The sequence below is a fragment of the Micromonospora sp. NPDC005171 genome (genome assembly GCF_040608575.1).
In the GTDB taxonomy this organism is placed as follows: Bacteria; Actinomycetota; Actinomycetes; order Mycobacteriales; family Micromonosporaceae; genus Micromonospora.
Genome location: NZ_JBEXIM010000033.1, coordinates 1 through 54611 on the forward strand (window position 1 = coordinate 1; position 54611 = coordinate 54611).

At 71.3% G+C, this 54611-nt stretch carries 61 protein-coding genes and 1 pseudogene (1 of these 62 running past the window's edge); 29 read left to right on the plus strand and 33 right to left on the minus strand.

The genetic code is table 11. The features are described from left to right. On the plus strand, positions 1-530 hold a 530-nt coding region (locus ABZU74_RS26835; protein ID WP_355429245.1), incomplete at its 5' end, for a hypothetical protein. A gap of 55 nt (positions 531-585) precedes the next feature. Here ABZU74_RS26835 and ABZU74_RS26840 read toward each other — a convergent pair. Continuing rightward, positions 586-1584 carry a hypothetical protein gene (locus ABZU74_RS26840; RefSeq protein WP_355429248.1) on the minus strand — a complete coding sequence of 333 codons (999 nt, stop codon included), beginning with the start codon at positions 1582-1584 and terminating at the stop codon, positions 586-588. Between the two features lie 296 nt (positions 1585-1880). On the opposite strand from ABZU74_RS26840, the gene ABZU74_RS26845 reads away from it, so the two are divergent. The 5 genes from ABZU74_RS26845 to ABZU74_RS26865 all read left to right on the plus strand — a co-directional run bounded on the left by ABZU74_RS26845 (position 1881) and on the right by ABZU74_RS26865 (position 6250). After that, positions 1881-2276: a VOC family protein gene (locus tag ABZU74_RS26845; protein ID WP_355429249.1), complete on the plus strand. Its 396-nt coding sequence runs from the start codon at positions 1881-1883 to the stop codon at positions 2274-2276. 119 nt (positions 2277-2395) lie between these two features. Continuing rightward, positions 2396-3571 carry an ATP-binding protein gene (locus ABZU74_RS26850; protein ID WP_355429252.1) on the plus strand — a complete coding sequence of 392 codons (1176 nt, stop codon included), beginning with the start codon at positions 2396-2398 and terminating at the stop codon, positions 3569-3571. Continuing rightward, the gene (locus tag ABZU74_RS26855) at positions 3561-4769 is read left to right on the plus strand and encodes a hypothetical protein (RefSeq protein ID WP_355429255.1); all 1209 of its coding nucleotides are present in this window, start codon (positions 3561-3563) and stop codon (positions 4767-4769) included. Before ABZU74_RS26850 ends, ABZU74_RS26855 begins: the two co-directional genes overlap by 11 nt. Next, positions 4742-5455, plus strand: a complete 714-nt coding sequence (locus ABZU74_RS26860) for a response regulator transcription factor (protein WP_355429258.1) — start codon at positions 4742-4744, stop codon at positions 5453-5455. The genes ABZU74_RS26855 and ABZU74_RS26860 overlap by 28 nt, the downstream gene beginning before the upstream one ends. A gap of 72 nt (positions 5456-5527) precedes the next feature. Next, the gene (locus ABZU74_RS26865; RefSeq protein WP_355429261.1) at positions 5528-6250 is read left to right on the plus strand and encodes a hypothetical protein; all 723 of its coding nucleotides are present in this window, start codon (positions 5528-5530) and stop codon (positions 6248-6250) included. On the opposite strand, the gene ABZU74_RS26870 is transcribed toward ABZU74_RS26865, so the two are convergent. The 7 genes from ABZU74_RS26870 to ABZU74_RS26900 form a co-directional block, all read right to left on the minus strand. Further along, on the minus strand, positions 6132-7112 hold the full coding sequence (locus tag ABZU74_RS26870) for a DJ-1/PfpI family protein (RefSeq protein ID WP_355429263.1): 981 nt from the start codon (positions 7110-7112) through the stop codon (positions 6132-6134). The genes ABZU74_RS26865 and ABZU74_RS26870 overlap by 119 nt on opposite strands. Before the next feature lie 4 nt (positions 7113-7116). Further along, positions 7117-7725 carry an isochorismatase family protein gene (locus ABZU74_RS26875; protein ID WP_355429266.1) on the minus strand — a complete coding sequence of 203 codons (609 nt, stop codon included), beginning with the start codon at positions 7723-7725 and terminating at the stop codon, positions 7117-7119. Positions 7726-7805: 80 nt separating this feature from the next. After that, positions 7806-8558 carry a lysophospholipid acyltransferase family protein gene (locus ABZU74_RS26880; protein ID WP_355429269.1) on the minus strand — a complete coding sequence of 251 codons (753 nt, stop codon included), beginning with the start codon at positions 8556-8558 and terminating at the stop codon, positions 7806-7808. Positions 8559-8654: 96 nt separating this feature from the next. Continuing rightward, complete coding sequence (locus tag ABZU74_RS26885) at positions 8655-10715, minus strand: glycogen debranching N-terminal domain-containing protein (protein ID WP_355429271.1); 2061 nt, start codon at positions 10713-10715, stop codon at positions 8655-8657. Then, complete coding sequence (locus ABZU74_RS26890) at positions 10715-11086, minus strand: SCP2 sterol-binding domain-containing protein (RefSeq protein ID WP_091405597.1); 372 nt, start codon at positions 11084-11086, stop codon at positions 10715-10717. Before ABZU74_RS26890 ends, ABZU74_RS26885 begins: the two co-directional genes overlap by 1 nt. A 270-nt stretch (positions 11087-11356) precedes the next feature. Next, entirely contained in the window at positions 11357-11773 is a 417-nt protein-coding gene (locus ABZU74_RS26895; protein ID WP_334502076.1) for a CBS domain-containing protein, read from the minus strand. Positions 11774-11846: 73 nt separating this feature from the next. Beyond that, positions 11847-12530, minus strand: coding sequence for a TMEM175 family protein (locus tag ABZU74_RS26900; protein ID WP_355429275.1), 684 nt, complete (start codon positions 12528-12530; stop codon positions 11847-11849). Between the two features lie 179 nt (positions 12531-12709). Here ABZU74_RS26900 and ABZU74_RS26905 point away from each other — a divergent pair, with 179 nt between their 5' ends. Next, complete coding sequence (locus tag ABZU74_RS26905) at positions 12710-13291, plus strand: nucleotidyltransferase family protein (RefSeq protein WP_355429278.1); 582 nt, start codon at positions 12710-12712, stop codon at positions 13289-13291. A 13-nt stretch (positions 13292-13304) separates the two neighbouring features. On the opposite strand, the gene ABZU74_RS26910 is transcribed toward ABZU74_RS26905, so the two are convergent. The 4 genes from ABZU74_RS26910 to ABZU74_RS26925 all read right to left on the minus strand — a co-directional run bounded on the left by ABZU74_RS26910 (position 13305) and on the right by ABZU74_RS26925 (position 17800). Beyond that, positions 13305-13745, minus strand: coding sequence for a PPOX class F420-dependent oxidoreductase (locus ABZU74_RS26910; RefSeq protein WP_355429406.1), 441 nt, complete (start codon positions 13743-13745; stop codon positions 13305-13307). Positions 13746-13958: 213 nt separating this feature from the next. Next, positions 13959-14984, minus strand: coding sequence for an aspartate-semialdehyde dehydrogenase (locus ABZU74_RS26915; protein WP_355429281.1), 1026 nt, complete (start codon positions 14982-14984; stop codon positions 13959-13961). Positions 14985-15176: 192 nt separating this feature from the next. Then, positions 15177-16514 (minus strand): pitrilysin family protein, encoded by a 1338-nt coding sequence (locus tag ABZU74_RS26920; RefSeq protein ID WP_355429284.1) that lies wholly within the window; start codon positions 16512-16514, stop codon positions 15177-15179. Next, positions 16511-17800: a pitrilysin family protein gene (locus ABZU74_RS26925; RefSeq protein ID WP_355429287.1), complete on the minus strand. Its 1290-nt coding sequence runs from the start codon at positions 17798-17800 to the stop codon at positions 16511-16513. The genes ABZU74_RS26920 and ABZU74_RS26925 overlap by 4 nt, the downstream gene beginning before the upstream one ends. 102 nt (positions 17801-17902) lie before the next feature. On the opposite strand from ABZU74_RS26925, the gene ABZU74_RS26930 reads away from it, so the two are divergent. Further along, positions 17903-18652 carry a phosphodiesterase gene (locus tag ABZU74_RS26930; protein WP_355429289.1) on the plus strand — a complete coding sequence of 250 codons (750 nt, stop codon included), beginning with the start codon at positions 17903-17905 and terminating at the stop codon, positions 18650-18652. On the opposite strand, the gene ABZU74_RS26935 is transcribed toward ABZU74_RS26930, so the two are convergent. Further along, the gene (locus ABZU74_RS26935) at positions 18619-18837 is read right to left on the minus strand and encodes a hypothetical protein (protein WP_355429292.1); all 219 of its coding nucleotides are present in this window, start codon (positions 18835-18837) and stop codon (positions 18619-18621) included. The genes ABZU74_RS26930 and ABZU74_RS26935 overlap by 34 nt on opposite strands. A gap of 281 nt (positions 18838-19118) precedes the next feature. Here ABZU74_RS26935 and ABZU74_RS26940 point away from each other — a divergent pair, with 281 nt between their 5' ends. From ABZU74_RS26940 to ABZU74_RS26950, 3 genes are all read left to right on the plus strand, one after another. Next, complete coding sequence (locus tag ABZU74_RS26940) at positions 19119-20204, plus strand: 3-deoxy-7-phosphoheptulonate synthase (protein ID WP_355429294.1); 1086 nt, start codon at positions 19119-19121, stop codon at positions 20202-20204. Positions 20205-20675: 471 nt separating this feature from the next. After that, positions 20676-20900: a hypothetical protein gene (locus ABZU74_RS26945; RefSeq protein WP_355429297.1), complete on the plus strand. Its 225-nt coding sequence runs from the start codon at positions 20676-20678 to the stop codon at positions 20898-20900. A gap of 23 nt (positions 20901-20923) precedes the next feature. Then, the gene (locus tag ABZU74_RS26950; RefSeq protein ID WP_091405645.1) at positions 20924-21118 is read left to right on the plus strand and encodes a hypothetical protein; all 195 of its coding nucleotides are present in this window, start codon (positions 20924-20926) and stop codon (positions 21116-21118) included. Positions 21119-21176: 58 nt separating this feature from the next. On the opposite strand, the gene ABZU74_RS26955 is transcribed toward ABZU74_RS26950, so the two are convergent. The 3 genes from ABZU74_RS26955 to ABZU74_RS26965 are packed head-to-tail and all read right to left on the minus strand — an operon-like array spanning position 21177 to position 22446. Next, positions 21177-21719: a DUF1360 domain-containing protein gene (locus ABZU74_RS26955; RefSeq protein WP_355429300.1), complete on the minus strand. Its 543-nt coding sequence runs from the start codon at positions 21717-21719 to the stop codon at positions 21177-21179. A 53-nt stretch (positions 21720-21772) separates the two neighbouring features. Beyond that, entirely contained in the window at positions 21773-22105 is a 333-nt protein-coding gene (locus ABZU74_RS26960; RefSeq protein ID WP_355429303.1) for a hypothetical protein, read from the minus strand. Further along, positions 22105-22446, minus strand: a complete 342-nt coding sequence (locus ABZU74_RS26965; protein ID WP_355429409.1) for a DUF6158 family protein — start codon at positions 22444-22446, stop codon at positions 22105-22107. Before ABZU74_RS26965 ends, ABZU74_RS26960 begins: the two co-directional genes overlap by 1 nt. Positions 22447-22576: 130 nt before the next feature. On the opposite strand from ABZU74_RS26965, the gene ABZU74_RS26970 reads away from it, so the two are divergent. Both ABZU74_RS26970 and ABZU74_RS26975 read left to right on the plus strand, forming a co-directional pair. After that, positions 22577-22999, plus strand: a complete 423-nt coding sequence (locus tag ABZU74_RS26970; RefSeq protein WP_355429306.1) for a hypothetical protein — start codon at positions 22577-22579, stop codon at positions 22997-22999. Between the two features lie 25 nt (positions 23000-23024). Beyond that, complete coding sequence (locus ABZU74_RS26975) at positions 23025-23354, plus strand: DUF3817 domain-containing protein (RefSeq protein ID WP_355429308.1); 330 nt, start codon at positions 23025-23027, stop codon at positions 23352-23354. Positions 23355-23397: 43 nt separating this feature from the next. Here the strand turns inward: ABZU74_RS26975 and ABZU74_RS26980 are convergent, their stop codons facing one another. Next, complete coding sequence (locus ABZU74_RS26980) at positions 23398-23919, minus strand: DUF6232 family protein (protein ID WP_355429311.1); 522 nt, start codon at positions 23917-23919, stop codon at positions 23398-23400. A 500-nt stretch (positions 23920-24419) separates the two neighbouring features. Here ABZU74_RS26980 and ABZU74_RS26985 point away from each other — a divergent pair, with 500 nt between their 5' ends. Next, positions 24420-25397 (plus strand): NlpC/P60 family protein, encoded by a 978-nt coding sequence (locus ABZU74_RS26985; RefSeq protein WP_355429314.1) that lies wholly within the window; start codon positions 24420-24422, stop codon positions 25395-25397. Positions 25398-25469: 72 nt separating this feature from the next. Here ABZU74_RS26985 and ABZU74_RS26990 read toward each other — a convergent pair whose 3' ends face one another. The 5 genes and pseudogenes from ABZU74_RS26990 to ABZU74_RS27010 form a co-directional block, all read right to left on the minus strand. Further along, the gene (locus ABZU74_RS26990) at positions 25470-26459 is read right to left on the minus strand and encodes a sigma-70 family RNA polymerase sigma factor (protein ID WP_196919428.1); all 990 of its coding nucleotides are present in this window, start codon (positions 26457-26459) and stop codon (positions 25470-25472) included. Between the two features lie 378 nt (positions 26460-26837). Continuing rightward, positions 26838-27779, minus strand: a complete 942-nt coding sequence (murQ, locus tag ABZU74_RS26995; RefSeq protein WP_355429316.1) for an N-acetylmuramic acid 6-phosphate etherase — start codon at positions 27777-27779, stop codon at positions 26838-26840. Further along, positions 27776-28690 (minus strand): MurR/RpiR family transcriptional regulator, encoded by a 915-nt coding sequence (locus ABZU74_RS27000; protein ID WP_196919430.1) that lies wholly within the window; start codon positions 28688-28690, stop codon positions 27776-27778. Before ABZU74_RS27000 ends, murQ begins: the two co-directional genes overlap by 4 nt. A gap of 75 nt (positions 28691-28765) precedes the next feature. After that, the gene (locus ABZU74_RS27005) at positions 28766-29092 is read right to left on the minus strand and encodes a hypothetical protein (RefSeq protein WP_355429421.1); all 327 of its coding nucleotides are present in this window, start codon (positions 29090-29092) and stop codon (positions 28766-28768) included. A gap of 244 nt (positions 29093-29336) precedes the next feature. Next, positions 29337-29693, minus strand: a pseudogene (locus ABZU74_RS27010) (NAD-dependent epimerase/dehydratase family protein); the annotation flags it as partial. On the opposite strand from ABZU74_RS27010, the gene ABZU74_RS27015 reads away from it, so the two are divergent. Continuing rightward, on the plus strand, positions 29692-30384 hold the full coding sequence (locus tag ABZU74_RS27015) for an SDR family NAD(P)-dependent oxidoreductase (RefSeq protein WP_355429319.1): 693 nt from the start codon (positions 29692-29694) through the stop codon (positions 30382-30384). The pseudogene ABZU74_RS27010 and the gene ABZU74_RS27015 sit on opposite strands and share 2 nt — an antisense overlap. Here the strand turns inward: ABZU74_RS27015 and ABZU74_RS27020 are convergent. After that, positions 30369-31028: a thymidylate kinase gene (locus ABZU74_RS27020; RefSeq protein ID WP_355429412.1), complete on the minus strand. Its 660-nt coding sequence runs from the start codon at positions 31026-31028 to the stop codon at positions 30369-30371. The two genes, ABZU74_RS27015 and ABZU74_RS27020, sit on opposite strands and share 16 nt — an antisense overlap. 119 nt (positions 31029-31147) lie before the next feature. Between ABZU74_RS27020 and ABZU74_RS27025 the strand changes: the two genes are divergently transcribed. From ABZU74_RS27025 to ABZU74_RS27045, 5 genes are all read left to right on the plus strand, one after another. Then, entirely contained in the window at positions 31148-31795 is a 648-nt protein-coding gene (locus ABZU74_RS27025) for a nucleotidyltransferase (protein ID WP_355429322.1), read from the plus strand. Then, complete coding sequence (locus tag ABZU74_RS27030) at positions 31792-32067, plus strand: hypothetical protein (protein ID WP_355429325.1); 276 nt, start codon at positions 31792-31794, stop codon at positions 32065-32067. Before ABZU74_RS27025 ends, ABZU74_RS27030 begins: the two co-directional genes overlap by 4 nt. Positions 32068-32077: 10 nt before the next feature. Next, the gene (locus tag ABZU74_RS27035) at positions 32078-32854 is read left to right on the plus strand and encodes a metallophosphoesterase (protein WP_355429328.1); all 777 of its coding nucleotides are present in this window, start codon (positions 32078-32080) and stop codon (positions 32852-32854) included. Then, a complete protein-coding gene (locus ABZU74_RS27040; RefSeq protein WP_007464364.1) occupies positions 32845-32988 on the plus strand; it encodes a GPGG-motif small membrane protein in 144 nt (47 codons plus the stop codon). Before ABZU74_RS27035 ends, ABZU74_RS27040 begins: the two co-directional genes overlap by 10 nt. Positions 32989-33159: 171 nt before the next feature. Next, positions 33160-33651, plus strand: coding sequence for a TspO/MBR family protein (locus tag ABZU74_RS27045; protein ID WP_355429331.1), 492 nt, complete (start codon positions 33160-33162; stop codon positions 33649-33651). Between the two features lie 45 nt (positions 33652-33696). On the opposite strand, the gene ABZU74_RS27050 is transcribed toward ABZU74_RS27045, so the two are convergent. After that, positions 33697-34470 carry a peptidoglycan DD-metalloendopeptidase family protein gene (locus ABZU74_RS27050; protein ID WP_355429333.1) on the minus strand — a complete coding sequence of 258 codons (774 nt, stop codon included), beginning with the start codon at positions 34468-34470 and terminating at the stop codon, positions 33697-33699. A 250-nt stretch (positions 34471-34720) separates the two neighbouring features. Between ABZU74_RS27050 and ABZU74_RS27055 the strand changes: the two genes are divergently transcribed. From ABZU74_RS27055 to ABZU74_RS27075, 5 genes are all read left to right on the plus strand, one after another. Beyond that, entirely contained in the window at positions 34721-36067 is a 1347-nt protein-coding gene (locus ABZU74_RS27055; protein ID WP_355429336.1) for an ABC transporter substrate-binding protein, read from the plus strand. 71 nt (positions 36068-36138) lie between these two features. Next, positions 36139-37185: a sugar ABC transporter permease gene (locus ABZU74_RS27060; RefSeq protein ID WP_355429338.1), complete on the plus strand. Its 1047-nt coding sequence runs from the start codon at positions 36139-36141 to the stop codon at positions 37183-37185. 1 nt (position 37186) lies between these two features. After that, positions 37187-38155 (plus strand): carbohydrate ABC transporter permease, encoded by a 969-nt coding sequence (locus tag ABZU74_RS27065; RefSeq protein ID WP_355429341.1) that lies wholly within the window; start codon positions 37187-37189, stop codon positions 38153-38155. A 69-nt stretch (positions 38156-38224) separates the two neighbouring features. Further along, positions 38225-39271, plus strand: coding sequence for a LacI family DNA-binding transcriptional regulator (locus ABZU74_RS27070; protein WP_355429343.1), 1047 nt, complete (start codon positions 38225-38227; stop codon positions 39269-39271). 30 nt (positions 39272-39301) lie between these two features. Next, positions 39302-40975, plus strand: a complete 1674-nt coding sequence (locus ABZU74_RS27075; protein WP_355429415.1) for a glycoside hydrolase family 13 protein — start codon at positions 39302-39304, stop codon at positions 40973-40975. A gap of 142 nt (positions 40976-41117) precedes the next feature. On the opposite strand, the gene ABZU74_RS27080 is transcribed toward ABZU74_RS27075, so the two are convergent. From ABZU74_RS27080 to xylA, 3 genes are all read right to left on the minus strand, one after another. Next, the gene (locus ABZU74_RS27080; protein ID WP_355429346.1) at positions 41118-42551 is read right to left on the minus strand and encodes an MFS transporter; all 1434 of its coding nucleotides are present in this window, start codon (positions 42549-42551) and stop codon (positions 41118-41120) included. 93 nt (positions 42552-42644) lie between these two features. After that, the gene (gene xylB / locus ABZU74_RS27085; RefSeq protein ID WP_355429349.1) at positions 42645-44072 is read right to left on the minus strand and encodes a xylulokinase; all 1428 of its coding nucleotides are present in this window, start codon (positions 44070-44072) and stop codon (positions 42645-42647) included. A 9-nt stretch (positions 44073-44081) separates the two neighbouring features. Next, a complete protein-coding gene (gene xylA, locus ABZU74_RS27090; protein WP_355429351.1) occupies positions 44082-45269 on the minus strand; it encodes a xylose isomerase in 1188 nt (395 codons plus the stop codon). A 78-nt stretch (positions 45270-45347) separates the two neighbouring features. Here xylA and ABZU74_RS27095 point away from each other — a divergent pair, with 78 nt between their 5' ends. From ABZU74_RS27095 to ABZU74_RS27105, 3 genes are all read left to right on the plus strand, one after another. Further along, positions 45348-46586 carry an ROK family transcriptional regulator gene (locus tag ABZU74_RS27095; protein ID WP_355429354.1) on the plus strand — a complete coding sequence of 413 codons (1239 nt, stop codon included), beginning with the start codon at positions 45348-45350 and terminating at the stop codon, positions 46584-46586. Positions 46587-46712: 126 nt separating this feature from the next. Beyond that, the gene (locus ABZU74_RS27100) at positions 46713-46898 is read left to right on the plus strand and encodes a PAS domain-containing protein (protein WP_355429356.1); all 186 of its coding nucleotides are present in this window, start codon (positions 46713-46715) and stop codon (positions 46896-46898) included. Between the two features lie 26 nt (positions 46899-46924). Then, a complete protein-coding gene (locus tag ABZU74_RS27105; protein ID WP_355429359.1) occupies positions 46925-47203 on the plus strand; it encodes a SpoIIE family protein phosphatase in 279 nt (92 codons plus the stop codon). Positions 47204-47231: 28 nt separating this feature from the next. Here the strand turns inward: ABZU74_RS27105 and ABZU74_RS27110 are convergent, their stop codons facing one another. Continuing rightward, positions 47232-47858: a MarR family transcriptional regulator gene (locus tag ABZU74_RS27110; RefSeq protein WP_355429362.1), complete on the minus strand. Its 627-nt coding sequence runs from the start codon at positions 47856-47858 to the stop codon at positions 47232-47234. A 97-nt stretch (positions 47859-47955) separates the two neighbouring features. On the opposite strand from ABZU74_RS27110, the gene ABZU74_RS27115 reads away from it, so the two are divergent. Continuing rightward, on the plus strand, positions 47956-49086 hold the full coding sequence (locus ABZU74_RS27115; RefSeq protein ID WP_355429365.1) for a PP2C family protein-serine/threonine phosphatase: 1131 nt from the start codon (positions 47956-47958) through the stop codon (positions 49084-49086). Between the two features lie 7 nt (positions 49087-49093). Here ABZU74_RS27115 and ABZU74_RS27120 read toward each other — a convergent pair whose 3' ends face one another. The 5 genes from ABZU74_RS27120 to ABZU74_RS27140 form a co-directional block, all read right to left on the minus strand. After that, positions 49094-50509, minus strand: a complete 1416-nt coding sequence (locus ABZU74_RS27120; protein WP_355429418.1) for a sugar transferase — start codon at positions 50507-50509, stop codon at positions 49094-49096. Between the two features lie 283 nt (positions 50510-50792). Next, positions 50793-52550, minus strand: a complete 1758-nt coding sequence (locus ABZU74_RS27125; protein ID WP_355429368.1) for a substrate-binding domain-containing protein — start codon at positions 52548-52550, stop codon at positions 50793-50795. A 157-nt stretch (positions 52551-52707) separates the two neighbouring features. Then, on the minus strand, positions 52708-53745 hold the full coding sequence (locus tag ABZU74_RS27130; protein ID WP_355429371.1) for a lactonase family protein: 1038 nt from the start codon (positions 53743-53745) through the stop codon (positions 52708-52710). An 87-nt stretch (positions 53746-53832) separates the two neighbouring features. Continuing rightward, positions 53833-54435: an ATP/GTP-binding protein gene (locus ABZU74_RS27135; RefSeq protein WP_355429374.1), complete on the minus strand. Its 603-nt coding sequence runs from the start codon at positions 54433-54435 to the stop codon at positions 53833-53835. Next, on the minus strand, positions 54416-54611 hold the 3' portion of the coding sequence (locus ABZU74_RS27140) for a DUF742 domain-containing protein (RefSeq protein ID WP_355429377.1). The gene runs 194 nt beyond the window's last position; 196 of the gene's 390 nt are visible here — the last part of the coding sequence; its start codon lies beyond the right edge, outside the window; the stop codon is at positions 54416-54418. The genes ABZU74_RS27135 and ABZU74_RS27140 overlap by 20 nt, the downstream gene beginning before the upstream one ends.

Below are 54611 nucleotides of genomic sequence, written 5' to 3' on the forward strand. Positions count from 1 at the left end.
TTCCGATCTCCCCGACCGAGTCGATGGCCCGGGAGTTCGTGTTCTACGGCGAGAACGGCATCGAGAACGTCCCCCCCCCCCCCGGACGGCGGGGCATCGTGCTCAGACAGCGTGAACACCACGCCCCGGCTCGGAATGCGCCGATGACAGCTCAGCTACGCGCGAGCCGGGTCTCGACCGCACCGACAGCGGAGGTGGGGGCACCGATGCCAGCAGGATCGAGCCCGAAGAGAGAACGACAGTACGAGCACATCAAGGAGAGCGCGCAGCAGCGCGGCGCCTCCTCCGGCCGGGCGAAGGAGATCGCGGCCCGCACGGTCAACAAGGAACGGGCCCGCTCGGGTGAGTCCCGAACGGCGAGCCGATCCTCCCGGAACGACGTGTCGTCCGGGCACCGGGGCGGTAAGCGCTCTCACAGCGGCGCCCAGGGCCGCACCAAGGAGCAGCTGCACAACGAGGCGAAGCAGCGCGGCATCAAGGGCCGCTCGTCGATGTCGAAGAGCGAGCTGGAGCGGGCCCTGTCGAAGTAGCGTCCGGGGGTTCCTCGCCCCGACAGGGCGGGTGTCGCGAATCGACCGAGCCGGCTCAGACCGGCCCCAGCAGGGCGGCCAGCGCGTCGTCGCCCTGGCCGAGTTGCGCCCCGCCCGTCGTTGGCGCGACCAGGAACCGTCGGCAGCCGTCGAGCTCCACGTACCGGTCGGGGCCTACCCCGTCGAGTGGGCGCAGCACCGCGAAGCGGGTCGCCGGGATGTCGCAGTCGACCACCGCCCGGCGGTTGGACAGCGCCCGGAGCACGCCCGCCTGGCGCTCGGCGGGCAGCGGTCCGCCGTACACGAAGTCGCCTGGCGGTTTTTCGCCGGCCTGAAGCGACGCGGGCACCTGGTAGACGCAGAGGCGCAACGGCCCGGCGGCCGGCGGGACGGCAGACCCGACCGATCCGGGGGTACGGTTCCGGGTCTCCACCCACACCATGTCCGTCCACTGCTGCGCGCAGCCGGCGGCCTCGGCCGCAGCGGATTCGATCTGCCGGATGGTGCGCGTGTCCACTGTGGTCCATTGCGGCCCGGCCAGCGCGGCGATGACCTCGGCGCGCGGCTTGTCGCAGGAGTCCGTCGGGATGTGGGGCCGCAGCCAGCGTCCCCGGTCGTCCACCAGGGCCAGCCACGGCGGGATGACCATCTCGAGGGTGCACGCGACCTCCCCGCCGGCCTGCTCGTCGGGCAGGCGCAGCGCGGTGAGCAGCGGTGCGATCTCCTCGGCACGTCGCTCGGTGGCGATCTGCTCCTGGCCGCCGTTGGCTCCCGGCCGAATCTCCCGCCCGCAGATCACGGCCGCGACCGGGGTGAACGCGGGGTCGATGCGACCGATCGTCGGCTCTTTCCCGGTCGGTGGTGACGTCTCCGCGTTCGGCACCGACAACACCTCGCCGGCCTGTGGTGCCTCCTTGGCGCAGGAGGTCCACCCGTCGACGATCTGGGCCGGAGCCGGCTCGTCGGCCTTACCCGGCCCGATCTCCGTGCCACCGCAGCCACCCAGCGCCATGCCGAGCAGTGCCACCGCCAGTACCGTCCGGGACGAGCGCATCCGGCTCACCACCCTTCCGCCCGGGGATGAGACGGACGACAGGCGCGCCTGGTTCCGACCAGGCGGTCGCGGCGCTCCAGCTGGGTGATCGACTCGGTTTTCATGATGTCGGGGCTTTGGACGTCCGTGGATGCCCCGACTTCCGTGAACCGAGTGGATCACGCCCCGGAACGCTGCGGCGCCGAACGCCGAGACGCCGGGGCGCAAGCGCCTGGCGCCGGGCCGGTGGCGTGACGCAAACGACCAGCGAGGACGCCGCCGGCTGAGCCCGGGCCACCCGCCGACAGAATGGCCGAATGGCACACCTGGGACTTGTCGCGCTGCTGGTCAGGGAGTACGACGAGGCGATCGACTTCTACGTCGGCGACCTCGGCTTCGAGCTGGTGGAGGACACCGCGCGACCGGACGGTTCACGCTGGGTGGTGGTCCGCCCGGCGGGGGCCCGGGAGACGGCCCTGCTGCTGGCGCGGCCGAGCAGCGCCGAGCAGCGGGCTCGGGTGGGCGACCAGACCGGCGGCCGGGTCGGGCTGTTCCTGTACACGGAGGATTTCGCCAGGGATCACGCCCGGATGGCGGCGGCCGGAGTGCGCTTCCTGGAGGAACCGCGGCACGAGGCGTACGGTTCGGTAGCGGTGTTCGTCGATATCTATGGCAACCGGTGGGACCTGCTCCAGCCGGGCAGCACAGAGTGACACATTAGCGACACTCCGCACACAAAAGGTAACCCGGGCACGGTTGCCATGCTATTGTCCGATGTCGATCTACGCCCCCGTGGACCCGGACCGGGTCGTTGTCGGAAGGACACTTCCCGATGCCGGCCGTTGCCACCTCAACCGTGCCGCCCACGCTGGACAATCCGGCCGGCGGGGCCCTGGGTCTCATCTTCACCACGTTGCCGGCGCTGCTTCGGCTGAGCTGCGGGCTGTTCGGCGCGGCGGTGGCCGTGTCGGTGCAGACCCCTCCGGTGCAGCAGGCGGTGTTGCTGCCCGCCGTGGGCCTGCTGACCGGCTGGTCCCTCTGGTACGCCCACCGCGCGTTGCGCCACGGCATCAGCCCCGCCCTGGTCGCCGGTGACGTGGCGGTCACCGCGCTGGCCTGCCTGCTCATGCCCGTGCTGGTGGCGCCCGAGGTGCTGCCCGGCGAGGGCAGTTGGATCGCCGTGCTGGCCAGTACCACGGTGATCAACGCACAGGCCACCGCCTCGGCCCGCTGGTCGGTCCCGGCCGGGCTCCTCGTGATCGCCACCTACGTGAGCGGGGCGCAGGCGGCCGGCAACCCCACCGAAGCTCGGGCGCACGCGGCCACGCTGCTGGCGCAGACCGCCTGCACGGCGATGATGGCGGCGGTCATGCGCCGACGCATCGGCCGGGCGGACCGGGCCTTCGTCGAACACCAGCGGCTGACCCGGGAGGCGTTGGTCGGCCGTGCCGCCCGGGAGGCCGAACGCCAACAGAATCGCGATCTGCACGACACTGTGCTTGGCACGCTGACCATGGTGGGGCTGGGCGCGGTGGCCGGGCCCTCGGCCGTCTTCCGGGACCGGTGCGCCTCCGACCTGCGTACCCTCGTCTCGCTCACCGACGGCGGCCCGGTGGCCGGCGACGGCCCGGTGCCGCTCGACGGACGGTTGCGGTTGGTGGTCGGCCGGCTGCCCGAGCTGGCGGTGCGGCTGGACCTGGCGTCCTGCGCCGTCCCGGTCGGTGTGGCCGACGCGATCAGCGAGAGCACCTACGCCGCGCTGTCCAACGTGGTCCGCCACGCACCGGGCGCCGCGGCCACGCTACGGCTGACCCGGGACGCGATCGGCGTCGTGGTCGAGGTCGCCGACGACGGCCCCGGCTTCGACCTGGCCACCGTCCCACCACACCGGTACGGGTTGCGCGAGTCGATCCGCGGCCGGATGGCGACGGTCGGTGGGCGGGCCGATGTGCACTCGGCGGTCGGCGCGGGCACCCGGATTCGACTGGAGTGGCCCGGTGTCGGCTGACCTGAACGCCCCGGCGCACCCCACCGACGCTCCGGAGGCACCGACCCGGGCCAACGTTCCGACGCCACGGGAGCCGGTCTCCCCCGCCACGCTCGCCGCACCTGCCGCCGTCGCACACGCGTCCGACCGGGGTGCCCGGATCGCCGCGGTCGTCATCGCGTTGGCCTGGCACGTCGCGATCGCGCTGCCGGCGGTGCTGTCCGCCCGCGCGGAGTTCGCCGCGCCCGCGGTGGTGCTCGGCGCCTGGATACTGGTCGCCGTGACCGGCACGGTGGCCGGGGTACGGCTGCTGCAGGGCTCGCCGCTGCCGCCGTGGCCGCTGGCCGGGCTGCTGCTGGTTGTCGACGCGGCCGTCTTCGCCGCGGCCGGTGAGCGGCAGTTGTTCACCGCCGCGAACTGGGTGTGGGGCACCCTCGGCTGGTTCTTCGTGGTGGCGGTGTGGGGTCGGCGCGCCGTGGGGCTGATCGCGCTCCTCAGCACGCACGCGTTGATCGCCTTGGTCGCGGTGCTCTGGCACGGCCCCGACCCGGCCGACGTGGCCCGTTACGTGATGTACGTCTACGGCACGTTCTCGCTGCCGGTGGCGGTCTTCGTGGGCAGCACCGTCATCGTTGGCCTGGCTCGGGATCGGGCCGCCGTCTCGGCCGCCGGTCATACGATGGCCGCCGAGCGCGATGCCGCCGAGCGGGGCCTTCAGGAACGTCGGAACCGGCTCGCCCTGGTCAGCTCGGCGGCCGGGCGGGTCCTCGGTGACCTGGCCGCCGGCGAGGCCGACCCGGACGACCCGGAGGTGCAGCGCCGCTGCATGCTGGCCGCCGCCCGGCTGCGCCGGCTGATCGCCGAGTCCGACGACGTGCCCGACCCGCTGCTGCACGAGTTGCGTGCCGCCGCCGACCTGGCGGAACGCAACGGCCTCCCGATCGATCTGGTCACCATCGGCACCCCGCCGCCGCTGCCGGTGGAGGTCCGCCGCCGGCTGGCCGACCCGCTCACCGGCACCCTCGCCGACGCCCGGGGCTGGGCGCGACTGACTGTGGTCTCCGGCCCGGACGAGGTGGTGGTCAGCCTGGTCACGCCGGACCGGGAGGGACCGGAGTCGACCGGCCCGCCGCCCGGGGAGGACGAGGACGGGCCGGTGCAGTACCTCTACGAACGGGACGGGAACATCCGATGGGCGCAGACCCGGTGGCGGCGGTGACCGGCGATCGGCCGGTCGGGGTGGCGATCGTCGACGACCACCCGGTGGTGGTCGAGGGGGTCCGCGCCTGGCTCGCCACCGAGCCGCGCCTGACGGTGCTCGCCACCGGCGACGACCCGGACGCGGTGCTGCGGGCGGCGCCGGACGCCGACGTCGTCCTGCTCGACCTGCGGCTGCACGGGCGGATGGCGTTGGACAAGTTGGCCGAGCTGAGCGCCGCCGGGCGACGGGTGGTGGTCTATTCGGAGCACACCGACCCGCAGACGATGCTCACCGCGCTGGACGCCGGGGCGGTGGCGTTCCTGGCCAAGCACGAGGGCCGGGAACATTGCGTGGAAACGGTGCTGGCCGCCGCGAGCGACCGCCCGTACGTGCCCCCGGCGCTGGCCGGCGCGATGGTCGGTGACCCGCGACCGGACCGGCCGATGCTCTCCGACAAGGAGCGTGAGGCGCTGCTGCTCTGGTTCCAGTCGATGTCGAAGGCGTCGGTGGCCCGACGGATGCACATCAGCGAGCACACAGTGAAGCAGTACGTTGACCGGGCGCGGATCAAGTACACCCGGGCGGGGCGGCCGGCCGCCACAAAGGCGGCGCTACTCGCCCGGGCGATCGAGGACGGTCTCGTCCGCCCGGAGGAGATTGGCATCTACCGGTCACAGGCGACGCACGACCGGCCGACCCCCTAACAGGCGTCATGACAGGGGCCCTCCGGTCCGCCAGGCTTCAGTACACAGCCAGCTGACCGGAAGGTCGTGACGATGCACGCCGACGCGTCCCCCTTCTTCATCGGTCCCCACCGGTTCGACGCCCCCGACGACGCCGTGGGCCCGACCCTGGACCGCCGCTACAACCTGCGTCCGAGGCCCGGTGAGCGGGTGCTCGGACGACACCAGTTGCTGGTCGCGGGCTATCTGCTCGGGCCGAGCGAGGTGCGCTGCCGTTGGCAACTGCCCGAGCCGGTCGCGGTGACCGTCACCGATCAGCGGATCTGCTGGGTGGGCAGCGGCTCGCAGCTGTCGCTTGTCGCCGACGGCACGCACCGGACCCGGCCGCCGGCCCGACTCAACGGCCTGATGAGCGGTCAGATCCGCTGGCAGTGGCCGTCCCGGTTGGAGCTGCCGGCGACCGAACCGGACGCCCCGGCGCAGTTGCTGATCGTCTGCGACGCGCTGCGCACCATCCAGCAGCCGGCGCTGGCCCTCAGCGGAGCGGCCGCCGAGGTCGTGGCGCTGGCCCAGCAGGTCCGCCGGGCGGCGGCCATGTTCCGGCTCTCCCATCCGCAACTGGTCGACCTCTCGGCCCAGGAGCGCGACGTGCTGCTGCTGCGGGCCGGCCCCGGTCTGCTCGCCGGCGACACCCGGATCACGCTGCCCGGCTCGTTGCCTGTGGAATTCTACTCCCGGGACGACTACTACCGCTCAAGACCGGAACCGACCTCGTGGGGCGGGCTCGCAGGCGGCGCAGCATCCGGGCATCGGTGAAGCCGACGGCCCGCGCGGCGGCTTCCACTGTCGTGCCGTGCCCGATGAGGTGCTCGGCCCGTTCCACCCGGAGCAGCTGCTGGTAGCCGAGCGGCGTGAGGCCGGTGCTCGCCCGGAACAGCCGGGTCAGGGTTCGTTCGGCCACACCGCCGGCGGCGGCCAGCTCGGCCAGTGGCAGGGGCTCGGCGTACCGGCTGTCGATCAGATCCTGCACCCGGTGCACCGAGTCGGACAGGTGTGAGCGGTGCCGCATCAGCGCGCTGGCCTGCGGCTCGTGCCCGTTACGGCGGGCGTAGACGACAAGCGTGCGGGCGATCTTCGCGGCGGTCGCCGGGCTGTGCCGGGTCGCCACCAGGTGCAGCGCCACGTCGATGCCACTGGCGATGCCCGCCGAGGTGACCACGCGGTCGTCCACCACGTACAGCACGTCGCGGACGACCTGGGCCGCCGGGTGCCGGCGGGCCAGGTCGTCCTGCACCTCGTGGTGGGTGGTGCAGCGTCGGCCGTCGAGCAGCCCGGCCCGGCCGAGCGCGTACGCCCCGGCGCAGACGCTGGCCACCGTGCCGCCGGCCGCGTGGTGCTCGGCGAGCCGGCGCAGGTCGACTGGCGAGACCGGCCCCTGTGGCCCGTGCGCCGCCGGCCGCCAACCAGGCACGATCACCAGGTCGTCCGGGGTCAGCTCCGGCCACCGGGTGTCGGCGACCAGCGGTACGCCCTGCACGGTGGGCACCTGCTCGCGCTCGGCGACGTAGTGCAGCCGATAGTCGTACCCGAGGTCGGCGGCGCTGGAGAAGACCTGGGCCGGCCCGGCGAGGTCCAGCAGGTGCAGCTGTGGGACCAGCAGGAAGACGACCCGGGTCACGAGGTCAGCCCCGACTCTCGACGAGGGGCGCGCCGGTGACCTCGTCCACTGTCCGGATGGTCGCGAAGCGGCCAGCCAGGGCGTACTCGGTGCGGGTCACGATTTCCTCGTTGGTCAGGGTGCGCGGGTCGGCGAGGATCTCCTCGACCGTGGCGGCCTCCGGCAGGTCCCGGTGCGGGATGGGGAAGGTCAGCGTGGCGTCGCTGACGACTGTCATCCGGTAGCCGAGGTCCGCGCCGACCCGGGCGGTGGTCTCCACGCACTGCTCGGTGCGAATGCCGCAGACGGTGATGTCGGTGATGCCCGCCTGGGTGAGCAACTGCTGGAGGTTGGTGGTGGTGAACGCGTTGTGCGCGGTCTTGACCAGCGTCGGCTCACCCTCGACGGGGACCAGCCCGTCGATCAGCCGCACGTACCCGAGCGCGGGGTCGAAAAACCCGCCAGTGCCGGGCTCCGAGTGCAGGACCCAGACCACCAGGTCGCCACGCTGCCGGGCGGCAGCAACAAGCCGGTCGACCTGGCGGATCATGTCGGGGTTGGAGCCGTACGCCCAGATCGGGCGCTGACGGAAGGATTCTTGTACGTCGATCACGACGAGTGCTGCTCTGCTCATGACGTCGATCCTGGCCGGACGGCGTCCGCGCCGGCAGACACCATTCTGCCCGGGTGCGGAACGATCTGGCCAGCTCGGCGTCAGGCGCTGGGGGCGCGTTGCTCGGCGGCGGCGTCCAGAGCGGCGGCCTCCTCCGGGGTGGGCGCACTGCCGCCCAGGTGGGCGGGCTGCCACCAGGTGTCGTCCGGGCCGGCCGGGGTGTCCGGGTAATCCCGCTGCGCACGGTCGACCAGGGCACTGAGTTGGGTGGTCAGCTCGTCGGCCAGCACGTTCGGGTCCGGAAAGTCAGCCGGGTTGATCGGCTCGCCGATCAGGATGGTGATCGGCGTGTGCCGGCGGGTCAGCGTGCGCGGGCGGCCCTTGGTCCAGAGGCGCTGGGTGCCCCACAACGCGACAGGCAGCACCGGCACCTTCGCCGACCGGGCCATCCGGACCGTGCCGCTCTTGAGCTCCTTGACGGTGAACGACCGGCTGATCGTCGCCTCGGGGAAGACGCCGACGACCTCGCCCTTTTTGAGCGCGCCCACTGCGGCGCGGAACGAGGCCGCGCCGGCCTGCCGGTCCACCGGAATGTGCCGCATCCCGCGCATCAGCGGGCCGGAGATCTTGTGCGTGAAGACCGAATCCTTGGCCATGAAGCGAACCAGCCGGCCCGACGCGTTAGCGCCCAGACCGGCGAAGATGAAGTCGAGGTAGCTGACGTGGTTGCTGGCCAGCACCGCCCCGCCCGTGCGGGGTACGTGGTGGGCGCCTTCGATGGTGATCTTCAGGTCGAGGACCCGGAACAGCGTCTTGGCGGTGGCGATAACGGGCGGGTACACGAGCTCCGGCATTCGCAGAATCTACCCTGACCGGCTGAAGATCGGCTGGGTGGCGAACCGGCGGCGACGCGGGCGGTGCGCCACCGCCGGTTCGGGCGGTCGGATCGGTCAGTCGGCGAGGTTGTTCAGGTCCAGTCGACCCCGGGCGAACGCGTCCACCCGGCCCCACCGACCGGGGATGTCCAGCACCTCGATGCGACCCATCCCCACCGGCAGCCGTGGCTCGACCGCCAGGTGACCCTCGTGTGGCTCCAGGCCGAGCATCGTGCGCAGCAGCAACAGCGGCGTACCCGTCGACCAGGCCTGCGGGCTGCACGCCGTGGGGTACTCCACCGGGAACTTGGTCAGCTCCCGTGGGTAGCCGCCGAACGCCTCCGGCAACCGGCCGTCGAAGTACGTGGCCGCGTCCAGGATGCCGTTGGCGATGCTCGCGGCCTCCTCGGCGAAGCCGTAGCGGCGCAGACCCCAGGCGATGAACGAGTTGTCGAACGGCCAGATCGTGCCGTTGTGGTAGCCGATGGGGTTGTACCGCGTCTCCCCCTCGGCGAGCGTGCGCACCCCCCAGCCGGAGAAGAGCCGCGGCCCGACCAGGTGCGCGGCGAGCTTCTCCGCCCGTTCGGGTTCGACGATCCCGCTCCACAGCAGGTGGCCGATGTTGGAGCTGAGGATGTCGCACTGGCGGCCGTCCGGGTCCAGGGCCAGGGCGAAGTACTCGCCGTCGGCCACCCACCAGTCCCGGTTGAACCGCTCCTTCAGCTCCGCCGCCTCCCGCTCCAACTGGTCGGCGAACTCCGGGTCATCCCAGAACTCACGCGCCAACCGGGCCGCGCGGACCTTCGCGTCGTACGCGTACCCCTGCACCTCACAGGTGGCCCGTGGGAACGGGGGCAGCGTGCCGTCGGCGTAGGAGATCGAGTCCCAGGAGTCCTTCCAGCACTGGTTCTCCAGGCCGGTGTCGGTGTTACGTCGCTCGTACCAGATGTAGCCGTTGCCGACCAGGTCGGCGTAGTTGTCGATCCACCTCAGCGCCGCCCGGGACTCCTGCTCCAGCTCCTTGACCAGTGCGACGTCCCCGCTCCACCGCTCGTACTCGTCGAGCAGCACGATGAACAGCGGTGTCGCGTCCACCGAGCCGTAGTACGGCGAGTGTGGCTGTTCCTCGAAGGCCGCGGTCTCGCCGTAGCGCATCTCGTGCAGGATGCGCCCCGGGTCCTCGTCCCGGAAGTCGTCGAACCGGCTGCCCTGCAGCGACGCCAGGATGCGCAGCGTCGTCTTCGACAACTGCGGGGTGAACGGCAGTGTCTGCAGGCAGGTGAGGATGCTGTCCCGGCCGAACATGGTCATGAACCAGGGCAGGCCGGCGGCCGGCAGGGTGGCGCCGCCCAGCGACAGCGGCGAGAAGCGCAGCGCCGCCAGGTCGATCAGGCTGCGCCGGTACGTGCTGGCCACCCGGCCGTGCTCACTGTTGACCTTGGGCGCGTTGGCGATCCACTGCTCCAGGTCGTGCTGGAGAGCGAGCCGCTCGGTGGTGTGTTTGCGCAGCCCGAAACGGAGGTCCCGCCCCCCGGGCCCGATCGCGTTGGTCTGGACGTCGATCGAGGCTTCCCACCGCCCGTTGGGCTCCAGGTGAACGGTGTACGAGAAGCCCTTGCTGTCGTAACGGGCCGACGCCGACGCCGAGATCACCGTCTCCCGCCGGAAGTTCCCCCGCCGGTACCCCAGCCGCAGCCGGTCCGACTCCACCTCGGTGTAGATCTCGCCCTTCTTGTTCAGGATCTCGTCCTTGACCTGGAACAGGTCGGCGAAGTCCGACGCCGCGTCCATCCGAACTTCCAGGTCGATCGGCTTCTCGTCGTGGTTGAGGATGGTCAGCTGCTCACAGAAGCTGCCGCCCACCGTGCGCTCCCGGATGATCGACAGCTTCGCGTCCACGTAGTGCGTGGCCATCCCCGGGACCAGGAAGAACCGCGACTCGAAGTACTGCAGATCGTCGAAGGAGAGCGAGTTGAGTCGCTCACCGTTGACGGTCAGCACCCAGGTGGACAGGAACCGGGTGTCGATGGAGAAGAGCCCGGTGGGCTCGCTCGGCGTCGCCTCGATGTCACCGGTGTCCTCGCAGACGACGAACGTGTTGCCGTCCAGGATCCGGATCGTGTTGCTCTGCCCCATCAGTGCACCTCCCCGGCGAAACGCCGACGCGGCCCACGGGCGTCCGGGGAACCCGGGAAGATCCGCTCCACCTGTACGACGAGACGAGCGTCGCCCGACACCGTCATGTCCCCCCGCAACAGAGCGGCCAGGCCGTGCTCGCGCCCCGAGGCGATGTCGTCGAAGAGGACCGGGCTCGCGCCGATCACCGTGTCGGCCTCCTGGTCCTCCTGACTGACGTTCAGCCGGCCATGGTCGATCCGCAGCAGCCAGTGCCGGGTCTGCGCCCCCTCGTGCAGGTCGATCCGCAGCGTCCCGGAGGTCTTGGCCAGCAGGGGTTCGTACCCCCGCCGGTCCAGGTCCTCGAAGAACCTCGTGGTCGCGTCCACCATCGGGTCCACTCCTCCCAGTTGCCGGGCCGGGGGTCCCACCCACCGCGCTCGCGTCGCGCGGACGGCCGGCGTTGCACGTCCCCGCACGGGTCCCCGCCGCTCCCCCTGGTCAACCTCGCCCAGATCGGGTGAGCGGCGACGGTGCGCCCCGCGCCGGTGATCAAGAGCGTCGGTGTGTCGTGACGACAACTCTCCTGATCGCCGAAGGGGGGTGGACGCCACAGCGCCGACCCTCCCGGAGGGAGGGCCGGCGCGCGCCGCGGCGGACGGTCAGTTGTTCGGGTCGTCGGCGCTGATGTCGGCCAGAACCGACTGCGGTTCGCGCTCGACCGCGAGGTCACCCATCGACACCAGGCCGACCAGCCGGCCGTCGTCGATCACCGGCAGTCGGCGTACGGCGTACGTCCGCATCAGGTCCGCAGCCGCCACGGCATCGTCGTACTGACTCACCGTGATCACGTCGCGCGTGGTGATCTGATTCAACCGGGTCGAACCCGGATCCATGTTCTCCGCGACACCTCGGACCGTGATGTCCCGGTCCGTGACGATGCCGACCACACTGTCGCCATCGGTCACCACCACATCGCCAATCGCGCTGTCACGCATCTCCTGCGCGGCTGAGATGAGCGTGTCGTTGCCGTCCATCGTCACCAACCGGGTCGTCATGAACTCTCCGACCGTTGTCATGGTGCTCCCCTCTCGGTGTCGGCACGGCCCGTCTACCCGCCGCTCGGGAGGAGGTAACGCCGAGCGACCCGGCCTATCCGCGCGGGTGCCGCAGGCGTCGCAGCTCGTACAGACCGCTGCTGGTCAGGCTGTAGAACCCCGGCAGCAGCAGGAAGATCACCAGCGCGAACAGCGGACTGGCCAGGAACCCGGCCAGGATCGCCAGCGCGTACCCCAGAAGGCCGATCACGGCCCGGGCCCGTTCGGCCGGGAAGAACCGACGCGGCACCGTCCGGTCCAGCAGATCGTGATGCCGGGCGAGGTAGTGGTACAACCCCAGCCAGCTCACCGAAACCAGCATGCCGACCAGACCGTAGACGACCACGCTGGTCCGCTGGTCCGCCTGGTCACCGTCCCGCATGGCCTGCGAGACAACCGAGGTGGCGAACGGCAACAGGGCGATGCTGAACAGCACCCCGAGGTTGTACCACTGGAGGGCCTTTCCACTGTTCTCCACCCGGTTGAAGGCGGCTCGGTGGTTCAGCCAGTTCACCGCCACATACAGATACGACGTGACATAGGCGAGGTACGCCGGCCACTGTTCGACAAGTGCGTGCAGCAGCTGACCGCGGCCGATCCGAGGAGGCTGGAGGTCGAGCACCAGCAGCGTGATGAGGATGGCGAAGACCCCGTCGCTGAACGACAGCAGCCGGGAGGTCTCCCGCCGCAGGGTCGGGCCTGCCGGGCCGGTCTCGTCGCTGCTCGTGCCGGCGCCCACCACCCACCCCCTCCCCGACGTCCCGCAACGGCAAAGCAGGGCGGTATACCCGTCGACGGGCGGCGCAGCCGCCTGCGGCGCGCATCGGCCGCGCCCGACCGGTCGCCGTGACCGGGCAGGAGAACGTCGCGTCGACCGGGCCGAGCCCGAACCCGCCGACCGCCGCCTACCGTGGGCGGATGATGACGGGCGAGGAGGAACTGCGGGAACTGGTCGCCGGCAGCAGTTGGCTGACCCGGGCGCTGACCGTGGTCCGAGACTCTGGGCTGCCGGACGCCTGGATCGGCGCGGGGGTGCTGCGCGACCTGGTCTGGGGCGAGCGGTACGGCGACGGGTTCGACCCGGCGCAGATCCACGACGTGGACGTGGTCTTCTTCGACCCGGCGAGGCTGACCCGCGCCGACGACGACCGGGCCACCGCCCGGTTGACCGCGATGTGGCCGCAGCCGCCGTGGGAGGCGCGCAACCAGGCGGCGGTGCACACCTGGTACGCGGCAAAGTTCGGCGGCGACCCGATCGAGCCGTACCGCAGCGTGACCGAGGCGGTCGCCACCTGGCCGGAGTACGCGACAGCGGTGGCCGTCCGCCTGGACTCGGCCGACCGGCTCACGGTCTGCGCCCCGTACGGCCTGACGGATCTGCTGGGCGGGGTGTGGCGGCACAACCCGGCCCGGGTTGACGTGGCCCGGTCCCGGCAGCGGTTGGCCCGGCACCGGCCGGCGCAGCGTTGGCCCGGCGTCACCGTGATCGAGCCGGGCTGATCGGCTGGGCGGCTCAGCTCCGGGGCGGCATGCCGTAGAGCCGCTCGACGTGCAGCCGTAGCACGATCCGTCCCTCGTCGACCATGGCCTGCCGGTACTCGTCCCAGTCAGGGTGTTCGCCGCTCAGCCCCCGGTAGAGCGCCACCAACTCCTCGACAGTGTCGTCGCCCAGCCCGGCGGCCGGTGGGGTCAGTTCGGCGCGACCCTCGACCACCGCGTACGCCCAGCCGTCCTGGCTGCTGACGTGGAAGCTGGCGCGCGGGTCGCGGCGCAGGTTGGCGGTCTTCGCGCGGCCGTCGGTGACCGAGACCCGGATCAGGCCCGCGTCCCGGTCGAAGGAGTAGAGCACCGTGGACAGCTGCGCGCGCCCGTCCCGCTTGATGGTGGCGAGCACCCCCATCGAGTGGCCGGCCACCAGATCGGTCAACGCCTGCTGGGTGCGGTCATCCGGCATGGTGTCCTCCAGGTTGGACGATCGTCTCCATTCCATCCAAGCACGACCTGCCGGCCGTCGCGGGCGACCACCCGGAACGGCAGGACGACCACCTGGAACGGTGCCGAGCCTCCGGAACGGCAGCGCGATCACTCGGAACGGCACCGAGCCCCCGCCGACGGACGGCGAGGGCTCGGTGCTTGGCGGGGAGCTCGTTGTCTGCGACAGTGCCGGTCAGCGGCGCTCGGCGGCGACCAGCTCGGCGAGCTGCACCGCGTTCAACGCGGCGCCCTTGCGCAGGTTGTCGTTGGAGCAGAACAGGGCAAGCCCGTACTCCACTGTCTCGTCGGCGCGGATCCGGCCCACGTAGGTCGGGTCCTGCCCGGCGGCCTGCAACGGCGTCGGGACGTCGGTCACTGCCACCCCGGGCGCGTCGGCCAGCAGTTCGTGGGCGCGCTGCGGGGTGAGCGGCCGGGCGAACCGGGCGTTGATCTGAAGCGAGTGCCCGGTGAAGACCGGCACCCGGACGCAGGTGCCGGAGACCTTCAGGTCGGGGATCTCCAGGATCTTGCGGCTCTCGTTGCGGAGCTTCTGCTCCTCGTCGGTCTCGAACGAGCCGTCGTCGACGACCGAACCGGCCAGCGGGAGGACGTTGAAGGCGATCGGCTGGGTGAACGAGCGCGGCGCGGGGAACTCCACGGCCGACCCGTCGAAGGCCAGCCCGGCGGCGTGCTCGGCCACCTTGCGGACCTGCTCGTCCAGCTCGGCGACGCCGGCCAGCCCGGCGCCGGAGACCGCCTGGTACGTGGAGACGACCAGGCCCACCAGGCCGGCCTCGGCGTGCAGCGGACGCAGCACCGGCATCGCGGCCATCGTGGTGCAGTTGGGGTTGGCGATGATGCCCTTCGGGCGGTCCAGGGCGGCATGGGGGTTGACCTCGGCGACCACCAGCGGCACCTGCGGGTCCATCCGGAACGCCGACGAGTTGTCGATCACCACGGCGCCGGCCTCGGCGACCCGTGGCGCCAGTTCCCGGGCGGTGCCCTTACCGGCCGAGAAGAGCACGATGTCCAGCTCGGAATAGTCCGCGGTCGCCGCGTCCTCGACGGTCACCTCACCGTCGCGCCACGGCAGCGTACGCCCAGCGGACCGCGCCGAGGCGAACAACCGCACCTGCTCCGCCGGGAACTTCCGCTCCGCCAGCACCTGCCGCATCACGCCACCGACCTGGCCGGTGGCCCCCACAATGCCGATCCTCATGCCCGCGAGGCTACCGACCCCACCCCCGGAACCGGGACCCCTTTCCCACCCCCCGGGTCCCACCTCACACCCCACACCGGCCTCCCCCACACCCCTTCCCCCGGTGATCATGAAGTTATTGCCACGACACGCCGTGCCAAATGACAACAACTTCATGATCAACGGGGAGCGGGGGCCGGGAGGGGGCCGGGGTTAGGGGATGAGGTCTCCTAGGGCGGTGGACTCCAGGTCGGCGCGGATCACCGCGGCGTCGCCCTCGATGACCAGGGTGAGGGCTTCCGGGTGCAGGTGGGTGGCTGCCGCGGCGGAGACCTGGTCCACGTCGGCGGCGAGCAGCGACTCGCGCAACCGCGCGTGGTAATCGTCCGGCAGGTCGTGCACCACCAGGGTGGTCAACGCCGAGGCGATCGCCCGGGGGCTCTGCAACTCGACCGAGAGCTGCCCGGCCCGCCAGGAACGGGCCACCTCCAGCTCGTCCTCGGTCACCCCGTTGGCCTGGGTACGGGTGATCTCGCCCACCGCCTCGATCACTGCAGGCGCGGTGACCGCCGTCTGCACCCCGGAGCTGACAGCGAACCGACCGAACCGCCGCGACGAGGCGAAGTCACCCCGGATGCCGTAGGTGTAGCCGTGCACCTCGCGCAGCAGGTGGTTGAGTCGGGAGGTGAACGCCCCGCCGAGCACCGTGCCGGCGAGCGTCATTGGCACGTGGTCGGGGTGCGCCCGGTGTGGTGACGGGTGGCCCAGCCGCAGCGTGGACTGCACCGAGCCGGGCCGGTCCACCAGGATGATCCGCCGACCGCTGTGCAGCGGCACCTCGATCGGGCCGCCCCGCTCGGCGGGGCCACCACCGGTGCCGGCGAACGCCGCGGCGGCCAGCGCGTCCAGGTCGATCCGGTCCAGGTCACCGGCGACGATCAGGGTGCCGGGGCGCAGGAACCACTCGGAGTGGAAGACAGTCACATCCTCCACGTCCAACCCGGCGACGGACTCCGGGTCGCCGTGCATCGGCCGCCCCCAGCGGTTCTGCGCACCGAACAGGTCGGCACGCAGCGCGGCGTCGGCACGCGGGCCCGGGTTGGCCCAGTCCATCCGGAGCGCTGTCGCCTCGTCGTCGCGGACCCGGCGTACGTCGGCGGGGTCGAGCCTGGGCGTCCGGACGGCTTCGGCGAGCAGCTCCACGGCCGCGCTCAGCCGGTCCACCGGGATCACCACGCTGGCCTGGAACGAGTCCCAGTCCAGACCTGTCGACAACGCGGTGCCGAGCCCTTCGACGGCGAGCGCGTACGCGGCGGCGTCCCGCTGTGCGGTCCCCTCCTCCAACGCCTTGGCCAGCACACCGGACAGGCCCTCCTTGCCGACCGGCTCCTGGCCCGCGCCCAGGTCGAGCAGCAGCAGGGCCACGGCGAGGTTCTGCCCCGGCAGGTGCGCGGCGACGACCTGACCACCGGCCACGGCCCGGCGGACCACCGGCGGGAACCGGTACGGGCGGGCCGCACCCGGGCCCGGACGGTCGGCGATCAGCGTCATGAGGTCTCCTCGGGCAGGTAGGTCAGGGTCACCCGGTCGGTGGCGAGCACGTCGGCGGCGGCCTCGGCGATCTGCTCGGCGGTGACGGCGAGCAGAGCCGGCAACTGGTCGGCGATGCGGGCCGGGTCACCGAACTGGGTGGTGTAGCGGCCGAGCAGGTCGGCACGGCCGTCGACAGTGGACAGCTGACGCCACCACCCGGTGCTGAGCAACGCCTTGGCCCGGTCCAGCTCGGCGGTGGTGACCGGCACGGTGGCGAGCTCGTCGACGACGTCGGCCAGCCCTTCGGCCAGCCGCTCGGCGCTCACTCCGGGGCGGGCGGTGGCGGTGGCGATCAGCGGTGCCGGTGCGTGCGCGAGGTCCACCCCGTACGCCCCGACCAGGTCCGGCTGCGCGATCCTCTCGCCGTCGGCGAGGCGCTGGTAGAGCCGGCTGCCCCGGCCGCTGCCGAGGACGGTGGCGAGCACGGTGATCACGTTGTACCCGGGGCTGCCGAACGGGTAGCTGCGGTGGGCGATGTACACCCGCGGCGCGGGCACGTCGGCGCTCACCGACTCCACGGCCGTCTGCCCGGTGGCGGGGACGCTGCGGCCGTCCGGTGCCGGCGGGATGTCATCGCGGGCGGGCAGCGCGCCGAAGTACTTGTCGGCGAGTGCGAACACGTCGGAGGCGGTGGCGTCGCCGACCACGGTGAGCACCGCGTTGTTCGGCGCGTAGTAGGTCTGGTGGAACGCCTGGAAGGTGGCGAGGTCGGCGGCGTTCAGGTCGGCCATCGAGCCGATCGTCGCGTGGTGGTAGGGGTGCCCCGGCGGGTAGAGCAGCGGCAGCAACCGCAGCCAGGCGTCGCCGTACGGCACGTTCTCGTAGCGCTGCCGGCGCTCGTTCTTGACCACGTCCCGCTGGTTGTCCAGCGTCTCCTGGGTGAGGGCGGGGACCAGGCCACCCATCCGGTCGGCCTCCAACCAGAGCGCCAACTCCAGGTGCTCGGCCGGGACCGTCTCGAAGTAGTTGGTCCGGTCCGGATTGGTGGTGGCGTTGAGTGAGCCTCCGGAGCCCTGGATCAGCTTCATGTGCTCGGTCTTCGCCACGTTCACCGAGCCCTCGAACATCAGGTGCTCGAAGAGGTGGGCGAACCCGGTCTGCCCGGCCGGTTCGTGCCGGGAGCCGACGTCGTACCAGAGGTTGACGGCGACCGCGGGCGCGGTGCGATCCTCACTCACCACCACACGCAGGCCGTTGTCCAGTCGGGACGTCTGAATGGGCCAGGGGTAACCGCTGTCGGGCATCCCCCGACGCTATCCGATCTCGGAGGCGGAAAGGTGACGTGCGGTCGGTCGGCGAGCCGACCCGGGCCGCATCGAGGCCGCCGCTCGGGGTACCGGGGAGGAATGACCGTCACCCCGCCTCCGCCCCGGTCCGCCGGCCGGGCCGCCACCGCCGTCGAACGCGCAAGCACCGTACTCGGCCGGCTGCGCCGTGGCCGGCTGCTGCATCCGGCCGGTCGCTCGTTCGTCGGCGAGACGGTGATCTGGGGTACGCCCGGACCACCCACCGGGGTTGCTCTGCTGGACCACCCCGGCCGGTACCGGACCACCGTCCGGCTCTCCAAGGGAACGCCCACACCCGGAAGTTGGCCCGACGTCCTGGGCCTCGCGCTGCGCCTGCACCGCGACGACGGCCGGCCGTTCGACCTGCTGGTCAGCTCCAGCGGCGCGGCCCCGGTGCTGCGGAACCTACCGCTGCCCCGCCGCCGCTTCACCGGCACGTACAGCACGATCACGTGCTACCGCGCGGGTCGGCGCCGCCTCTGGCTGGCGGCGTTGGCCGACCCCGACTCGGTCGACCTCGGTCGCAGCCTGGACACGGCGGCCGCCGCGACCCGGACGGACACCCCGCGCCTGGTGCTCGCGGTCGCGTCGGCGGTGGGGCCGTGGCGGCTGGTCGGGCAGGTCAGCTTCGGTGCGCAGCTCGGCGCCGAGCAGGACGCGGCGCTCGCCTTCGACCCGGTGCGCAACCTGCCACCCGAACTGCGGGTGGCAGGTCCGCTGGCCTGGCTGCGCGACCAGACCTACCGGGGGTCGCGCCGGGCGCGCGGGGCGACCGCTCAGTCCGGCGGTTCGACGGCGGCCACGGTCTGATCCGAGGTACGACGTTCCAGCACCGTGTCCGGGGCGGCGTTCTGGTCCGCCTCACGGATGTCCGAATCGGCGAGGATGGCCTCGGCCTGCGCCTCCGGGTCGTCGCTGCCCACGGCCTTCTCCTCGGGCAGGAGGTGGTGCGCGCGGGACTCCACCCGCTCCTGATCGCTCTGCTCGTGTGTCATGGCACCCCTGTTACCCCGACCGCACCCCCGGCACGCGATCTCCGCCCCGCATGTTGGGACGACAGGTCGGGTGACCGCGTCCGGTCGGGTACGCTGGCCCGGTGACGCGTTCCTATCGATGGTTTAGGCAGCTGGCTCGCACGCCGGTGACTTCACCATGAACTGACGTCACCACGGACCGAGCCGGCTGGGCAGGAGCTGTCGTTCCTGCCCTTTTGCGTACGAGCAGCCGGCTCGTCCCGGGCACCGGCCCCGGGCACGGTCGGCGAAAGGATGCCACCGTGACGACCCCGGAGACCGATCGGGTCAGCGATCAGCGGATCGACCGTGTTGTGCCGCTGACCACGCCCGCGCTGCTGCACCACGAGTTGCCCCTGGACGCCCCGCTCGCGTCGGCCGTGCTGACCGGCCGCCGCGCGGTCGGTCGCGTGCTGGACCGCGAGGACGACCGCCTGCTGGTGGTGGTCGGCCCCTGCTCGGTGCATGATCCGGCCGCCGCCCTCGACTACGCGCAGCGGCTGCGGACGGCGGCCGACCGACTCGCCGACGACCTGCTGATCGTGATGCGGGTCTACTTCGAGAAACCCCGCTCCACGGTCGGCTGGAAGGGCCTGATCAACGACCCGGGGCTGGACGGCAGCGGGGACGTCAACACCGGTCTGCGGTTGGCTCGGGCGCTGCTGCTCGACGTGCTCCGCATCGGCCTGCCGGTGGGTTGCGAGTTCCTCGACCCGATCACCCCGCAGTACATCGCGGACACGGTGGCCTGGGGCGCGATCGGTGCCCGCACCGTGGAGAGTCAGGTGCACCGCCAGCTCGCCTCGGGCCTGTCCATGCCGATCGGCATGAAGAACCGCCCAGACGGCAGCATCGGCACGGCGGTGGACGCCATCCGCGCCGCCGGGGTGCCGCACGTCTTCCCCGGCATCGACTTCTCCGGCACCCCGGCGATCCTGCACACCCGGGGCAACACCGACGGGCACCTGGTGCTGCGCGGCGGGGGCGGTCGGCCCAACTACGACGCCGAGTCGGTCGCCGGTGCGCTCGACCTGCTCCGCGCGGCCGACCTGCCGGAGCGGCTGGTGATCGACGCCAGTCACGCCAACAGCGGCAAGGACCACCGTAATCAGCCGCTGGTCGCCGCTGACGTGGCAGCCCAACTGGCCGCCGGCCAGCGTGGGATCACCGGCGTGATGCTGGAGTCGTTCCTGTTGCCTGGCCGGCAGGAGCTCGACCCGACCCGGGAGCTGGAGTACGGCCGGTCGGTCACCGATGCCTGCCTCGGCTGGGACGACACCGCCGAGGTGCTCGACCACCTCGCCTCGGCGGTGCGGGCCCGCCGGGCCACCCTGCCCACGACTGTGTGACCGTCGACACCGCGGCGCACGGAACACGAGCGGGGGTCGGCTCGTTGACTGGGGTGTCGGTGTGTCCAGTGTCCCCGGGCCTCACCTAAATAGCCTTCGCGGAATACCGTTCGGCTGGAGCCGCGTAGTGCCACTCGCCGAGAGGCGACCTGCACACCGACACCAGCGCCGCCCCCGGCCCACAAGGCCGGGGGCGGCGCTGTCTGTGCCTCGCTGACCCCGCCCCATCTGGCCCGGCCCGGCCGCGACGGCTGCCGCGACGGGCCGCCAGGGGCCGCGACGGCCGCGACAGCCACCCCTCGCTCCACCCCAACTCCCTTTGCTCTGCACCCGCCCACGCGACGCCTACGCTCCGTAACCGGTGCATGGGCGGGTGCAGAGCAAAGGCTGGTCGAAGTGCCATTGACCGCAGGCGTGGCCGGCCCACCTGGCGTGACGTTTGACCGATTCCGCCCCGGGTAGCTGATCGACGTGACCGACGACGCATCCCTGGCCGGCGAGCCCGACACCCAGGCCCTCGACGACCTGCTCGACGACATCTTCCGGGCGCAGGAGCGGGTCACCCAGGCGGATATCTATCGCCGGGCGGTGGCCGCCGAGCTACCGCCGGACCTGCTCGCCCGCATCGACGCGCTGCCCGAGGGTGAGTACGCGGTGGACGAGGCCAGCGACCTGCTGGGCGGTTCCATCGGTTGAGCGACCGCAGAAGGGACACCGACATGACGCACCACGAGGACCACGACGAGAAGGTGCCGGCGCTGGGTCAGCCCCCGAAGGGCAGGGACACCACGCCGGAGCCGGACTTCGCCAACGAGCACGACCGCACGGCGGTGGATCGGGACATCATCACCGGGGCGGACGAGGACGAACGGGAGCCGGAGTCGCCGCACGGTTGGTCCGGCATGCAGCGCTGAGAGGTACGCGAAAAAGGGGGGCCGGCGTCTGCCGGCCCCCCTTTTCGCGTCCTGCTTGTCAGTCGTCGTCGTGGTGCCCACCCTCGGCGGCCTGCTGCGCCGTCGCGTACGCCATCTGGAGGAAGTCGGACGCGGCAACCGCCGTCAGCGCGGTGGCCACCAGGCGGGTGAGCCGGGGCGCGAGCACCAGCCCACCGGTCAGCCCGGTGGCCACCCAGACCGCCAGGCAGAACGGGCAGCTCAGCAATTCACCGATGGCGTGCCGGGTAGGGCTGCCCGAGTCGCGTACCTGCTCCATCACCTCGCCGCTGCCGATCGGTCGGTCGTAGCGGGTGAACGGCGCCCGCAACGGGCTGGTCACCGCGTCCTTGGACAGCAACCGGCTCAGCTTGTGCGTGGCGATGGAGAGCAGCACCACGTCGGACGGGGCGGGACGCTCCGGCACCGGTCGACCTGTCACCTTGACCAGGCCGGCGAGAGCTCCGGTCACTCCGGCGTAGGCGCCCATCGCCACCAGGTAGCCGCCGAGCGGCCGGTGCTCGTGCGGCGCGTACGCCCGGCGCAGCCGGGCCGCCTTGTGTCGCAGGCCAGTGTCGCTCACCCGATCTCCTCACATGTCGTGGTGGTGCGGGACCGGCGTCCCGCGTGGCCGGCTCAGCCGGCCTGGAGGTTGTCGGCGACCTCACGTGCCAGGTTGGTGAGCGCCTCGTCAGCCAGCTGGTCCGGGCCGGGTCCGCCCGACCCGTCGGCCAGGTCGAGCTGGATCCGGGCCCCGCCCGAATCCGCCGGCTCGACCCGGATCTCGGCGGACCAGTCGTCGGCGTCGCCCCAGCGGGCGCGCAGTTCCTCACCACTGATCTCGGCGGCGGGGCTGCCGTCGCCGCGCAGTGGCTCGGGCAACCAGGCCGACGCCCGGTGGGGGTCGGTGGCGGTGCTGAAGACCACCTCGGGTGGCGCGGACATGCCGCGCACGGCGCGCGCCGGCATCAGGCGTCCCGCAGGCGGCTGGGATCGACCTCGCGCCCCGGGTGGCGGGCCAGGTACTCGGTCTCCAGCTCCGCCGTGCGCCGCAAATGGTTGGCGAGTGCGGAGTCCGCCGCGTGCCGCAGGGTGTCCAGGCGGGTGCGGTGCAGGCTGTGCATCTCGCGGATCAGGTCCTCGTCGGTCAGCTCCGTCGGGTCGACGCCGGGCAGATCGCCGTCGAGACCGGGCCCGCCGGCCGGGTCGGCGAGCTCATCGCCGCCCCACTCGGGCACCCGCTGCTCCGGGCTCATATCCGCGCTGCCGCTCGACGCGAAGTCGTCCTCTCGTACCGATCCGGTCATGATCGCCCCCCTTGATCTCGTTTGGGCTGGCGTCTAGACGATTGCCCAGGCGTGGTGATGCCAAACCACGCCGGCGAGGCGACATCTACGACACGGTGTCGGAGACCGGCGGCCCCCCGGTACGCTCGATGCCATGAGGCGGCTCTGGACCCCGGCGTGGATCGCGCGCCACGTGGCCATGGTCGTGCTGGTCGTGGGCTTCCTCGGGCTGGGCTGGTGGCAGATCAGCCGGGCCGCCGCCGGCAACAGCCTGAGCTGGGGGTACGCGGTCGAGTGGCCGATCTTCGCCGGCTTCGTGGTCTACGTGTGGTGGCGTGAGGTGAAGCTGGCCCGCCGCAGGGCGGAGGAGGCCGATGCGCCGCCCGCGGATCCGGCCGTCGAGCCGGAGCCGGCGGTCACCACCGGATCCCGACCGGCGGTCCGTCGACCGGTGCGGGTGTCACGGGTGCCGGCCACCGGCGATGTCGTCGAGGACACCGACCTGGTCGCCTACAACCACTACCTGTCATGGTTGAACGCCAATCCGGGCGCCCGGCCCGGTGACTATCCCGGCTGAGCCGGGCTCGGAAGGACGGACGAAGGTGGGCGCTGCCCTTACCCGGTACCGCGTGATCGCCTGGATCGTGGGCGTGGTGCTGATCCTGCTGGTCGTGATCGGCATGCCTCTGAAGTACGCGTTCGACAACCCGACCGTGGTGGAGACGGTGGGGCCAGCGCACGGCTTCCTCTACATGATCTACCTGGTTGCCGCGTTCGACCTGAGCCGCCGAGCGGACTGGCCGCTGAAGCGGATGCTGCTGGTGATGCTGGCCGGCACCGTGCCGTTCGTCTCGTTCTACGCCGAGCGACGGGTCAGCGCCTGGCTGGCCGCGCCGCAGCAGGAGCGGGCTCCGGAGCCGGTCGCCCGCTGAGCGAACGGTGGGCCGATGTGGGGCCGGTCCACCGCCGCTCGGGTCAGCGGTTGGGCCGCCACGGGTCCGCCGAGGCGAGCGGGTCGACCCAACCGCCGTAGCGGTTGACCTCCCGGGCCCGCAGCAGCGACCGGGTGACCTGGCCGAACTGCCGTTCGTCGTCGGCGCTGAACAGCAGCACCTCCGATCCTCGGTACCACCCCCACAACTCGTGGGGCGGTGGGCGCCAGCGATCGCCGACCAGGGCGAGAGCGGCCGGGAGCAGGAACACCGCGCCGAGGATCAGGTACGCCTCGGCGGTGAGGCGTTGCAGACCGCCGGTGAAGCCGAGGAGCACTCCCACCCCGCCGAGCATGCTGGCGGTGATGACGACGGCCCGGACGGCGATCCGGTCGTGCGGGCCCCGGGTGGTACGCAGATGGGTCAGGTCGGCGACCCGGTAGCTGGTCCGACCGACGGTGAAGCGGTCGACTGTCACGATGATGCCGGGCCGCGCGTACAGCAGGGTCGACCGGGCGCCCGGCACCGTTCGCGGCGGTCGCGTCTGTGCGCCTTCACGATTCACGGTTCCTCCCGCAGGGGACGGTTGGCCGAGTGAACCCGCAGGTGAGGCATCGCCCCCTGTCGACGGGATTCCCGGCTTCCGACTTCATTGTGTTGTGGCGCCGCCAGTGGACCTGGGCATTTACCGGCTCCCGACAGCTCGCCACGACCGGGTGACATCGCCGAGAAACAGCATCCATTTCAGGTTTTATCGGTTATGGCGGCCAGGAATCCGGCGTCATACGCCCGGAACGACGAAAGTCGTATATCCGTCAACAGGGCGCTAAGCGGTCGAAGTTTCACTCGCGCACAGGCGTCATCCGCCACGATGACGCCACTCAGCCCAGGGGCACGACCCGCAACTCTCCCAACTTTCGCCCCTGCTTCAACTGCGAGCGACAACCGTCCCGGGTTAGGTTGGGCGAGCCGGTCCGGCCCAGTGCCGTCCGCCCGGATGGCCCCGGCCGGTGTCGTCGAGGGCGTCAGCAGCCCCGACGGCCGTGGGAGAGGGGCCTTCCGCTCTTGTCATCCCTGAGAAATCTGCTGCGCACCGTGGCGCTGGTCGGCATGTCGGCCGCGCTGATCGCCCCGACGGCGGCGGCCCAGGCCGAGCCGTCCCCCGCCGACCTGACCCGCCGGATCGAGACGTCCTCGGCCGAGCTGGAGCGGGTCGTCGAGTCGTACAACAAACTGCGTGAGGAGATCAAGACAAACGAGGCCGCCGTGGCCCGATTACAGACCCGCATCGGCCCGCTCGAACAGCAGGTCGAGCAGAGCCGGGCCGACGTGGCCGAGCTTGCCTCCACCGCGTACAAGAGTGGCGGCCTGCGCACCGCGGACGCCCTGCTGCGTCCCGGCGGCTCGGCCGCGCTGCTGGACCGGCTCGGAACGATCGAGCAGTTGACCCGCCAGCGGCAGGAGCGCATCTCCGGCTTCACGGCCGACCAGCAGCGGCTGCTCGACGAGAAGGCCCGTCTGGGTGCGACCCTGACCCGGCAGGCCGCGCAGGCTCGTCAGCTCGCCGCGGGTAAGAAGCAGATCGAGCAGGATCTGGCCAAGCTGTACGAGCTGCGCCGGCAGGCATACGGGGCCGCCACCGAGCGTCCCGCGCCCATCGCGGCGGCGAGCGAAGCCAAGAACGTGCCGGCCGTGGCCGGTGCCGCCGGCACGGCCGTGCGCTACGCGTTCGGCGCGATCGGCAAGCCGTACAAGTGGGCGGCCGACGGGCCGGACGGCTACGACTGTTCCGGGCTGACCCTGGCGGCCTGGCGGGCGGCCGGCAAGTCGCTGCCGCACAGCGCCCGGATGCAGTGGAGTGCTGTCGCCCACATCGGGCGGGGCGACCTACGCCCCGGCGACCTGGTCTTCTACAGCGGGCTCGGGCACGTCGCCCTCTACGTGGGCGACGGTCAGGTCATCGACGCGCCCAGCGCCGGTCGCAACGTGCTCAAGCGCGGCATGAACATGATGTCGATCCAGGGTTACGGCCGGGTTCGCTAACCGCGACCGGCATAGGCGAACGGCCGGCGTCCCCCTATCGGACGCCGGCCGTTCGCCGTCATTACTACCAGGTCAGGCTGCCTGCAGCCCCTCTGCCCGGGCCAGCTCACGGAGCCGGCCGAGGGCCTGGATCTCCAGCTGCCGGATCCGCTCGCGGGACAGCGAGAACCGGGACGCGACCTCGGTGAGCGAGTGCTCCCGGCCGTCCTCCAGCCCGTAGCGGGCCCGCATGATGCCGGCGGATCGGTCGTCGAGGTGGTTGAGCAGCCCCTCGATGCGCTGCCGCTCCAGGCCGCTGAGGACGATGTCCTCCGGCGACGGCGCGTCACTGTCGGCGACCAGGTCACCGAGGTTCGTGTCGCCGTCGTCGCCCACCGGGGTGTCCAGCGAAACGGTGTCCTGCGACCAGCGGCGCAGCTCGTTCACCCGCTCGACGGTGACGCCGAGGGCGGTAGCGATCTGCTCCGGCTCCGGGTCGCTGCCCAACTCACGGGTCAGCTGCCGAGCCACGTTGCGCATCCGGTTGACGTCCTCCACCAGGTGCACCGGCAGACGGACGGTGCGCTCCTGCTGGGCGATCGCCCGGCTGATCGCCTGCCGGATCCACCAGGTGGCATAGGTGGAGAACTTGTAGCCGCGCTCGTAGTCGAACTTCTCGACCGCCCGGACCAGGCCGGTGTTGCCCTCCTGAATCAGGTCCAGCATGGGCATCCCCGAGCGCACGTAGCGTCGGGCGATCGACACGACCAGTCGGAGGTTGGCGCGGATGAAGAGGTCCTTCGCCCGCTCTCCCTCGACGACCAGCCACTCCAGGTCGGCCCGGTCGACACCGGCGGGAACGGCTTCCTCACCGAGCAGGTGCTCGGCGTAGAGGCCGGCCTCGATCGCCTTGGAGAGATCGACCTCCTTGGCGGCGTCCAGCAGTGGCGTCCGGGAGATCTCGTGCAGGTAGACGCCGACCAGGTCGCGCTCCTCGGCAACCTCGTCGGTTCGCATGCCGATGTTCTTGTCCACGTTGCCCACGGTCCCCTCGCTCGCGCCGGTTGCCCGGTTCCTTGCCATTCCCCACACCGGTCAGCCCCTGGTAACTTCTGCTGTGCCCATCGGTGCTGACACCTACACAACAGATGAGACGTGTCGGGGATTCCTCGTCGTGAGTCGAAAGTGTCACGAATGCCTGAGTAGTAGCTGAGAGCACGGTCCATGTTTGCTGTCAGCACCCCATCGGGTGGCTCGCCACTGGGCACCACGTACGGGTTACCGCACCATGGCAACACCGCCCGCCGTGGGGGCACAGCGACCCGGGTCACCACCGTGATGCGATCCTGGTCACTGCCAGATACGCACTGATGGACCGGTCGGTTCATCCACGGGGGTGTTATTACCCCCCGGCCAGATGAACAATCCGAGGCCCCGTTCGCTTCCCGGGGGCGTGTGGCGCTACGTGGCGAGTAGGGCGAGGGCGCCGCGGACCTGGTCGGCCGAGCGGGCCAGCGCGGCTCGGGCGGCGTCGATCTCGGCGCCCGAGACGAGGGAGACCAACGCCGTCTTCAGGTCTCCGTCGGCCTCGGTGAGGGCCCGCTGGGAGATCTCCTCCGAGCAGCCGGTGGCCTCGACCAGAATCGAGATCATTCGTCCGCGGAGTTTCGCGTTGGTGGCCACCATATCGATCATGAGGTTCGAGTAGACCCGACCCAGGCGCACCATGACGGCGGTCGAGAACGTGTTCAGCACCAACTTCTGTGCGGTGCCCGCCTTCATCCGGGTCGACCCGGTGACCACCTCGGGTCCGGTGTCCACCCCGATGAACACGTCGACCGACCGGGCGGCCTCCGCCTCCGGATTGGCGCAGAGCAGCACCGTCGAGGCGCCCTTGGCGCGGGCTGCGGCGAGCGCCCCGAGGACGTACGGGGTGCGTCCGCTGGCCGCCAGACCAACCACCAGGTCGCCGGCCCGTACGCAACTGGCCGCTTCGACCGCGCCACCCCGGTCATCGTCCTCGGCGTCCTCCACGGCCCGCCACATGGCGTCTGGACCTCCGGCGAGGTGCGCGCAGAACCAGTGTCGGGGCGAGTTGAAGGTGGGGGCCAGCTCGGCCGCGTCGAGGACGCCCAGCCGGCCGGAGGTGCCGGCCCCGAAGTAGTGCACCCGGTGGCCGCCGCGAAGGGCAGCGACCGCCAGGTCGACGGTGGTGGCGATCTCGTCGAGCACCGCGGCGACCGCCGCAGGAACCCGCCGGTCCGCCTCGTTGATCACGGTGAGCACGTCCCGGGTCGACATCAGGTCCAGGTCGACGCTGAGCGGGTTACGCCGTTCGGTGGGTGCGCCCACCCGGACCGTCGGGCGAGCGGGCGGTGCGGGCATCTCCGCACCGGCCGTCATGCCCGCCTCCGGTTGGCACCCACCCGGTGCGACTGGACCGCCTCGGCGGTCGCCTCCAGCGCCTTGCGGGCCCGGGCCCGGTTGCGGGCCGCCACCCCGACGAAGAGGCAGTCGACCACGGTGAGCTGGGCCAGTCGGCTGGCCGTCGCACCGGAGCGGTAGGTGGTCTCCCGGGCTGCCGTGGTCAGCACGAAGTCCGCCACGTCGGTGATCGGCGAGCGCGGGAAGTTGGTCAGCGCAACGGTCGCGGCACCCCGGGTACGGGCCTGCTCCAGCACCTCGATCACGTCGGAGGTGGTGCCGGTGTGCGAGATGCCGATCGCCACGTCTCCCCGGCCCAGCAGGGCGGCCGAGGTCAGCGCGGTGTGAACGTCCGGGAAGTAGAAGGCGATCCGGCCGATGCGGTGCAGCTTCTGCTGGAAGTCCGAGGCGACGAACCCGCTGGCGCCGGCGCCGTAGATGTCGATCCGGCCGGCACCGCCGATGGCCTCGACCACCTGCTCGCAGACCGCCGGGTCGAGTTGCTCGGCAGTCTCCTCGACGGCGCGGGCGTCGTTGAACGCGATGGTGGCGATGATCTGGGCGAGGTCGGCACCGGGTGGGATGTCACCGCCGACCACTCGGGCGTCCGGTGGTTCGATCCGGCGGGCGGCCTCGGCGGCCAGGCGAATGCGCAGTTGAGGGTAACCGTCCATGCCCACCGAACGGCAGAAGCGGATGACTGTCGCCTCGGACGTCTCGGCTGCGGTGGCGAGGTCGGTGATTGTCCGACGGGCGGCGGCAGCCGGGTCGGAGACCACCAACCGGGCGACCCGCTGCTCGGCGGGCGACAGCGACGGCAACAGCCCGCTGATGTGGACGATCAGCCCACCGGGCTCGTGACTCGCAGAAATCTTCGCACTCTTCGCCACGGATGAAACTTACTTTCACCAAGCGTGAGCGTCAACCATGACTGTCCGAGGTGGGGGAAACTTCGATCGCCGGGATCACCGGTCCCGCACAGCCTGCCACTTCCCCAGGATCGCCGCCTCATCCGCCGGGTCGAGTCCACCTTGCCGGACGGCCGCCGGATGCGCGGTCATCCACGACGCGGTCGCCCGAACGGTGTCGGCCAGCGGACGGACCGTCAGACCGGCGTCCAGGGCCGGTCGGACCTCCCGGTCCATCAGGCCACCGGTCTCCGGCAGTCGCACCCAGAGCGGCAGCGCCCGCTCCCCCGACCACTCGCGTACGTCGTGGGACAGCAGAAACTCCTGATCGACCCAGGTGAGGACCGGGTCGACGACGCCCAGGCCGGCGGCCACCCCGGCCACTGCTCACCTTGCACTCGCCGTACCAGCGGTTATCCGGGCCGATCGGACCGTCCACGTCCGGCGGCGCCGGGGGCAGGATCGGCGCGTCCGCCGCGGTCTGGCCCGGGGTGGTGTCGTCCGCGTACACCGAGATCGTCGAGACGAACGACCAGTGGCCGACGTGGTCGGCGAGCGCGGCGAGCGCGTGCCGGGCATGGCTCACCTGGCGGGTCACGTCGACCACGGCGTCGAAACCCTCGTCGGCAAGCGGGACGAGGGCCTCCGGGTCATCGCGGTCGACCGCCACGAACCGCGCCCCGGCCGGCACCGCGCCGGACACGCCCCGGGCCGCGCAGGTCACCTCGTGATCCTGCTCGCTGGCGAGGCGGGCCGTCGCCCGGCCAAGGAACCGGGTGCCACCAAGAATGAGGATCCGCATGCACCGATCCTGCGCCCGCAACAGCCGCACGAACCAACCACTCTGCCCACGGCAGACCGCGATCATGAAGTTGTTGTCACTCACCTCGGCGCGTCGCGGCAACAACTTCACGATCGACGGACGAGGCGCGGTGGGGGCAGGGGGCGGGGGCGGAGGGGGCCGGGGCACTAGCGTGAGGGGCATGGCAGAGCGCAGCGTGTTGGTGACCGGAGGTTCCGGCGGGCTCGGCGGGGCGGTCGTCACCGCGTTCGTCGAGGCGGGCTGGCGGGTGGTCGTACCGGAGCGGAAGGCCCGACCCGGGTCGGAGCCGGCGGCGGCCGGACTGGTCCGGGTGGTCGCGGACCTGGGCGAGCCGACGGGCGCGGCACAGGCGGTCGAGGTCGCCGCCGGCGAACCGGGGGCGCCGCTGCGCGCGGTGGTCAACCTCGTCGGGGGGTACGCCAGCGGCGGGCTGGTGCACGAGACGCCGGTCGAGGAGTTCGAGCGGATGCTCACCGTCAACCTGCGGCCGACCTACCTGGTGACCCAGGGCGCGCTGCCGCACCTGGTGGCTTCCGGCGGCGGCGCGGTGGTCTGCGTCTCGGCCCGCGCGGCGGTCTCCCCGTTCCGCGGCGCGGCTGGCTACTCGACGGCGAAGGCGGCGGTGCTGGCCTTCGCCAACGCTGTCGCTGTGGAGTACCGGTCGCAGCACGTGCGCTGCAACACAGTGCTGCCCAGCGTCATCGACACCCCGGCGAACCGGGCGGCCCAGCCCGACGCGGACCACTCCCGCTGGGTGACGCCGGAAGAGATCGCGCCGGTGATCCGGTTCTTGGCGTCGGCCGACTCCGCCCCGACCAGCGGGGCCACCGTTCCGGTCTACGGGCGGGCCTGAGCCACCATCGGGCCGGCCTCGTCCCCGGCCGGTGGCAGCCAGGTCTCCAGGTGCGCCTGGATCTGTTCGGTCACCTCCTCGGCCGGGCGACCCGCGTCCACCAGCACGAAGCTGGGGTACTCGGGTAGCGCTCGATAGGCGGTGTCGGCGGCGGTGAGCCATCCCATCGTCTCGTGGTCGGTGCCGCGTTCCTCGATGCGCCGGTACGCCTCCGCCGGGTCGACGGCGAGCAGGAAGGTCACCTGCGGCGTCGGGAACAGCCGGTAGCCGGCCCGGGCGAGCCGCTCCCAGCGCTGCCCGCCGTGTGCCCGGATGCTCGCGTACTGGCAGGCCGAGTAGCGGTCCATCACCGCCGTCCGGCCGGTGAGCAGACAGCTGAGCAGGGCGATGGCGATGGCCAGCCACCGCAGCACCGACTCCACGGCCAACACGCCGTCGCGCCCGACGAGCCGTTGCGCGTCCGGTCGGCCGAGGCGGTGGGCGAGCTGGCCGAGCCAGCGCCGGCCACTGGCGTTGCGGCGGTAGCTGGCGGGGCGTCCGGCGGCGGTCAGCGCGTCGGCCAGCCGGTGTGCCTGAGTGGTTTTGCCCGAACCGTCGATGCCGATCAGGGCGACGGTGCGCAATCGGGCCTTGCGTCGTCGCATCCCCGATGATCTGGCCACTCTCCACAGGTTATCCGACCCACGCACCTGCTCCGTGAGGTTTGTCATGGTTCATCCCTGTTGACGCCCGACCGCGACACCAGCAGGTGTGGGCGACCGGAATGCCGGGTACCGGAGTTCGAAATCCAACCGCCGGTCCACCAACACGACGACGGAGGAACCAGATGGCTGAGCGCGGGGACGAGAGTCTGGTGCACACCCTCAAGAAGGTCGCCGCCGTGCTCAAGCAGTCCGAGATTCCGTTCGCCCTGGGCGGCAGCTTCGCCGTCTACGCCCACGGGGGCCACTCGAGTGATCACGACGTCGACTTCCTGATCCGGGAGGCCGACGTCGACCAGGCGCTGGAGGCGCTGGTGGCCGCCGGCTTCGTCTCCGAGCGCCCCCCGGAGGACTGGCTGGTGAAGGTCTTCGACGACGGCCGGATGGTGGACCTGATCCACCGGCCGATCGAGACGCCGGTGACCGAGGAGACGTTCGCCGACACGGTCGTCCGGCCGGTCGACGCGATCCACATGCCGGTGCTGTCCGCCACCCAGTTGATGGTGCACAAACTGCTCAGCTTCTCCCAGCACTACTGCGACTTCGCCCGCGGTCTGCCGCTGGCCCGCTCGCTGCGGGAGCAGATCGACTGGGAACGGGTACGCAAGGAGACGCAGCACTCGCCGTACGCCGAGGCGTTCCTGGTGCTGCTGGATCGGCTGGAGGTGGTGCCCACCGCCGGCCCCCAGCCAGGAGAGGGGACATCGTGACCCACCATCGCGACATCGACGCCGGGCCACCGGACGAGTACGTCGAGGCGGAGATCCAACGGCTGCTCGTCGAGGACCCGGCCGTCGCCGAACAGGGGATCACAGTGGTTCGACGGGAACGCGCCCTCGTGCTCTACGGCGAGGTGGAGAGCACGCACCGGCGGGAGGAGATCCTGCGTCGGGTGTCCGAGCGGTTCCCGGACGTGCCGATCACCAGCGACATCGGGGTGATCCGCACCGAGGCGCCCACGGAGATCGAGCAACTGCCCTGAGGGAGGTTCCATGGTGATCCGGATTGCCGCTGTGGGCGACGTGCATCTGGACGAGGACGTGGTCGGCCGGTTCCGACCGGCGTTGGAGGAGCTGCCGGAGTGCGCCGACGTGCTGCTGCTGGCCGGGGACCTGACCCGGCACGGCACCGAGGCCGAGGCGCGCTGTGTGGCAGAGGAGTTCGGTGGGTTGGCCGTACCTGTGGTGACCGTGCTCGGCAACCACGACCACCAGTGTGACCAGGTGCCACAGGTGGTCAAGGTGCTGGAGGACGCGGGCATCACCGTGCTGGAGGGCAACGGCGTCGTGCTGGACTGCGCGGGTGGCCGGCTCGGCATCGCCGGCGTGAAGGGCTTCGGCGGCGGGTTCGCCGGGCGGTGCGCGAGTGACTTCGGCGAGCCGGAGATGAAGGCCTTCGTACGGACCACCACCGACAGCGCGGACCGTCTCGGTGCGGCGCTGCGCTCGCTGGACTGCGACATGCTCGTCGCGCTCACCCACTATTCCCCGGTGCCGGACACACTGGCCGGCGAACCGTTGGAGATCTACCCGTTCCTCGGGTCGTACCAGTTGGGGCAGGCGATCGACTCGGCGCCCACGGCGCTGGCCGTGCACGGGCACGCGCACGCCGGCACCGAGCGCGGCACGACCCCCGGCGGGGTACGCGTCCGCAACGTCGCGCACCCGGTGATCAAGCAGGCGTACAGCGTCTTTCACGTTGGCGATCAACTCGACACCGACCAGGTTTCCCCGCTCGGCCAGTCGGGTAGTCAGAGGTCATGGAGCTGATTCTCTGGATTCTCGCAGTCGTACTCGTGGTCGCCGGCATCCTCGCGCTGTTCCGCCGGCAGATCCTGTGGGGCATCGTCCTCATCGTCGTCGGGCTGTTGGTCGGCCCGGGTGGTGTCAGCATCTTCAATTAGCGCTCGTATCGCAGTAACACCGGGACCCGCCGGGGTCGCCGCGACCGGAGCTTCGTCCTCCCGACAGAAGCACCGGCCGTGGCGATCCCGGCGCTTTTTTGTGGGTGGCCGGGCCGGCACCGCCCTCCCGCCCCACCGTGTGAGCCGACCCGGAGAGGAAATATCTCGACCATGGAGAGATCTCAGGACACGCCCGCGACCTCCGGGCGGCGGGCGTGGTGGGCCCTCGCCGGCTTCGCGGCGGCGGTGGTTGTCGCGGCCGCGATCGGCGGACTGGGTGTGCAGGGCACCACCGACGAGTACGCGAGCCTGCGGCAGCCCGGCTGGGCCCCGCCGTCGTGGCTGTTCGGGCCGGTCTGGTCGCTGCTCTACGCGCTGATCGCGGTGGCCGGCTGGCTGGTGTGGCGGCGGGTCGGCTTCTCCCCCGCCCTCTGGGCGTGGACCGCCCAACTGGTGCTCAACGCGATCTGGACCCCGCTCTTCTTCGGCGCGGGGAAGTACGGGCTGGCGTTCGCCGAGATCGTGCTGATGTGGCTGGCGATCGGCCTGACCGTGGTGCTGTTCGCCCGGGTGTCCCGGGTGGCGGCGGCGCTGATGCTGCCGTACTGGGCCTGGGTCACCTTCGCCGCCGCGCTGAACCTGTCGATCTGGCAGCTGAACTGACCGACCGGTCCCCGACGACGGTGGCCGCCGGGGACCGTGGCCGGGTCAGCAGCGGGGTACGCCGGGGATGTAGCCGTCGGAACCGGTGTACACGTACGCGTCGGCGATGAAGCGGCCGGAGCCGATCCGGTCCCAGATCGAGCTGGTGCCGTACGTGCCGGTGACAGTGGTGCCGCTGGTCTGGCAGGCGATGGTCACCCGGGTGCCGTCGGCGACGGTGCCCACCGCGGCGTACCCGGTGCCGGGGCCGGAGCGGACGGTCAGCGGCGTGCCGCTGGTGTCGACAGTGCCGTTGCCGCTGCCGGAGGAGCACCCGTTGTTGCTGGTGTAGCTCTTGGTGCCCCAGTACAGCGCGAGGGTGCCGTTGAAGCGGACCTGGATGTCGGCGCCGTTGAGGCGCTGCTCGTAGTGCAGGTGGGGGCCGGTCGATCCCCCGGTGCTGCCGACCCACCCGAGCACCTTGCCGTACCCGACGGTCTGGCCGACCGAGACGTTGAAGCCGTTGAGGTGGGCGTAGTAGGTGCTGTATCCGCCCCCGTGGTCGATTCGGACGTACTTGCCGTAGCTGGTGCCGCCGAGGTCGGTCACCCGGTCGACAGTGCCGGGGGCGCTGGCGACCACCGGGTCGCCGAGGTCGTCGGTGCGGTTGAAGTCGACTGCGTACGCCGGGCTGTGGTCCGACCGGGTCTGCCCGGACCAGGACTGGCCGCACGGGAACGGCACCTTGAAGGTCGGCGCGGCCATCGCCGGGGTCGCCGGCACCAGCGCTCCCCCGACGAAGAGACCCGTCACCAGCAGGCTGATCCACCGCTTTCGCATACAGCTCCTCCTATGTCGAAAACCTTCGATGTGGTAGGCCCAGCCTGACAGATATCGTCAATCTTCGAAAGAGTCCCCAGCGCGTCCCGGGAGCGCGCCCACCAGGCAGCCCGCAGGTTTCCGGATTGTTACTCGCTCGTGTCTGACAGGGGGTGGACCGCGCCGGATGCAAGCGCTTACATGTGTGCACGCCCAATCGGACCGGCGACGGGTCACCAGCACGACCGCGCCGGCTAGGAAGGAGGACGGCATGGCGGTCTTTACCAGACCACGCCAGGCCTTCGTGATCGCCGGCGTACTCGGGCTGGCGCTCAGCGCCACCGCCTGCGGTACCGGCGACGACAAGAAGAGCAACAAAGCGGGCTCCGCGGAGTGCGCCGCATACGACAAGTACGAGGGCCACGACGGCAAGAAGGTCTCCATCTACGCGTCCATCCGTGACGCCGAGGCCGACCTGCTGGAGCGGTCCTGGTCGCAGTTCACCGAGTGCACCGGCATCGAGATCGACTACGAGGGCAGCGGCGAGTTCGAGGCGCAGCTCCCCGTCCGGGTCGACGGCGGCAACGCCCCCGACATCGCCTTCGTGCCCCAGCCGGGCCTGGTGAAGCGATTCGCGGACGCCGGCAAGCTGAAGTCGCTCAGCGCCGACACCAAGGCCCTCGCCGAGCAGAACATGCCGGCCGACTGGCTGAAGTACGGCACCGTGAACGGGACGCTCTACGGCGTGCCGCTCGGTGCCAACGTGAAGTCCTTCGTCTGGTACTCGCCGAAGACGTTCAAGGAGAAGGGCTGGGAGGTTCCGACCACCTGGGACCAGCTCATCGCCCTGAGCGACAAGATCGCCGCCAGCGGCATGAAGCCGTGGTGCGTCGGCGTCGAGTCCGGTGACGCCACCGGTTGGCCGGCCACCGACTGGATCGAGGACGTGATCCTGCGTACGCAGGGCCCCGAGGTCTACGACCAGTGGACCACCCACGGCATCCCGTTCAACGACCCGAAGATCGTCGACGCGGTCGACCGCGCCGGCAGCATCCTCAAGAACGAGAAGTACGTCAACGGCGGCTTCGGCGGCGTCAAGAGCATCACCACCACCGCCTTCCAGGAGGCGGGCCTGCCGGTGACCACCGGCAAGTGCGCGATGCACCGACAGGCGTCGTTCTACGCCAACCAGTTCCCCGAGGGCACCAAGGTGGCCGAGGACGGCGACGCGTTCGCCTTCTACTTCCCGACCATCGACCCGGCCAAGGGCAAGCCGGTGCTGGGCGCGGGCGAGTTCGTCGTCGCCTACGCCGACCGTCCCGAGGTCCAGGCGGTGCAGACCTACCTCGCCTCGGCGGAGTACGTGAACAGCCGGGCCAAGCTCGGTAACTGGGTCACGGCGAACAACAAGCTGGACATCGCCAACGTCGCCAGCCCGATCGACAAGCTCTCCGTCCAGATCCTGCAGGACAAGACGGGCACCTTCCGCTTCGACGGATCCGACCTGATGCCGGCCGGCGTCGGCGCGGGAACGTTCTGGAAGGGCATGGTCGAGTGGCTGAACGGCAAGGCGACCGCCCCGGTGCTCCAGGGCATCGAGAGCAGCTGGCCTAAGTGATCCCCGGCGGTGGCCCGGTCCGCTGACGCGGGCCGGGCCACCGGCCGAGGTGGACCCGGAAGGGAGGGTTGATGGAGTTCGACTTCGCCGATGAGCAGCCGAAGCTCCTCATGCTGATGTACGGGCTGGTCGCCTTCGTGCTGGTGGTGGGTGGTCTCCTACTGCTGCTCGACGTGGTGCCGGCCTGGTTCGCCCGGCGACGGGAGGCGCAGCTCGTCGCCGCCCCCGCGAGCGGGGCCCCGCTGCCCCGTCGGCCCAAGCAACGGGAAGGGATCTTCGCGTTCTTCTTCCTGCTGCCGACGCTGCTGCTGCTCGTCATCGGTCTGGTCGTGCCGGCCATCCGCACCATGCTGCTCTCCCTGATGAACAGGACCAGCACGGAGTGGGTGGGGCTGGACAACTTCGGCTGGATGTTCTCCGACGACTCCATCGTCCGGGTCCTGATCAACACCCTGGTCTGGGTGCTCCTGGTCCCGCTGGTGGCGACCGGCTTCGGCCTGATCTACGCCGTACTGGTGGACAAGGCCCGGTTCGAGTCGGTGGCCAAGTCACTGATCTTCCTGCCGATGGCCATCTCCTTCGTCGGCGCCAGCATCATCTGGAAGTTCGTCTACGCCTACCGGGGTGACGGCGACCAGATCGGCCTGCTCAACCAGATCGTGGTCAGCCTGGGCGGTGAGCCCAAGCAGTGGCTTCTCGAATCACCACTGAACACGCTGCTGCTGATCGTCATCATGATCTGGATCCAGGCCGGCTTCGCCATGGTGGTGCTCTCCGCCGCGATCAAGGCGATCCCCGGCGACATCGTCGAAGCCGCCCGGCTCGACGGCGTCAGCCCGTGGCAGATGTTCTGGCAGATCACCATGCCGAGCATCCGACCCGCGTTGATCGTCGTGATGGTGACCCTCACGATCGCCACGCTCAAGGTCTTCGACATCGTCCGGACCTCGACGAACGGCAACTACGACACCAGCGTGATCGCCAACGAGATGTACAACCAGGCGTTCCGGTACGGCGAGAACGGGCGGGGCTCCGCGCTCGCGGTCTTCCTCTTCATCCTGGTCATCCCGGTCGTGATCTACCAGATCCGTAACCTCCGTCAACAGCGGGAGGGCTGAGATGACGACCGCAACGCCCACCGTCGCCGCCGGCACCCAGAAGACCGACGGCACCCCGTCCACCACTGCCGGCCGGGTCCGCAAGCGTTTGAACAGCCGCACCGCGACGCTCGTCTCGATCGTCATCGCGGTGGTGTGGACCATCCCGACCTTCGGCCTGCTCATCTCCTCCCTCCGCCCGGAGGACGAGATCAAGACGACCGGCTGGTGGACGGCCTTCACCAACCCGCAGTTCACCTTCGAGAACTACGAGCAGGTCCTGTTCGGGCGGTCGGCGTCCTCCGGGCAGCTGGCCGGTTCCTTCATCAACTCGCTGGCCATCACCATCCCGTCGGTGCTCTTCCCGCTCGCCTTCGCGTGCCTCGCCGCGTACGCGCTCGCGTGGATCAACTTCCGCGGCCGGGACTGGCTCTACATCGCGATCTTCGCGTTGCAGATCGTGCCGTTGCAGATGGCCCTGGTGCCGCTGTTGAAGTTCTTCTCCACCGGTGTCACCGTCGGCGGCGTCACCCTGATGCCGGCCTGGGATCTGGTCGACGAGCAGAAGTTCGCCCAGGTGTGGTTCGCGCACACCTGCTTCGCGCTTCCGTTCGCGGTCTTCCTGCTGCACAACTTCATCTCGCAACTGCCAGGTGACCTGATGGAGGCGGCCCGGGTCGACGGGGCCACCCACCCGAAGATCTTCCGCACCATCGTGCTGCCGCTGATCACCCCGGCGCTGGCGGCGTTCGGCATCTTCCAGTTCCTCTGGGTCTGGAACGACCTGCTGGTCGCGCTGATCTTCGCCGGTGGCGGCGACGAGACCGCCCCGCTCACCGTCCGGCTCGCCGAGATGGCCGGCACCCGAGGCAACGAGTGGCAACGCCTCACCGCCGGTGCGTTCGTCAGCATCGTCATACCGCTCATCGTGTTCCTGTCCCTGCAACGCTTCTTCGTGCGAGGTCTGCTCGCCGGCAGCGTCAAGGGCTGACCCGCGCGCCCGCCGCCGCCTGGCCCCTCGGGCGGCGGCGGGCGCTCCGGGCACGGAGCGGGGGAAACCGTGACGAGGATCGATGATGTGGCCCGGCTGGCCGGAGTGTCCACGGCCACCGTCTCGCGGGCGCTGCGCGGACTACCGACGGTCTCGGCCGCCACCCGCCGCCGGGTGATCGCCGCCGCCGAGCAGCTCGACTATGAGGTCTCACCGAGCGCGTCGCGGCTCGCCGGCGGCCGAACCGGCACGGTCGCGGTGGTGGTCCCCCGGATCACCCGCTGGTTCTTCAGCACCGTCGTCGAGGCGGTCGAGGAGTACCTCCACCAGTCCGGCTACGACCTGCTGCTCTACAACCTGGGCGGCCGGGAGCAGGTCCGCCAGCGGGTCCTGCGTACGGCCAACCTGCACAAGCGGGTGGACGCCATCATGCTGGTCGCCACGCCCCTGCGCCCGGCCGACCTGACCGCGCTGGCAACGCTGGAACTGCCCGGCGTCACCATCAGCTCGGGCAGCAGGGTGCCCAACTGGCCCTGCGTACGGATCGACGACGTGGCTGCCGCACGGGCAGCGACCAAGCACCTGATCGACCTCGGTCATCACCGGATCGCCCACATCTCCGGCGACCCGGACGACGAGTTGGCCTTCACCACCCACCTGGACCGACGCCGGGGTTACCAGGCGGCGCTGCGTTCCGCCGGCCTGCGACCCGACCCCACCCTGGACATCGAGTCCACGTTCACCATCGACGGCGGCAACCGGGCCACTGCCGAACTGCTGGCCCGCGGCGAGCCACCGACCGCGATCGTCGCCGCCTGCGACGAGATGGCGATGGGCGCGATGACCGCCCTGCGCGACGTCGGGCTGCGGGTGCCGCAGGACGTCAGCGTGGTCGGCATCGACGACCACGACCTGGCCGGTGTGCTCGGGCTCAGCACCGTCGCCCAGCCCGCCGCCGAGCAGGGCCGGCTGGCCGCCCAGATGCTGCTCGACCCGCTCGGGGCCCGGCCGCCGGGCCCCATCGTCAGTCAACGGGCGGCCGGTTGGGACACTCCGGTGGTCCTGCCCACCCGGTTGGTGGTCCGGGACTCGACCGCACCGCCCCGGGCACACTGAAATCCACACACCGCAACACGGGAGACGACCCTGAACACCGACCCGACGCAGCAGACCCTCTCCGGTCAACCGGACACCGGCTGGTGGACCGAGGCCGCCATCTACCAGATCTACCCCCGCTCGTTCGCCGACTCGGACGGGGACGGAATCGGTGACCTGCCCGGCATCACCGCCCGCCTCGACCACCTGGTCGAGCTGGGCGTGGACGCGGTGTGGCTTTCTCCCTTCTACCCGTCGCCGCAGGCCGACGCCGGCTACGACGTGGCCGACTACCGCGACATCGACCCGCTGTTCGGCACCCTCGCCGACGCGGACAAGCTGATCGCCGAGGCCCGGTCCCGCAACCTGCGGGTGATCGTCGACCTGGTCCCGAACCACACGTCAGCGGCGCATCGCTGGTTCCAGGCCGCGCTGCCTGCCGCCCCCGGCAGCCCGGAACGGTCGCGGTACATCTTCCGGGACGGACGCGGTCCGGCCGGCGACCAGCCGCCGAACGACTGGCAGAGCGTCTTCGGCGGTCCGGCCTGGACCCGGACGGTCGACGCCGACGGGCAGCCCGGCCAGTGGTACCTGCACCTGTTCGACACCGGGCAGCCGGACCTCAACTGGGACAACCCGGAGGTGCACGCGGAGTTCCTGGACGTGCTGCGCTTCTGGTTGGACCGCGGGGTGGACGGATTCCGGGTCGACGTGGCGCACGGCCTCATCAAGCAGGCCGACCTTGCGGACTGGCAGGAGCCGCAGGAGATCCTCTCCGGCAACGAGATCGACAAGCCGCGCCCGCCGATGTGGGACCAGGACGGCGTGCACGAGATCTACCGGCAGTGGCGGCAGGTGCTGGACAGCTACCCCGGTGAGCGGGTGCTGGTCGCCGAGGCCTGGGTGGAGCCGGCCGAGCGACTGGCCCGCTACGTCCGCCCGGACGAGATGCACCAGGCGTTCAACTTCGAGTACCTGCTCGCCGCGTGGACCGCACCGGCCCAGTACGCGGTCATCACCCGCTCGTTGGAGGCGACCGACTCGGTCGGCGCGCCGACCACCTGGGTGCTGTCCAACCACGACGTGGTGCGGCACGCCTCCCGGCTCGGCCTGCCGGTCGGCACCGTACGCCCCAACGGCATCGGCATCGGCGACCCGCAGCCGGACGCCGCGCTCGGTCTGCGCCGGGCCCGGGCGGCCACCCTGCTGATGCTCGCGCTGCCCGGCTCGGCGTACCTCTACCAGGGTGAGGAGCTGGGGCTGCCCGAGCACACCACACTGCCCGACGAGGCCCGGCAGGACCCGACCTGGGCGCGCAGCGGGCACACCCAGCGCGGCCGCGACGGCTGCCGGGTGCCGATCCCGTGGGAGGCCGACGCCCCGTCGTACGGCTTCGGGCCGACCGACGCGAGCTGGTTGCCGCAGCCCGCGCTCTGGGCGGAGTACGCGCTGGATCGCCAGCGCGACGTGCCCGGCTCGACGTACGAGCTGTACCGCACGGCGCTGCGGTTGCGCCGTGCCCACGGGCTGGGTCGCGGCACCCTGGCGTGGCTGTCCTCCGGCGACGAGGTGCTGAGCTTCCGCAACGGTGAGCTGACCGTGCTGACCAACTTCGGCGCCGCCCCGGTGCCGGTGCCGGCCGGCGCCGAGGTGCTCGCCGCGAGCGCGCCCCTGGACGACGACGGCGCGGTCCCGGCCGACGTGACGGTCTGGCTGCGCGGCTGACCTCGCGCCGACCACATCCTCAAGATCGCGCTACTTCCACGATGTAGTGGCCTCGCGCCGCTAGAAGGCAACGAGAACCAGGAAGTAGCGCGATCTTGAGAGGCGCGCGGCGCGCCGGGCGCGCAGGGCGGCGCGCGGGGTGTCAGAGGCGGTCGGCTCGGATGTGCAGCAGGTCGTGCACGTTGTCGATGTCCGCCGGTGAGGTTCGCGAGGCGAGCCAGTACATGATCCCGGTCGGGATGAAGAAAAGTTGGAACGCGGCCAGCCCGACGGCGAAGTTCAGCGGCGGCGGGAATGCCGTTCGCAGTGCTTGGAAGGCCACCCCGACCAGCCCGTTGCCGGCCGCGCGACCGACCCCGTTGACCAGGTTGCCCAGACTGTAGACGGTGCCGCGGTGCTCCGGCGGGTTGACGTCGGCGATCAACGCGAACCAGTTCGGCGAGTTGGCAGAGGTCAGCGCGAGCGCCACGACAGCGGTGAGCAGGCTCAGCCCGACCGACGGCTCAGTGAAGACACTGGTCAGCACCGCACCGACCACCGCGCCTCCGCTCGCGCCGTCCGGCACGTCGATGGTCACCGGGACGAAGAACAACACCAGGTAGAACGGCAGCGCGGCGAGGATGCCGACCGAGGCGACAAGTGCCCGCCCCCGAGGGGTACGCCGTTGCACCGCGTCGCCGATCAGCCCACCCACGATGGACAGCACCCCACCGAGCTGGAACAGGGTGGCGAAGACGCTGCCCACCACCACAGCGGTGGACGCGGAGTAACCCTGGGCCTCGGCCCGTTCGGCGAAGAGCACCGGCAGCCAGACCAGCGAGCCGAACGCGGCCTGCGCGGTCAGCCCCTGCAGGATCAGCCACCTGTTGGTCCGACGGGCAAGAATGCGCGGCAGGTCGGCGCGGCTGATCCGGTAGTCGTACTCGGCGCCGGCGTCAATCCTGCCGGCCAGTTCCGGCTCGCTCTGACCACGCCGGATGTCGTACGTGAACAGGTAGGCCACTGTGGCGACCAGGCCGACGCCGGTCAGCAGCAGGAACGGTCGCCGCCAGTCGGCCGCCCCGAGCAGTCCGCCGACGAGCGTGCCCGCGAGGGTGCCCACCCCCTGGGAGAGCCCCCAGAAGCTCATCACCAGCCCCCGCCGGGTCGGTGAGATCAGGTCGGTGACCACGGAGAAACCCACCGAGCCGACCGCGCCGAGGCCGACCGCCGCGACCAGCTGCGCGGCCAGGAACGTCAGGTAGCCGCCGGCGAGCGCGCTACCGCCGGTGCCCGCCGCCCAGAGCAGCGTGCCCACCATGAGCAGCGGCTTGCGGTTGGTCCGGTCCCCGACGTACGCCCAGCCGACCGCCGCGACCGCGCTGACCAGGAAGCTGACCGCGGTGACCACGCCGAGCAGCCGCCCGGACACGTCGAACGCGTCGGAGATCGGGCCGTACAGCGGGGGGACCAGCCCGATCGCCACGTTGTCCAGTGAGGCGAGCAGCACGAACACCACGACGCTGTAGGCCCGGTGCGCCGGCCCACCGCCCCGACCGTGCGGGCGCAGGCCGGGCCCGCCACTGGTCACCGTCATGACCGGCAGCCAACCAGATTCCGTGCAGGAGGTCGTCACGCGGGTGGGTGCCGGCCATCGTCGACCGGCACCCACCCGCGTCGATCCCGACGCTCAGCGCCGGTCGAGCACCAACCCGCGGGCGGCGGCGTACTGGTCGCGGACGGCGGGCACTGCCGCTGCCGCGTACTCCTCGGTGCCCTCGACCGTCCAGACCGGCGGCGTGGGACCGCCCAGGGCGACCCAGGCGGCCTGCCGGGCGGCGCCGTCGGCGACATACTCCCCGGCCGGCGGGACGACCACCGGGCAGCCGAAGACCTGCGGCGCGATCTGACGCACCGCGGCCGACCGAGCCCCGCCGCCGATCAGGATGACCCGGCGGGCGACGGCACCCTGCGCGGTCAACGCGTCCAGGCCGTCGGCGAGCGCGCAGAGCATGCCCTCCACCGCGGCCCGCGCCAGGTGCGCGGGGGTCGAGGTACGCAGGGTCAGGCCGTGCACCGCGCCGGTGGCGAGCGGGCGGTTCGGTGTCCGCTCACCCTCCAGGTACGGCACCATGACCAGCCCGTCCGCTCCGGCCGGCGCGGAGAGCGCCAAGTCGGCCAGCTCGTCCAGGCTGACGCCGAGCATCGCGGCGGCGGCGTCCAGCACCCGGGCGGCGTTGAGCGTGGCAACCAGCGGCAGGAACCGACCGGATGCGTCGGCGAAGCCCGCCACGGCACCGCTCTCGTCGGCCGCGGGAACGTCCGCGACGCTGAACACGGTGCCGGAGGTGCCGATCGAGACGATCACGTCACCCGGCCCGGCGCCGACGCCGAGCGCGGCGGCGGCGTTGTCGCCGGTGCCCGCGCCGAGCAGCGCGCCACCCGACCCACCCAGGTCGTCGGCCAGCTTGCCCGCCGACTCCGCCGGGCCGAGCACCTCGGGCACCACCAACTGTCGGCCGAAGCCCCGCTCCAGCAGGTCCAGTCGGTAGTCACCGGTGGCCGGAGACCAGTAGCTGGTGCCGCTGGCGTCACCCCGGTCGGTACGCAGCGCGCCCAACCCCGGTGCGCCGGCCAGCCGCCAGGTCAGCCAGTCGTGGGGCAGACAGACGGCGGCCACCTTGGCCGCCAGCTCCGGCTCGTGCGTCGCCAACCACCGCAGTTTGGTCAGGGTGAAGCTGGCTACCGGAACGCTGCCGGTGGCCTCGGCCCAGAACCGACGCCCGGCCGAGCCGCCGCCGGCCTCCTCGATCAGGTCGGCGGCGGCGTCGGCGGAGCGGGTGTCGTTCCACAGCAGCGCCGGGCGGACCGCCCGGCCGTCCTCGTCGAGACACACCATGCCGTGCTGCTGGCCGGCGACGGAGATCGCCGCCACGTCGGCCAACCCGCCGGCCTGGTCGGCGGCGCTGCGCAGCGCCTGCCACCAGGCTTCCGGGTCGACCTCCGTGCCGTCCGGGTGCGGTGCCCGGCCCTGCCGGAGCAGGGCGCCGGTCTCCGCGTCCCGGATCACCACCTTGCAGGACTGGGTGGACGAGTCAACGCCTGCGACCAACGGCATGGCGGGGCCTCAGCGGGCGCCGAGCAGGTGCTCGACGGCGAGCTGGTTGAGCCGGACGAAGGCGAAGCCCCGGGCGGCGACCGCGTCGACGTCGACGTCCTCGAACGCGGACCGGTCGGCCAGGAACTCGTCGTAGCCCTCGCCGTCGCCGAGCGTCGGCGTGCTCAGCTCGCCGACCTTGCTGGCGGCGAGTGCCTCGATCACCTCGGGGTCGGCGCGGAACGCCGCCGCGCGCTCCTTGAGCAGCAAGTAGGTGCTCATGTTGGCCGCCGCGGAGGCCCACACACCGTCCATGTCCTCGGTGCGGGAGGGCTTGTAGTCGAAGTGCCGCGGACCGTCGTAGGTCGGCCCGCCGTTGGGGCCGCCGTTCTCCAGGAGGTCAACCAGGGCGAACGCGTTCATCAGGTCACCGTGACCGAAGACCAGGTCCTGGTCGTACTTGATGCCGCGCTGGCCGTTGAGGTCCAGGTGGAACAGCTTGCCCTGCCAGAGCGCCTGGGCGATGCCGTGGGCGTAGTTGAGCCCGGCCATCTGCTCGTGGCCGACCTCTGGGTTGAGGCCGACCATCTCCGGGTGGGCCAGCTGGGAGATGAAGCCGAGCGCGTGCCCGATGGTGGGCAGCAGGATGTCGCCGCGCGGCTCGTTGGGCTTCGGCTCCAGGGCGAACCGCATGTTGTAGCCCTTGTCGATGACGTACTGGGTGAGCAGGTCCACGGCCTCGCGGTAGCGGTCCAGGGCGGCGCGGACGTCCTTGGCGAGGTCGTACTCGGAGCCCTCGCGGCCACCCCACATGACGAAGGTGCTCGCACCCAGCTCGGCGGCCAGGTCGACCTGACGCAGCACCTTGCGCAGCGCGAAGCGGCGGACGTCGCGGTCGTTGCTGGTGAAGCCCCCGTCCTTGAAGATGGGGTGGGTGAAGAGGTTGGTGGTGACCATGGGCACCACGAGGCCGGTCTCGTCGAGGGCCTTGCGGAACCGGGCGATGTGCTGGTCACGGGTGGCCGCGTCGACGCCGAACGGGATCAGGTCGTCGTCGTGGAAAGTGATGCCGTACGCGCCCAGCTCGGCGAGCCGGTGCACTGCCTCGACCGCGTCGAGCTCGGGACGGGTGGCGTCACCGAAGGGGTCGCGGGCCTGCCAGCCCACGGTCCAGAGCCCGAAGGAGAACTTGTCGGCGGGGGTGGGACGGGGTGCCATGAGCGACCTCCGGGGTGGTGTTGTCCGCTATTTGTTCAGCGATTGAATTATTTGCCCACCCTATGGCACTGTCAAGGGGTGAGCCTCACCCACGCCCCGGCCGGCGCAGTCCGTCAGGGCAGTCTGCGCGAGCTCAACCTCGCCCTGGTCCTCGGCCGGATCGCCGCGGCCGACCGCCCTCCGTCCCGGGCCGACCTGGCTACCGCTACCGGCCTGACCAGAGCCACCGTGTCCGCGGTGGTCGAGGACCTGCTCGCCGGCCGGCTGGTCAGTGAGTCCGACCCCGCGCCCCGCTCGGGCGCCGGCCGGCCTGCGCGCGGGCTGGTCCTGGCCGATCAGGGTCCGGCCGGGCTCGGCCTGGAGGTCAACGTCGACTACCTGGCGGTCTGCGTGGTGGATCTCGCCGGCCAGGTCCGACACCGCACGGTGCACCGGGCCGACCTGCGTCCGGTGGCCCCCGCCGACGCCCTGGCCCGCCTGGTCGAGATGGCCGGGGCGGCCCGCGACGACGCTGCCCGGCACGGCCTCACCCTGGTCGGGGCCGCGCTCGCGGTGCCCGGCCTGGTGGACGACGTCGGGCTGGTCCGGCTCGCGCCGAACCTCGGCTGGCGTGACGTGCCGGTGCCCGCGCTGCTCGCCGAGCACCCCCCGCTGATCGAGCAGGTGCCCGGCGTCCCGGCGCTGGTGGTGGACAACGAGGCCAACCTCGCCGCGCTCGGCGAGCTGCACTCTCAGCCGCCCGGCCCGTCCAGCTTCCTGCACATTTCCGGAGAGGTGGGCATCGGCGCCGGCATCGTGCTGGACGGTGCGCTGTTTCGCGGCGTACGCGGGTGGAGCGGCGAGATCGGGCACCTTCCGGTCCACCCCGAGGGCCGTCCGTGCCGCTGCGGCGGGCAGGGCTGCCTGGAGCAGTACGCCGGCCAGGAGGCGATCGTGGCCGCTGCCGGGTTGGCCCGGGCGGAGCTGCCCGCGGACACCGCGACAGCCCGGCTCGCCGAGTTGGCCGAGGCCGGCGACGCCGACGCGCTGCGGGCGCTGCACGACGCCGGAACGGCGCTCGGCGTCGCGGTGGCCGGCGTGGTCAACCTGCTCGACCTGGACACAGTGGTGCTCGGTGGCGGTTACGCGGCGCTCGCACCTTGGCTGTGCCCCCGGGTCCTCGCCGAGATCGACGCCCGGGTGCTCACCGCAGCCTGGTCGCCGGTCACGGTCCGGCCGTCGACGCTCGGCGCGGAGGCCGCAGCGGTAGGTGCCGCCGGCTCGGTGGCCCGCCGGATCGTCGCCCAGCCCGCCGGCTGGCTGGCCCGCTCCGACTGATCCCCACCCCGCGCCGGGGGCCCCCGTCGGGGAGGGCCGGTATCTTTGCCCCCAGGCAACGATCCCCGGTGAGGAGTCCAGAAACAGCATGCGCACACGTCGTCAGACGCGGGCCGGCGTCCGGCGGTGACCACCACCCGGCAACCCGGCGGCACTCCGCTGCCGGCCGACGAGCGGTTGGCCCGCGAGCTGCTCGACGGGCTCGCCGAGGCCGTGCTGACAACGGACGGGACCGGCCGGGTCACCCTGGTCAACGCCAGGGCGGCCGAGCTGATCCCGGAGATCGACGCCGGCACCGAACTGGCACGGTAACCCCGGTCTCGGTCGGTGGCATGCCGGTGGGGGCGCTGACGGCCGCACGGTTCGCCGAGACCCGGATGCACCTCGATCCGGGCGACCTGCTGCTCGCGTACACCGATGGGGTGACCGGGGCGCGCGGGCCGCGCGACGCGGCGATGTTCGGCGAGGCCCGGTTGCGTGCCGCGCTCGCGTCGGCGGCCGGGCAACCGCCGGCGGCCCTGATCGACCGGGTGCTCCGGGCTGTCGACGACTGGCTGGACGGGCAGGCCCACGACGACATTGCGATGCTGGCCGTCGGTGGCTCGGCGCCGGTATGACCGACGGGCGCCGGCCCAGCCGGCTCGATCAGGCGGTACGCGCCACCGGCGGGTCGCCGGCCGGCCATTCTCGGGTGGTGCCTACCGAACGTTCCGGGCCGCCCGACGAACCCGTCCACCCCGCCCGGGTCTGCCGACCCGAATCGACCGACCAGTCCCCCGACCGGCCACCGGGCCCGTCCGGGTCGTCCGGCCAGTCCCCCTGGCCCGGCGACTCATCCGGCGTGGGCGCGTTCTGCGTCTGCTGGCGGCGGGCGGTCTCGTCGAACTCCCGCATCCCGCGCAGCAGCGCGTCGCGGCCTTCCCGGCTCATTCCGGCCAACACGGCGTCGAGTTGGGCCTGCCGGTCGGCCCGCAGCTCGGCGACGAGCCGGCGGGCCTCCGGGGTGAGGTGCAGCGAGATCTCCCGCCGGTCGAAGCGGCCCGGCTCGCGCTCCAGCATGCCGGCGGCGACCAGCCGGTCGCAGAGACGGCTGGCGGAGCTGAGCAGCATGTCGAGTCGGGTGGCGAGCCGACGCAGGTTGATCCCGTCGTACTGCTCCACCACCATCACCGCTCGCAACTGGGCGCCGGACACGCGGTTGGCGGTCCCCTCCCGGGCAGACTCCCAGATGCCCAGCAGGGCAGCGGCCGCCGCGTCCAGCGCGGCAGCCATACTCGTCTCAGGGTCCGTCGGACGGTTCAGTTCGGCCATGGTGGCCCGAGACTACTCCGAACCCACTGGTGGTCGAGCTTTCAGCGAGGGAGTGACGATGAGCGAACCGGTCAATCAGGCACGACGTGCCCTGAACGAGACACCGGCTGACCGGCTCGTCGGTGGAATCGGGGATGTGCTCGCCCAGTCGTACGGGATCACCCACGTCGAGCTCTACCAGGTCGACTACCGGATCGCGGAGCTGCTGCCACTCACCGACGGTGACTCGATCACCAGCCCCGGGCACCCGGCCTGGCGCGCCTTCGACCACCAGTCGCCGATTCTGATCGACGGCACCGCCTGGTTCCCGGTCACCATGCGTGGCGAGCGTCGAGGGGTGCTGCGCCTGTCGCCCGTCCCGGACGACCGGGAGGTCGTCGCCGCGCTGGCCGAGATCGCCACCGCTCTCGCCCACGAGGTGGCGGCGGTCTCCGCCGGCACCGACGTCTACCGGGCGGCCCGGCGCACCCAACGCCTCACCCTGGCCGCCGAGATGCAGTGGGACCTGCTCCCGGGCCGCAGCCGGATCCGTCCCTCGTTCAGCCTCGCCGGGCAGTTGGAGCCGGCGTACGCGGTGCGCGGCGACAGCTTCGACTGGTCCGACGACGGGGAGCGGCTGTGGCTGTCCACCATCAACGGCACCGGCGAGGGCGTGGCCGCCTCCCTGCTCACCTCGCTGGCTACGCACGCGCTGCGCAACGCGCGTCGGGCCGGGCTGAGCCTGGCCGACCAGGCCGCCCTCGCCGATCAGGCCATCTACGACCTGTACCGGGGTGAGCAGCACCTCTCCGCGCTGCTGATGGAGCTGGACCTGCACTCCGGGGTGATGACAGTCGTGGACGCCGGGTCGCCCCGACTGGTCCTGCTACGCGGCGGCGAGGTCACCGAGCAGCCGCTGGAGGCGCAGTTCCCGCTGGGCATGTTCGAGGCGACCGACTACCACGAGCAGAAGTTTCCGCTGGAACGCGGCGACCGGGTCTTCGTGGTCAGCGACGGGGTGGTGGAGGCCACCGGTCAGCACATGCCCTACGGCGAGACGGCACTGGACCGGTTCCTGCGGCGGACCGGGCCGATGGCCCCCCTGGACGCCGTCCGGTCGCTGATCGGTGATCTGCGTGCGTTCGTCGCCGGTGACCTGGTCGACGACGCGGTGGTCGTCTGCCTGGACTGGACCGGCCCGCAGCCGTGACCGCTGCTCAATACGCGCCGCGGCCGTTCAGCACCGCGCCGAAGGTCTTCCAGAGAATGGTGAGGTCGGCGGCGAGGGACCAGTTCTCCACGTAGTAGAGGTCGAGCCGGATGCCGTCCTCCCAGCTCAGGTCGGAGCGGCCGCTGACCTGCCACAGACCGGTCATGCCGGGCTTGACCAACAGCCGTCGGGCCACGTCACCGTCGTAGCGGGCCACCTCCGAGGGCAGCGGCGGGCGGGGCCCGACCAGGCTCATCTGGCCCAGCAGCACGTTCACCAGCTGCGGCAGCTCGTCCAGTGACCATTTGCGCAGCAGCCGGCCGACGCGGGTCACCCGGGGGTCCTGGCGCATCTTGAACATCAGGCCGTCGGTCTCGTTGCGCGCGGTCAGCTCGGCGAGCAACGCGTCCGCGTTCACCACCATCGTGCGGAACTTGAACACGCCGAACTCCTGCCCACCCCGGCCGACCCGGACCTGCCGGAACAGCACCGGGCCCCGGCTGTCCAGTTTGATGGCCAGGGCGATGAACGCGATCAACGGCAGCAGCACCGCCAGCGCCAGCGAGGAGACGGACCTGTCGACGAGACCCTTCACCAGCTTGCGGGCCCCACGGAACTCGGGCGCCTCGACGTGGATCAGCGGCAGGCCGGCGACCGGGCGAGTGTGGATCCGCGGGCCGGCGACGTCGGTCAGCGCGGGTGCCACGACCAGGTCGACGCCGGTCCCCTCCAACTGCCAGCCGAGACGGCGCAGCCGGGTCGCGGTCAGCTCACCGGAGGCGGTCACCGCGACAGTGTCCGCGCCGATCGCGGTGGCGGCCTCCGGGATTCCCCGGAACGACCCCACCACCGGCACGTCACCCAGCCGCTGCGCCACCGGCGCGAGCAGCGCGTCCGGGATGCAGGCGCCCACCACCTGGTAGCCGGCGTACGGCTCGCGGCGCAGCGTGTGGACCAGCTCCAACACGTGGGCGGTGTCGCCGACCACCAGCACCTTGCGGGACCAGCCCGCGCCCAGCGAGCGGGCCCGGTGCAGCCGCTTGCGGGCGGCGAACCGCGCCACCTCCAGCCCGACGGTGCCCACCGCGAAGGAGATGCCCAAAAAACCCCGGGAGACGCCGACGTCGGCGATGTAGCCGATGATGGCGATCGCCCCGGCCAGGCGCAGGCTGGCGGAGCTGACCCGCCGGTACTCGTCCGCCCCGTAGCCGATCACCCGGTCGTCGTAGCAGCCGAGCGCCTTGAGCGAGGTCAGCCAGGCCAGCACCAACCCGGGGGCGACCAGCACGTACGGGATCTCCGAGCCGGTCGGCTCGCCCTCACCGAAACGGGTGACGTACCCGATCAGCAGCGCGATGATGAGGACTGTGGTGTCCAGTACCACAAGGACCCGTACGTAGGACCGTTCGTCGGCGCGGGCCACCAGCCCGGCGCGTCGACCGTCCGGCTCCGCCGACGTCGTGGGGGTCAACAGTGTCGCCACGCTCACCGGCCCTCCCACTCTGTACAGGATGGCCCCGGCCGACGGGTCGGACCGGAGGCGGACCGACTATGCCGGAACAGTCGACATCCTGCCTTGACAACTATGACTGCCGATTACTTCCGACGTATTGCCGTCACTTTTCTTCAACAACCTGCTGGCCGAAAAGGGGCCTGCCAGACCGAATCGACGGTACGGCAGGCCCCCTGGACGTCTGAGCGTCGGATCAGCGCGGCGCAGGCGGACGCCGGGCGATGGCGCTGAGGAAGATGCTGCCGATCTCGCTCGGGTCCTTGGTGACGAAGACGTCGCCACCGGTCACCTTGGTGATCGACTCCAGCTCTGCCTTGCTGACGCCCTCGCCGATACCGATCATGATGACCTGGACCGGCCGCTCCGGGTCGGCGGCCCGCTTCAACTCGGCGAGCAGTTGCCCCTGGCTGACACCGCTGTTGTCCTCGTTCTTGCCGTCGGTGAACAGCACGATCGAGTTGACCCGGCCGGGCTGCCAGTCTTCCTGCACCGCCTTGTAGGCCGCCAGCATGGTGTCGTAGAGGCCGGTGCCGCCGTCGGAGGGCCGGACGGTGGCCAGCGCCCCCTCCAACTGGGCCCGCTGGCCGGAGAGCGGCCCGATCGGGACCAACTGCCGGTAGTCCCGGTTACCGACGAGCTTGGTGGAGAAGGTCCACAGGCCGATCGACCAGGAGTCGTCGAAGAGGCCCAGGCCACGACGCGCCGCGTCGACGGTGACCTCCTCCCGGCTCCGGTTGTTCGCGGAGGGAACCGGCTCCTTCATCGAGCCGGAAACGTCGATGACGGCCAGCATCCGACCGGACTGGGTGGCGATCGACCAGCTGGAGACGACCCGCTGGATGGCGGCCGGGTCCAGGCCACCCGCCGCGGTGCCGCCGTTCGCCGGTGCGGTCGGAGCGCCGCCGGACGGGCTCGGCGCACCCTGCGGCGCCTTGAAGCCGGCGCCCCAGTTGCCGTCCGGCGCGCGCAGCGACTGCGCGGCCAACCGGTCGCGGAAGGTGGGGCTGGTGAGCAGTTCGAACAGCACCTTGGCCGCCGACGCCTTGCTCGGCTCGATGCCGGGCAACACCGCGTACGGGTAGTCCAGCGGCATCGGCGCCGGCTGCATGTAGAGCGCGGCGAGCGGCACCGGCGGCTTCTTGCTGTTGTACGCGATCACGTCTTCTTCGGACAGCGCCGCCGCGCCGAGACCACTGGCGATGGACGTCGCGTCGTTGGCCGTCGGGAAGCGGGCCAGCAGGTCGTTGCGGAGCGAGGAGCGCCCGGTGGCCAGCGCGCGCAACGCGCCGACGGTGTTGCGCTGGGCGTCGCCGCCGGCACCGTTGGCGGCCGCGGTCAGCGAGAGCAGACCGGACAGACCCGCCGCGTCGCGGGTCGGCTCGACGATCCCGGTACGCAGCGGCGTGCTGGTGTTGTTGACCTGCTTGAGCAGGTCGGTCCAGTTGAACTCCTTGTCCGGCCAACCCAGCCGGGTGGCGATCGGCTCGGGCATCGCGACGACGATCGGGCTACGCGCGATGGACGCGCCGTTGGTCGGAGCGAACGCGGTCGCGTCCTTCTTCAACCGCAGCAGCCAGGTCGAGGAGTCGGGCACCCAGACGTCCGGGCTGACGGCGGTGCCACTGGCCTGCCCCACACCGGCCAACACCGCGCCGTGCTTGGCCGCCACCACGGCTGCCACGTCGACCGGGTCGGACGCGGAGACGTCAACGCGGATGCAGGTCGGGCCTACCGCGGCGCCGTCCTTGACCCACTGGGACGCGGCGGCGTCCACCGCCGGCGCGAGTTCGGAGGCGACCGCCACGGCAAGGCGGATCTCCCCCGAGCAGCTGGGCTGGACCAACTCCCGATAACCGAACCACGCGCCCGTCGTCACGACGAGCACCCCCGCCGTTGCGGCGGCGGCGGCTAGGTGGAGTTTCGAACGCATGCGATGGCGGCCTGCTGACACGGTGACCATCTTGCGTACTAGGTGCCGTCTCTGCCACATCCGTTCGGACTAAAGTTACGCAGGAGAAACAGTTGATCGCTTTTTCGCGACACAGAGTGACGTGACAGCCTCGTGGCGTTGCCGAATCAGTGCAGCACTCGCGTCTCTAAACCATCGTTCAGGGCAAAATGCACGTCGGGCTCGGCACCGGCACCGGCTCGCCGGCCACCTCCGGGACGCCGGTGTCGGCGTCGCGCCGGAACACCCGCACCATGTCCGCCCGCTCGTCGGCGACGTAAAGGTGCTCCCCGATCAGTGCGAAGTGCCGAGGCCACTCGCCGCCGGTGTCCACTTCGGCCACCAGCGCGGGCAACTCCCCGGTCAGGGTGAAGACCGCCACGGTCCCCACACCACGGTTGGCGACGTAGAGGAACCGCCCGTCCGGGGCGACCGCGACCTCCGACGGCTGGACGTGACCGGTCCGCTCACTCGCTTCGACCCGCCCACGCTGGTGCAACGCGCCGTCGTCGGTCAGCTCGTAGGCGGTCACCGAGGCGTCCAGCTCACCGACGAGGTAACAGCGCCGGCCGTCCGGGTGCCGGGCCAGGTGCCGGGGGCCGGTGCCGGGCGCCGTACGGATCCGCGGCGCGCGCGGCACCAGTCGTCCGGTCGCCTCGTCCAGGTCGTACCGGTAGACCGAGTCGGTGCCGAGGTCCACGCCGAGGATCGGCCCGCGGCCCGCCCCGGGCGAGACCATGTGGGCGTGGGCGTGGTCCTGGCGCTCCGGGTCGGGACCGTGCCCCTCGTGGGCCACCAGGTCGCTGCGCTCACCGGGCACGCCCTGCGGGTCGAGCGGGAAGACCGCGATGCTGCCGCTGCCGTAGTTGGCCGCCAGCAGGTGACCGCCGCCGGGCAGCACCGCCAGGTGGCACGGCTCGGCGCCGCCGGTCGACCGGCTGCCGAGCGGGTCCAACGCACCGTCCGTCCCGACCTGCCAGGCGCTGATCTCCCCGTCCGCCAGTTCGTTGACCGCGTAGAGCACCGGCTGGGTGGGGTGCCGCGCCAGGAACGAGGGGGACGGGGTGACCGCCACAGTGCCGAGCGGGGTCAACGCCCCGGTCCTCGGGTCGCGGTGTGCCGCGACGATGCCGCTGCCCCGCCCGCCACTCTGCGCGGTGTAACCCCCGATGTGGACGACCTCGCCCTGACCGTTCACGTCCCACTCCTCCGCCGGCATCCTTCGTTGATCCAACCAGAGGCTGCCCGCGTTGCCCGCCCGTTAACCGGCTTTCCGGCCCGGTTCTCAGGCCGTCGGCACCGGCTCGCCGCGCTGTCGGGCGACGTGCTCCACCAGAGAGATCAACACCATCTTCCCGGACTGCCGGTCCCGGGCGTCGCAGAGCACCATCGGCACGTCCGGGTCCAGGTCGAGGGCTCGGCGGACGGTCTCCAGGTTGAACCGGCGGGAATCGTCGAAGCAGTTCACGCCCACCACGAACGGGATACCGCGCTGCTCGAAGTAGTCGATGGAGGGGAAGCAGTCCGCCAGCCGTCGGGTGTCGGCGAGCACCACCGCGCCGAGCGCGCCGAAGGCCAGCTCGTCCCAGAGGAACCAGAACCGGTCCTGACCTGGCGTGCCGAACAGGTAGACCTGAAGGTCGTCGTTGATGGTGATCCGGCCGAAGTCCATCGCCACGGTGGTGGTGGACTTGCCCTCCACACCGGAGATGTCGTCGGTGCCGATCCCGGCCCCGGTCAACACCTCCTCGGTCTGCAGCGGACGGACCTCGCTCAGGGCGCTCACCAAGGTCGTCTTGCCGGCACCGAAGCCTCCCGCGATCAGGATCTTCAGGGCCAGCGGGATGGTGGTGCTGGTGCCCGCCTGGTCAAAGCGCACGGAGTCCACTGACCACCGCCTTGAGGATGTCGTCGTCGGGAAGGATTCCGGCGGCCGGTGGCTCGTGCACCGCGACCAGGCCCTCGGCGAGGAGATCACCGAGCAGTACCCGGACCACGCCGACCGCGAGGTCCAACTCGGCGGCCAGTTCGGCCACCGACACCGGCCGGCAGGCCAACGCGACC

Bases quoted from the DNA above. Each gene is read 5' to 3' on its own strand.
- ABZU74_RS26840 (WP_355429248.1), bottom strand. From the start codon at position 1,584: ATGCGCTCGTCCCGGACGGTACTGGCGGTGGCACTGCTCGGCATGGCG.
- ABZU74_RS26845 (WP_355429249.1), top strand. From the start codon at position 1,881: ATGGCACACCTGGGACTTGTCGCGCTGCTGGTCAGGGAGTACGACGAG.
- ABZU74_RS26850 (WP_355429252.1), top strand. From the start codon at position 2,396: ATGCCGGCCGTTGCCACCTCAACCGTGCCGCCCACGCTGGACAATCCG.
- ABZU74_RS26860 (WP_355429258.1), top strand. From the start codon at position 4,742: ATGGGCGCAGACCCGGTGGCGGCGGTGACCGGCGATCGGCCGGTCGGG.
- ABZU74_RS26865 (WP_355429261.1), top strand. From the start codon at position 5,528: ATGCACGCCGACGCGTCCCCCTTCTTCATCGGTCCCCACCGGTTCGAC.
- ABZU74_RS26875 (WP_355429266.1), bottom strand. From the start codon at position 7,725: ATGAGCAGAGCAGCACTCGTCGTGATCGACGTACAAGAATCCTTCCGT.
- ABZU74_RS26880 (WP_355429269.1), bottom strand. From the start codon at position 8,558: ATGCCGGAGCTCGTGTACCCGCCCGTTATCGCCACCGCCAAGACGCTG.
- ABZU74_RS26885 (WP_355429271.1), bottom strand. From the start codon at position 10,715: ATGGGGCAGAGCAACACGATCCGGATCCTGGACGGCAACACGTTCGTC.
- ABZU74_RS26890 (WP_091405597.1), bottom strand. From the start codon at position 11,086: ATGGTGGACGCGACCACGAGGTTCTTCGAGGACCTGGACCGGCGGGGG.
- ABZU74_RS26895 (WP_334502076.1), bottom strand. From the start codon at position 11,773: ATGACAACGGTCGGAGAGTTCATGACGACCCGGTTGGTGACGATGGAC.
- ABZU74_RS26905 (WP_355429278.1), top strand. From the start codon at position 12,710: ATGATGACGGGCGAGGAGGAACTGCGGGAACTGGTCGCCGGCAGCAGT.
- ABZU74_RS26910 (WP_355429406.1), bottom strand. From the start codon at position 13,745: ATGCCGGATGACCGCACCCAGCAGGCGTTGACCGATCTGGTGGCCGGC.
- ABZU74_RS26915 (WP_355429281.1), bottom strand. From the start codon at position 14,984: ATGAGGATCGGCATTGTGGGGGCCACCGGCCAGGTCGGTGGCGTGATG.
- ABZU74_RS26920 (WP_355429284.1), bottom strand. From the start codon at position 16,514: ATGACGCTGATCGCCGACCGTCCGGGCCCGGGTGCGGCCCGCCCGTAC.
- ABZU74_RS26925 (WP_355429287.1), bottom strand. From the start codon at position 17,800: ATGCCCGACAGCGGTTACCCCTGGCCCATTCAGACGTCCCGACTGGAC.
- ABZU74_RS26930 (WP_355429289.1), top strand. From the start codon at position 17,903: ATGACCGTCACCCCGCCTCCGCCCCGGTCCGCCGGCCGGGCCGCCACC.
- ABZU74_RS26935 (WP_355429292.1), bottom strand. From the start codon at position 18,837: ATGACACACGAGCAGAGCGATCAGGAGCGGGTGGAGTCCCGCGCGCAC.
- ABZU74_RS26950 (WP_091405645.1), top strand. From the start codon at position 20,924: ATGACGCACCACGAGGACCACGACGAGAAGGTGCCGGCGCTGGGTCAG.
- ABZU74_RS26960 (WP_355429303.1), bottom strand. From the start codon at position 22,105: ATGCCGGCGCGCGCCGTGCGCGGCATGTCCGCGCCACCCGAGGTGGTC.
- ABZU74_RS26970 (WP_355429306.1), top strand. From the start codon at position 22,577: ATGAGGCGGCTCTGGACCCCGGCGTGGATCGCGCGCCACGTGGCCATG.
- ABZU74_RS26990 (WP_196919428.1), bottom strand. From the start codon at position 26,459: ATGGCAAGGAACCGGGCAACCGGCGCGAGCGAGGGGACCGTGGGCAAC.
- murQ (WP_355429316.1), bottom strand. From the start codon at position 27,779: ATGACGGCCGGTGCGGAGATGCCCGCACCGCCCGCTCGCCCGACGGTC.
- ABZU74_RS27015 (WP_355429319.1), top strand. From the start codon at position 29,692: ATGGCAGAGCGCAGCGTGTTGGTGACCGGAGGTTCCGGCGGGCTCGGC.
- ABZU74_RS27020 (WP_355429412.1), bottom strand. From the start codon at position 31,028: ATGCGACGACGCAAGGCCCGATTGCGCACCGTCGCCCTGATCGGCATC.
- ABZU74_RS27025 (WP_355429322.1), top strand. From the start codon at position 31,148: ATGCCGGGTACCGGAGTTCGAAATCCAACCGCCGGTCCACCAACACGA.
- ABZU74_RS27035 (WP_355429328.1), top strand. From the start codon at position 32,078: ATGGTGATCCGGATTGCCGCTGTGGGCGACGTGCATCTGGACGAGGAC.
- ABZU74_RS27040 (WP_007464364.1), top strand. From the start codon at position 32,845: ATGGAGCTGATTCTCTGGATTCTCGCAGTCGTACTCGTGGTCGCCGGC.
- ABZU74_RS27045 (WP_355429331.1), top strand. From the start codon at position 33,160: ATGGAGAGATCTCAGGACACGCCCGCGACCTCCGGGCGGCGGGCGTGG.
- ABZU74_RS27050 (WP_355429333.1), bottom strand. From the start codon at position 34,470: ATGCGAAAGCGGTGGATCAGCCTGCTGGTGACGGGTCTCTTCGTCGGG.
- ABZU74_RS27055 (WP_355429336.1), top strand. From the start codon at position 34,721: ATGGCGGTCTTTACCAGACCACGCCAGGCCTTCGTGATCGCCGGCGTA.
- ABZU74_RS27060 (WP_355429338.1), top strand. From the start codon at position 36,139: ATGGAGTTCGACTTCGCCGATGAGCAGCCGAAGCTCCTCATGCTGATG.
- ABZU74_RS27065 (WP_355429341.1), top strand. From the start codon at position 37,187: ATGACGACCGCAACGCCCACCGTCGCCGCCGGCACCCAGAAGACCGAC.
- ABZU74_RS27080 (WP_355429346.1), bottom strand. From the start codon at position 42,551: ATGACGGTGACCAGTGGCGGGCCCGGCCTGCGCCCGCACGGTCGGGGC.
- xylB (WP_355429349.1), bottom strand. From the start codon at position 44,072: ATGCCGTTGGTCGCAGGCGTTGACTCGTCCACCCAGTCCTGCAAGGTG.
- xylA (WP_355429351.1), bottom strand. From the start codon at position 45,269: ATGGCACCCCGTCCCACCCCCGCCGACAAGTTCTCCTTCGGGCTCTGG.
- ABZU74_RS27110 (WP_355429362.1), bottom strand. From the start codon at position 47,858: ATGGCTGCCGCGCTGGACGCGGCGGCCGCTGCCCTGCTGGGCATCTGG.
- ABZU74_RS27115 (WP_355429365.1), top strand. From the start codon at position 47,956: ATGAGCGAACCGGTCAATCAGGCACGACGTGCCCTGAACGAGACACCG.